General features: G+C 73.9%; 49 protein-coding genes and 1 pseudogene (1 of these 50 running past the window's edge). 26 read left to right on the plus strand and 24 right to left on the minus strand.

Annotated features, from left to right (window positions below):
• Positions 1–119: 119 nt before the first annotated feature.
• Positions 120–1,565: a wax ester/triacylglycerol synthase family O-acyltransferase gene (locus tag ACZ4VL_RS25815; RefSeq protein ID WP_468204325.1), complete on the minus strand. Its 1,446-nt coding sequence runs from the start codon at positions 1,563–1,565 to the stop codon at positions 120–122.
• A 234-nt stretch (positions 1,566–1,799) separates the two neighbouring features.
• On the opposite strand from ACZ4VL_RS25815, the gene ACZ4VL_RS25820 reads away from it, so the two are divergent.
• The 3 genes from ACZ4VL_RS25820 (at position 1,800) to ACZ4VL_RS25830 (ending at position 4,722) form a co-directional block, all read left to right on the plus strand.
• Entirely contained in the window at positions 1,800–2,909 is a 1,110-nt protein-coding gene (locus ACZ4VL_RS25820; protein WP_468204326.1) for a WD40/YVTN/BNR-like repeat-containing protein, read from the plus strand.
• A gap of 69 nt (positions 2,910–2,978) precedes the next feature.
• A complete protein-coding gene (locus ACZ4VL_RS25825) occupies positions 2,979–3,662 on the plus strand; it encodes a uracil-DNA glycosylase (protein WP_468204328.1) in 684 nt (227 codons plus the stop codon).
• A gap of 136 nt (positions 3,663–3,798) precedes the next feature.
• Positions 3,799–4,722, plus strand: coding sequence for a sirohydrochlorin chelatase (locus ACZ4VL_RS25830; protein WP_468204330.1), 924 nt, complete (start codon positions 3,799–3,801; stop codon positions 4,720–4,722).
• Between the two features lie 115 nt (positions 4,723–4,837).
• Here ACZ4VL_RS25830 and ACZ4VL_RS25835 read toward each other — a convergent pair whose 3' ends face one another.
• The 3 genes from ACZ4VL_RS25835 to ACZ4VL_RS25845 all read right to left on the minus strand — a co-directional run bounded on the left by ACZ4VL_RS25835 (position 4,838) and on the right by ACZ4VL_RS25845 (position 8,834).
• Positions 4,838–5,911: a lactonase family protein gene (locus ACZ4VL_RS25835; protein ID WP_468204430.1), complete on the minus strand. Its 1,074-nt coding sequence runs from the start codon at positions 5,909–5,911 to the stop codon at positions 4,838–4,840.
• Between the two features lie 99 nt (positions 5,912–6,010).
• Positions 6,011–7,147, minus strand: a complete 1,137-nt coding sequence (locus tag ACZ4VL_RS25840; RefSeq protein ID WP_468204333.1) for a nitric oxide synthase oxygenase — start codon at positions 7,145–7,147, stop codon at positions 6,011–6,013.
• Positions 7,148–7,340: 193 nt separating this feature from the next.
• Positions 7,341–8,834: an FUSC family protein gene (locus ACZ4VL_RS25845; protein WP_468204432.1), complete on the minus strand. Its 1,494-nt coding sequence runs from the start codon at positions 8,832–8,834 to the stop codon at positions 7,341–7,343.
• 526 nt (positions 8,835–9,360) lie between these two features.
• On the opposite strand from ACZ4VL_RS25845, the gene ACZ4VL_RS25850 reads away from it, so the two are divergent.
• Complete coding sequence (locus ACZ4VL_RS25850) at positions 9,361–10,074, plus strand: erythromycin esterase family protein (RefSeq protein ID WP_468204336.1); 714 nt, start codon at positions 9,361–9,363, stop codon at positions 10,072–10,074.
• Here the strand turns inward: ACZ4VL_RS25850 and ACZ4VL_RS25855 are convergent.
• A complete protein-coding gene (locus ACZ4VL_RS25855; RefSeq protein ID WP_468204338.1) occupies positions 9,957–10,550 on the minus strand; it encodes a histidine phosphatase family protein in 594 nt (197 codons plus the stop codon). The genes ACZ4VL_RS25850 and ACZ4VL_RS25855 overlap by 118 nt on opposite strands.
• A gap of 116 nt (positions 10,551–10,666) precedes the next feature.
• On the opposite strand from ACZ4VL_RS25855, the gene ACZ4VL_RS25860 reads away from it, so the two are divergent.
• Complete coding sequence (locus ACZ4VL_RS25860; protein ID WP_468204340.1) at positions 10,667–11,242, plus strand: RNA polymerase sigma factor; 576 nt, start codon at positions 10,667–10,669, stop codon at positions 11,240–11,242.
• Here the strand turns inward: ACZ4VL_RS25860 and ACZ4VL_RS25865 are convergent.
• From ACZ4VL_RS25865 to ACZ4VL_RS25875, 3 genes are all read right to left on the minus strand, one after another.
• The gene (locus ACZ4VL_RS25865) at positions 11,169–12,215 is read right to left on the minus strand and encodes a MerR family transcriptional regulator (RefSeq protein WP_468204433.1); all 1,047 of its coding nucleotides are present in this window, start codon (positions 12,213–12,215) and stop codon (positions 11,169–11,171) included. The two genes, ACZ4VL_RS25860 and ACZ4VL_RS25865, sit on opposite strands and share 74 nt — an antisense overlap.
• Positions 12,216–12,381: 166 nt before the next feature.
• Positions 12,382–13,755 carry a cryptochrome/photolyase family protein gene (locus ACZ4VL_RS25870; protein ID WP_468204436.1) on the minus strand — a complete coding sequence of 458 codons (1,374 nt, stop codon included), beginning with the start codon at positions 13,753–13,755 and terminating at the stop codon, positions 12,382–12,384.
• Between the two features lie 34 nt (positions 13,756–13,789).
• A complete protein-coding gene (locus ACZ4VL_RS25875; RefSeq protein WP_468204343.1) occupies positions 13,790–15,352 on the minus strand; it encodes an SDR family oxidoreductase in 1,563 nt (520 codons plus the stop codon).
• A gap of 174 nt (positions 15,353–15,526) precedes the next feature.
• Here ACZ4VL_RS25875 and ACZ4VL_RS25880 point away from each other — a divergent pair, with 174 nt between their 5' ends.
• The 3 genes and pseudogenes from ACZ4VL_RS25880 (at position 15,527) to ACZ4VL_RS25890 (ending at position 18,710) form a co-directional block, all read left to right on the plus strand.
• Entirely contained in the window at positions 15,527–16,006 is a 480-nt protein-coding gene (locus ACZ4VL_RS25880; protein ID WP_468204345.1) for an Lrp/AsnC family transcriptional regulator, read from the plus strand.
• 125 nt (positions 16,007–16,131) lie between these two features.
• Positions 16,132–17,496 (plus strand): annotated as a pseudogene (locus tag ACZ4VL_RS25885) (cytochrome P450).
• A gap of 71 nt (positions 17,497–17,567) precedes the next feature.
• Positions 17,568–18,710 carry an FAD-dependent oxidoreductase gene (locus tag ACZ4VL_RS25890; RefSeq protein ID WP_468204438.1) on the plus strand — a complete coding sequence of 381 codons (1,143 nt, stop codon included), beginning with the start codon at positions 17,568–17,570 and terminating at the stop codon, positions 18,708–18,710.
• A gap of 47 nt (positions 18,711–18,757) precedes the next feature.
• Here ACZ4VL_RS25890 and mltG read toward each other — a convergent pair whose 3' ends face one another.
• Entirely contained in the window at positions 18,758–19,615 is an 858-nt protein-coding gene (mltG, locus tag ACZ4VL_RS25895; protein WP_468204349.1) for an endolytic transglycosylase MltG, read from the minus strand.
• 55 nt (positions 19,616–19,670) lie between these two features.
• The gene (locus ACZ4VL_RS25900) at positions 19,671–21,527 is read right to left on the minus strand and encodes an ABC transporter ATP-binding protein (protein WP_468204352.1); all 1,857 of its coding nucleotides are present in this window, start codon (positions 21,525–21,527) and stop codon (positions 19,671–19,673) included.
• Positions 21,528–21,628: 101 nt separating this feature from the next.
• Between ACZ4VL_RS25900 and ACZ4VL_RS25905 the strand changes: the two genes are divergently transcribed.
• From ACZ4VL_RS25905 to cpt, 5 genes are all read left to right on the plus strand, one after another.
• Entirely contained in the window at positions 21,629–22,090 is a 462-nt protein-coding gene (locus ACZ4VL_RS25905) for a MarR family winged helix-turn-helix transcriptional regulator (RefSeq protein ID WP_468204354.1), read from the plus strand.
• Between the two features lie 25 nt (positions 22,091–22,115).
• Positions 22,116–25,052, plus strand: coding sequence for an FAD-binding and (Fe-S)-binding domain-containing protein (locus ACZ4VL_RS25910; RefSeq protein ID WP_468204357.1), 2,937 nt, complete (start codon positions 22,116–22,118; stop codon positions 25,050–25,052).
• Between the two features lie 137 nt (positions 25,053–25,189).
• Positions 25,190–27,091: an ABC transporter transmembrane domain-containing protein gene (locus ACZ4VL_RS25915; RefSeq protein ID WP_468204359.1), complete on the plus strand. Its 1,902-nt coding sequence runs from the start codon at positions 25,190–25,192 to the stop codon at positions 27,089–27,091.
• On the plus strand, positions 27,088–28,869 hold the full coding sequence (locus tag ACZ4VL_RS25920; RefSeq protein ID WP_468204361.1) for an ABC transporter ATP-binding protein: 1,782 nt from the start codon (positions 27,088–27,090) through the stop codon (positions 28,867–28,869). Before ACZ4VL_RS25915 ends, ACZ4VL_RS25920 begins: the two co-directional genes overlap by 4 nt.
• A 74-nt stretch (positions 28,870–28,943) precedes the next feature.
• Positions 28,944–29,465, plus strand: a complete 522-nt coding sequence (gene cpt / locus ACZ4VL_RS25925) for a chloramphenicol phosphotransferase CPT (RefSeq protein ID WP_468204440.1) — start codon at positions 28,944–28,946, stop codon at positions 29,463–29,465.
• Between the two features lie 12 nt (positions 29,466–29,477).
• On the opposite strand, the gene ACZ4VL_RS25930 is transcribed toward cpt, so the two are convergent.
• The gene (locus tag ACZ4VL_RS25930; RefSeq protein ID WP_468204363.1) at positions 29,478–30,266 is read right to left on the minus strand and encodes a metal-dependent hydrolase; all 789 of its coding nucleotides are present in this window, start codon (positions 30,264–30,266) and stop codon (positions 29,478–29,480) included.
• 145 nt (positions 30,267–30,411) lie between these two features.
• Between ACZ4VL_RS25930 and ACZ4VL_RS25935 the strand changes: the two genes are divergently transcribed.
• The 3 genes from ACZ4VL_RS25935 (at position 30,412) to ACZ4VL_RS25945 (ending at position 34,368) form a co-directional block, all read left to right on the plus strand.
• Positions 30,412–32,934 (plus strand): DEAD/DEAH box helicase, encoded by a 2,523-nt coding sequence (locus tag ACZ4VL_RS25935; protein WP_468204365.1) that lies wholly within the window; start codon positions 30,412–30,414, stop codon positions 32,932–32,934.
• Positions 32,935–33,040: 106 nt separating this feature from the next.
• Positions 33,041–33,958, plus strand: a complete 918-nt coding sequence (locus tag ACZ4VL_RS25940) for an acyl-CoA thioesterase (protein ID WP_468204367.1) — start codon at positions 33,041–33,043, stop codon at positions 33,956–33,958.
• An 8-nt stretch (positions 33,959–33,966) separates the two neighbouring features.
• A complete protein-coding gene (locus tag ACZ4VL_RS25945) occupies positions 33,967–34,368 on the plus strand; it encodes a YchJ family protein (RefSeq protein WP_468204369.1) in 402 nt (133 codons plus the stop codon).
• On the opposite strand, the gene ACZ4VL_RS25950 is transcribed toward ACZ4VL_RS25945, so the two are convergent.
• From ACZ4VL_RS25950 to ACZ4VL_RS25980, 7 genes are all read right to left on the minus strand, one after another.
• Positions 34,332–35,174, minus strand: a complete 843-nt coding sequence (locus ACZ4VL_RS25950; protein ID WP_468204371.1) for a DUF6397 family protein — start codon at positions 35,172–35,174, stop codon at positions 34,332–34,334. The two genes, ACZ4VL_RS25945 and ACZ4VL_RS25950, sit on opposite strands and share 37 nt — an antisense overlap.
• A 104-nt stretch (positions 35,175–35,278) precedes the next feature.
• Entirely contained in the window at positions 35,279–35,677 is a 399-nt protein-coding gene (locus ACZ4VL_RS25955; protein WP_468204374.1) for a roadblock/LC7 domain-containing protein, read from the minus strand.
• Between the two features lie 158 nt (positions 35,678–35,835).
• A complete protein-coding gene (locus ACZ4VL_RS25960; RefSeq protein ID WP_468204377.1) occupies positions 35,836–36,486 on the minus strand; it encodes a GTP-binding protein in 651 nt (216 codons plus the stop codon).
• A complete protein-coding gene (locus tag ACZ4VL_RS25965; RefSeq protein ID WP_468204380.1) occupies positions 36,486–36,878 on the minus strand; it encodes a DUF742 domain-containing protein in 393 nt (130 codons plus the stop codon). The genes ACZ4VL_RS25960 and ACZ4VL_RS25965 overlap by 1 nt, the downstream gene beginning before the upstream one ends.
• Positions 36,879–36,895: 17 nt before the next feature.
• Positions 36,896–37,339 (minus strand): roadblock/LC7 domain-containing protein, encoded by a 444-nt coding sequence (locus ACZ4VL_RS25970; protein WP_468204384.1) that lies wholly within the window; start codon positions 37,337–37,339, stop codon positions 36,896–36,898.
• Positions 37,339–40,302, minus strand: a complete 2,964-nt coding sequence (locus ACZ4VL_RS25975) for a sensor histidine kinase (RefSeq protein ID WP_468204387.1) — start codon at positions 40,300–40,302, stop codon at positions 37,339–37,341. Before ACZ4VL_RS25975 ends, ACZ4VL_RS25970 begins: the two co-directional genes overlap by 1 nt.
• Before the next feature lie 58 nt (positions 40,303–40,360).
• The gene (locus ACZ4VL_RS25980; protein ID WP_468204390.1) at positions 40,361–41,131 is read right to left on the minus strand and encodes an MHYT domain-containing protein; all 771 of its coding nucleotides are present in this window, start codon (positions 41,129–41,131) and stop codon (positions 40,361–40,363) included.
• A gap of 159 nt (positions 41,132–41,290) precedes the next feature.
• Between ACZ4VL_RS25980 and ACZ4VL_RS25985 the strand changes: the two genes are divergently transcribed.
• The gene (locus tag ACZ4VL_RS25985; RefSeq protein WP_468204393.1) at positions 41,291–41,908 is read left to right on the plus strand and encodes a class I SAM-dependent methyltransferase; all 618 of its coding nucleotides are present in this window, start codon (positions 41,291–41,293) and stop codon (positions 41,906–41,908) included.
• Here ACZ4VL_RS25985 and ACZ4VL_RS25990 read toward each other — a convergent pair whose 3' ends face one another.
• Positions 41,909–42,823: an oxygenase MpaB family protein gene (locus ACZ4VL_RS25990; protein WP_468204397.1), complete on the minus strand. Its 915-nt coding sequence runs from the start codon at positions 42,821–42,823 to the stop codon at positions 41,909–41,911.
• Between the two features lie 136 nt (positions 42,824–42,959).
• On the opposite strand from ACZ4VL_RS25990, the gene ACZ4VL_RS25995 reads away from it, so the two are divergent.
• Together ACZ4VL_RS25995 and ACZ4VL_RS26000 are read left to right on the plus strand one after the other, a co-directional pair.
• Positions 42,960–43,757, plus strand: coding sequence for a hypothetical protein (locus tag ACZ4VL_RS25995; RefSeq protein WP_468204401.1), 798 nt, complete (start codon positions 42,960–42,962; stop codon positions 43,755–43,757).
• 95 nt (positions 43,758–43,852) lie between these two features.
• Positions 43,853–44,314, plus strand: coding sequence for an SAM-dependent methyltransferase (locus ACZ4VL_RS26000; RefSeq protein WP_468204403.1), 462 nt, complete (start codon positions 43,853–43,855; stop codon positions 44,312–44,314).
• A 73-nt stretch (positions 44,315–44,387) separates the two neighbouring features.
• Here ACZ4VL_RS26000 and ACZ4VL_RS26005 read toward each other — a convergent pair whose 3' ends face one another.
• Positions 44,388–44,570, minus strand: coding sequence for a hypothetical protein (locus ACZ4VL_RS26005; RefSeq protein ID WP_468204404.1), 183 nt, complete (start codon positions 44,568–44,570; stop codon positions 44,388–44,390).
• Positions 44,571–44,836: 266 nt separating this feature from the next.
• On the opposite strand from ACZ4VL_RS26005, the gene ACZ4VL_RS26010 reads away from it, so the two are divergent.
• The gene (locus ACZ4VL_RS26010) at positions 44,837–46,147 is read left to right on the plus strand and encodes a GAF domain-containing protein (RefSeq protein WP_468204406.1); all 1,311 of its coding nucleotides are present in this window, start codon (positions 44,837–44,839) and stop codon (positions 46,145–46,147) included.
• Positions 46,148–46,200: 53 nt separating this feature from the next.
• The gene (gene exaC, locus ACZ4VL_RS26015) at positions 46,201–47,724 is read left to right on the plus strand and encodes an acetaldehyde dehydrogenase ExaC (protein WP_468204408.1); all 1,524 of its coding nucleotides are present in this window, start codon (positions 46,201–46,203) and stop codon (positions 47,722–47,724) included.
• A gap of 219 nt (positions 47,725–47,943) precedes the next feature.
• Here the strand turns inward: exaC and ACZ4VL_RS26020 are convergent, their stop codons facing one another.
• The 3 genes from ACZ4VL_RS26020 to ACZ4VL_RS26030 all read right to left on the minus strand — a co-directional run bounded on the left by ACZ4VL_RS26020 (position 47,944) and on the right by ACZ4VL_RS26030 (position 50,543).
• A complete protein-coding gene (locus ACZ4VL_RS26020) occupies positions 47,944–48,231 on the minus strand; it encodes a hypothetical protein (RefSeq protein ID WP_468204410.1) in 288 nt (95 codons plus the stop codon).
• A 130-nt stretch (positions 48,232–48,361) separates the two neighbouring features.
• Positions 48,362–49,480, minus strand: coding sequence for a fatty acid desaturase family protein (locus ACZ4VL_RS26025; RefSeq protein ID WP_468204412.1), 1,119 nt, complete (start codon positions 49,478–49,480; stop codon positions 48,362–48,364).
• A gap of 7 nt (positions 49,481–49,487) precedes the next feature.
• The gene (locus tag ACZ4VL_RS26030) at positions 49,488–50,543 is read right to left on the minus strand and encodes a ferredoxin reductase (RefSeq protein WP_468204414.1); all 1,056 of its coding nucleotides are present in this window, start codon (positions 50,541–50,543) and stop codon (positions 49,488–49,490) included.
• A gap of 87 nt (positions 50,544–50,630) precedes the next feature.
• Here ACZ4VL_RS26030 and ACZ4VL_RS26035 point away from each other — a divergent pair, with 87 nt between their 5' ends.
• The gene (locus tag ACZ4VL_RS26035; protein ID WP_468204416.1) at positions 50,631–51,770 is read left to right on the plus strand and encodes a PucR family transcriptional regulator; all 1,140 of its coding nucleotides are present in this window, start codon (positions 50,631–50,633) and stop codon (positions 51,768–51,770) included.
• Between the two features lie 485 nt (positions 51,771–52,255).
• Here ACZ4VL_RS26035 and ACZ4VL_RS26040 read toward each other — a convergent pair whose 3' ends face one another.
• Positions 52,256–52,960: a helix-turn-helix transcriptional regulator gene (locus ACZ4VL_RS26040; RefSeq protein ID WP_468204441.1), complete on the minus strand. Its 705-nt coding sequence runs from the start codon at positions 52,958–52,960 to the stop codon at positions 52,256–52,258.
• An 87-nt stretch (positions 52,961–53,047) separates the two neighbouring features.
• Between ACZ4VL_RS26040 and ACZ4VL_RS26045 the strand changes: the two genes are divergently transcribed.
• The 4 genes from ACZ4VL_RS26045 to ACZ4VL_RS26060 form a co-directional block, all read left to right on the plus strand.
• Positions 53,048–53,485 carry a hypothetical protein gene (locus ACZ4VL_RS26045; protein WP_468204418.1) on the plus strand — a complete coding sequence of 146 codons (438 nt, stop codon included), beginning with the start codon at positions 53,048–53,050 and terminating at the stop codon, positions 53,483–53,485.
• Positions 53,486–53,722: 237 nt separating this feature from the next.
• Positions 53,723–54,988 (plus strand): NAD(P)/FAD-dependent oxidoreductase, encoded by a 1,266-nt coding sequence (locus tag ACZ4VL_RS26050; RefSeq protein ID WP_468204420.1) that lies wholly within the window; start codon positions 53,723–53,725, stop codon positions 54,986–54,988.
• A 259-nt stretch (positions 54,989–55,247) separates the two neighbouring features.
• On the plus strand, positions 55,248–56,186 hold the full coding sequence (locus tag ACZ4VL_RS26055; protein ID WP_468204422.1) for a MerR family transcriptional regulator: 939 nt from the start codon (positions 55,248–55,250) through the stop codon (positions 56,184–56,186).
• A gap of 53 nt (positions 56,187–56,239) precedes the next feature.
• Positions 56,240–56,255: the 5' end (the start) of a GNAT family N-acetyltransferase gene (locus ACZ4VL_RS26060; RefSeq protein ID WP_468204423.1), read on the plus strand. The gene runs 551 nt beyond the window's last position; the window shows 16 of its 567 coding nt (coding positions 1–16); it begins with the start codon at positions 56,240–56,242; its stop codon lies off the right edge, out of view.

Genomic DNA, 56,255 nt, shown 5'->3' on the forward strand with positions numbered 1-56,255 from the left:
CTCCCCTCCCTCCCCCCCCCCCCCCCCCCCCCCCCCCCCCCCCCCCCCCCCCCCCCCCCCCCCCCCCCCCCCCCCCGCCGGGGGCGCCGGGGGCGGCCGGGCGGCCGGGGCGGCGGCGGTTACGAGACCTCACGGACCAGGGCGTCGAGTTCCTCGCGGAGGGCCTCTGCGAGGGCGGCCAGGTCCGGTACGGCCGCCGCGTCGGCGACCAGGCCGTAGTGGACCGTGTCCTTGTACGTGGACACGGCGACGGCGAGGGCGTGTCCGCGGGCCAGTGGGGCCAGCGGGTAGACCTCCCGGACCCGGCTGCCGCCGAGGGTGAAGGTGAAGCCGGGCAGCGGGACGCTGGTGACCAGGATGTCGAAGAGCAGCCGGGCCGCCTGGGCGACCAGCGGACCGCCCAGCCGGTGGCCGAGCGGGTGCACGTGGTCGGCGAGCAGGGCGACGGCCCCGGCGCCCCGCGCGGGCCCGGCCTCCTTGTTGCGGTCCATGCCGGTCCGGACCCGCTCCAGCCGGCGCAGCGGATCCGGCTCTTCGATCGGGAGCCGCAGCAGGTAGCCGGAGAGCCGGTTGCCGTACCGCGGGTCGGCGCCGGGCCTGCGGCGGGATACCGGTATCAGGGCGCGCGGGCCGGGCCCCTCGGGGAGGGTGTCGCCGCGGTCGGTGAGCCAGCGCCGCAGGCCCCCCGCGACCAGGGTGATCAGGACGTCGTTGACGGTGCCGCCGGCGACCTTGCGGATGCGGTTGACGTCGTCCAGGGCGAGGGCGAGGCCGGCGACGGCCCGGGTTCCGGTCCCGCCGGCACCCGCGGTCAGCGCGGCGGGGACGGCGAGGGGCAGGCCGGAGCGGGCCATGGCCGCGCCGATCTCCAGGGCCTGCCCGACGCCCTGGATCCGGGTGGCCAGGAGGCCGGGGAGGTCGCGCAGGGCGGGGACGGGGGCCGGGGGTTCGGGCCGCGGGCGCGCGAGTCCCCGTACGGTCGGGCCCTCGTCGAAGAGGGTGGCCGCGAGGGCGAGGGCCGCGAGCCCGTCGGCGAGGGCGTGGTGGAACTTGAACAGGACGGCGAAGGAGCGCGGGTCGGGCCCGGCCAGGACGTGCGCCTCCCACGGCGGCCGGTCCCGGTCGAGGGGCCGGGCCATCAGCGGGCCCGCCGCGGCCCGCGGGTCCGGGGTGCGGACGAGGAAGACGTGCCGGGCCGGATCGAAGTCCGCGTCGGGCGCCCAGGCGGCGGCCCCGACGGGCAGCAGCACGTCGTGGATCCGGCGGCGCAGGCCGGGCACGGTCGTGCAGCGGGCGGTGAGGAGTGCGGCGGCGCGGGCCGCGGGGTCGGCGTCCGTGCCGGGGTCGGGGCCGCTCCCGGGGCCGGGGCGCAGGGCCGGGTGGCCCTTGCCCTTTCTCTTTCCCGTGCCCGTTCCCTTGCCGGGACGGGATCCGGGGCCGGGGCCGGGGGCGGGGTCCTGGGTGGCGGCGTCGAAGACCGCGAGGGCGCCGAGATGCATGGGGTGGTCGGCGGACTCGATCCGCCAGAAGGCGAGGTCGAGCGGGGAAAGGTGCTCTGTGACCACGTAGTGCCTCTCGCGAGCAGTGGCTGAGGCTGGAAGTCAACCCCTTTCGCCCTCCTACGATCAAGTAGCCACACTTTTCACGCACCTGCCGGTCGATGCCGATCAGCCGGACAGGGCTGCGGTGCGGCCACCGGGCCGTGGTCGGCGGGCGGGTGCAGACTGGCCGGAAGACGATCGGCGCGACGACCGGGACGGCGGTCGGAGCAGTCGTCAAAGATGCCGGAGGTGTCGGCGATGCCAGAGGTGCTGCTCCTCGCGGGGACGCGCAAGGGGCTCTTCATCGGCCGCCGGGAGGCCGGCGGCCCGTGGCGGTTCGACGGGCCGCACTTCAACGCCCAGGCGGTGTACGCGGCCGCGATCGACCGGCGCGGGCCGGCGCCGCGGCTGCTCGTCGCCGGGGACAGCTCCCACTGGGGGCCGTCGGTGTTCACCTCGGACGACCTGGGGGCGAGCTGGCAGGAACCGGCCGAGCCCGCGGTGCGGTTCCCGAAGGACACCGGCGCCTCGCTGGAGCGGGTCTGGCAGTTGCATCCGGCCGGTCCCGAGGCGCCGGACGTGGTGTACGCGGGCACCGAGCCGGCGGCCCTGTTCCGCTCGACGGACCGCGGCAGGAGCTTCGAGCTGGTCCGCGCCCTGTGGGAGCACCCGACCCGCGGGAGCTGGGTTCCGGGCGGCGGGGGTGAGGGGCTGCACACGGTCCTGACCGACCCGGCGGACCCGGCTGCGGTGACGGTGGCCGTGTCCACCGCGGGCGTGTTCCGCACCCTGGACGGCGGCGCCAGCTGGACCCCGGCCAACCGCGGCGTCTCGGCGGTGTTCCTCCCGGACCCGCATCCGGAATTCGGCCAGTGCGTCCACAAGGTCGTCCAGGACGCCGGCGACCGGAACCGGCTGTACCTGCAGAACCACTGGGGCGTGTACCGCAGCGACGACGCGGGCGGGCAGTGGACGGACATCGGCGGCGGCCTGCCGTCCGACTTCGGCTTCGCCGTGGCCGCGCACCCGCACCGCCCCGGCACCGCGTACGTCTTCCCGCTCAACGCCGACTCCGACCGGGTCCCCGCCGAGCACCGGTGCCGGGTCTTCCGCACCGGCGACGCGGGCGCCACCTGGGAGCCGCTCACCCGCGGACTCCCTGACGGGGACCACTACGGCACGGTGCTGCGCGACGCCCTGTGCACGGACGACGCCGACCCGGCCGGCATCTATTTCGGCAACCGCAACGGCGAGTTGTACGCCAGCGACGACGACGGTGAGAGCTGGCAGTTGCTCGCGGCACACCTGCCGGACGTGCTGTGCGTACGGGCGGCGGTGCTCGACGGCCGTGACGGCGCGGGCGGTTGAGACGGGGACGGGACGTGCTGCCGGGACGGCGGTGCGGGGTGGCCGATTCGGCCAGTAGAGTGACTCGCTGTGGCAGCACGACCGTTGAACGAGATCGTCGAGCCGGGCTGGGCCCGTGCTCTGGAGCCGGTGGCGGCGCAGATCGCCGCGATGGGCGACTTCCTGCGCGCCGAGATCGCGGCGGGCAGAACCTACCTCCCGTCCGGGGCGAACGTCCTGCGGGCGTTCCAGCAGCCCTTCGACGAGGTGAAGGTGCTCATCGTCGGGCAGGACCCGTACCCCACCCCGGGGCACGCGATGGGCCTGTCCTTCTCGGTGGCGCCCGAGGTACGCCCGCTGCCGCCGAGCCTGGAGAACATCTTCCGCGAGCTCCACACCGACCTCGGCCTGCCGCGCCCCGCCAACGGCGACCTGACCCCGTGGGCCCGCCAGGGCGTACTGCTGCTGAACCGGTCGCTCACCACCGCCCCGCGCAAGACCAACGGCCACCAGGGCAAGGGCTGGGAAGCGGTCACCGAGCAGGCGATCCGGGCGCTCGCGGCGCGCGACAAGCCGCTGGTGTCGATCCTCTGGGGCCGACCCGCGCGCAACGTGCGGCCGCTGCTCGGCCCGTTGCCGGCCGTGGAGTCGGTCCACCCCTCCCCCATGTCCGCCGACAACGGGTTCTTCGGCTCCCGGCCGTTCAGCCGCGCCAACGACCTCCTGGTCCGGCAGGGGGCGCAGCCGGTGGACTGGCGGCTTCCTGCCGGCTGATGTTCGCCGGTCGGTGTCCGCCGGTTGATGTTCAGTTGAACCTTATACGACATTCATCGGATAAATACGGACAGATGCCGCCCGGGTGGACCCTGACCGAACACCTGGTTCCGATAAGCCAGTAGCATGCGGCGCCATGAGCTCCCCCACTGGGCCCGCAAATGGCCTGCCCGTACGAATGCCGCGACCCCGCCAGACCGGACGCCACCGCCGGCCCGAGCCCGCGGTGGCCCCCGAGGGAGCGCCCGCGCTGGTGCTCGCCGTGCCCGGCACCCCCTCGGCCGCGTCGCGCGGTCTCGCGGAAGAGATCATCAGCATCGGCCGCTCCGAGCTCCCCGGCCTGGAGGCCCGTATCGGCTTCCTGGAGGGTGAGGGCGACGAGGGCGCCGAGTTCCCGTCGCTGTCGACCGTGCTGACCGCGGTCGCGGGCGAGCGGGTCGCACGCGCCGAGTTCGCCCGCGCCGCCGGGCACGAGGTGCCCGAGCCGACCGGCCCGGACGCCGTGGTCGTCCCGCTGCTCGCCGGCCCGGACGCCGACCTGCTGCGCCGGATCCGCCAGGCCGTGATGGACTCCTCGGCCGCCGTCGAGCTGGCCGAGGTGCTCGGCCCGCACCCGCTGCTCGCCGAGGGCCTGCACGTGCGCCTGTCGGAGGCCGGCCTGGCCCGCGCCGACCGCGCCCGCCTGTTCACCGTGACCACGGCCGCCGACGGCATCATCGTGGCCACCACCGGTGGCGAGGAGGCCGTCCAGGTCGCCGGGGTGACCGGCATGCTGCTGGCCGCACGCCTCGCGGTGCCGGTCAAGGCCGCCGCGCTGGACCAGGAGGGCTCGGTGGCCGCGGTAGCCGAGCAGCTGCGCAGCGAGGGCTCGACGCAGCTCGCGCTGGCGCCGTACCTGATCGGCCCGGAGGCCGCCGAGGGGCTGCTGGACACGGCGGCCAAGGAGGCCGACTGCGCGGCCGCCGAGGTGCTGGGCGCGTACGGCGCGCTGGGCAAGCTCGTCGTGACGCAGTACGCCGCGGCCGTCGGGATCAGCCAGGGCGCTTCCGCCGCCCACTGACCCGGCTCCTTCCGTTCCGTACCAGGGCCCGCTCCCCGCTTTCCGGGGGCGGGCCCTCGCGCCGTCCGGGGGCGGGGGCGCGACCCGAGGGCGTTCCGTCGCGGGCGGCGTCCGGTCAGGCGAAGACCACGCAGGCGGCCGCCGGGACGGGCAGGGAGCCGGCCCGGCGCGGCTGCCCGGTCCGCGGGTCCACGTCGAACCAGGTGACGTCGCCGGAGTGCTCGTTGGCCGCGTACAGCCGGCGCCCCGAGGGGTCGACGGCCAGGTCGCGCGGCCAGCTGCCGCCGCAGGGCACGCTGCCGGCGGGCCGGGGCCCCTCGACCCCCTCGGCGAGCGAGAAGGTGGCGATGGTGTCGGCGCCACGGACCGCGACCCAGAGGAAGGACCCGTCTGGCGAGGCCACCACAGCCGAGGGGTAGGCCCGTACGCCCCCGGGAAGGCCCTGCGCGGCGAGCGGGACCTCGGCGACCGGTTCCAGCCGCCCGGCCTGCGGATCCCAGCGGCAGACGGTCAGCTGCGGCTCCAGCTCGTGCAGCACGTAGACCGTCCGGCCGGCCGGGTGGAAGGCGAGGTGGCGCGGCCCCGACCCGGACCGCAGGACGGTCTCCGCGTGCAGCCGGAGCGCCCCGGTGGCGGCGTCCGGTGCGCAAATCCGGACCGAGTCGGTGCCGAGGTCGACGCTCAGCACCCAGCGGCCGCCGGGGTCGGGAAGGACCTGGTGGGCGTGCGGCCGCTCCTGCCGGCTCGCGTCGGGTCCGCCGCCCCGGTGGACGAGGACCCGGGCGGGTCCGGAGGGGCTGCCGTCGGCGGCGATCGGGAGGCTGCTGACGCTGCCGGAGGTGTAGTTGGCCGTGAGCAGCCGGCGCCCGGCGATGCTGAGGTGGGTGGGCCCGGAGCCGTCGACCGGGACGGCGGGGCCGAGGGCGGTGAGGCCGCCGCCGGCGGGCCGGAAGGCGGCGACCGCCCCGTGCTCGGTCTCGCTGACGGCGTAGAGCACGCCGGTGCCGTGGTCGAGGGCGAGGTAGGAGGGGTCGGCGAGCTCGTCGGTGGCGGACAGCAGGGTCAGCGCCCCGGTGCGGGGGTCGACGGCCGCGGTGGTGATGCCACGGCCGCCTCCCGAGGTGAACGAGCCGATGTGGACGCGCAGCCCGCGGCCTCCGGAGCGTTCCGCTCCGTGCGTGCCGTCCACGCGCCGCGTGCCGTCCACGCCCTGCGTGCCGTCCGTGCCGTTCACGGGGTGCCCCTCTCCGCCGTTCCGGATGCCTCCGGAGCGACGGTAACAGAAGGTCTAGACCAAATCCCGGCCCTGGGCGCGTTCCACCGCGCCCACGTGGTGCACGTACGTCGTCGCACTCGGCCGGTCCTCGTACGTGCGGTGGAAGACCGGGGTCGCGGCGCCCGAGATCGGCGGCACGATCCAGGACCAGTCCGCCCCCACCTCACGGCCCTTGCGCTCCTCCCGCTGCATGTGGGCGAGGAACCGCCGGGACTCGCCGTGGTGGTCGGCGATGGTGACCCCCGCCCGGTCGAAGGAGTGCAGCACGGCCCGGTTGAGCTCGACGAGGGCGCGGTCCTTCCACAGCGAGCGGTCGCTGGAGGTGTCGAGGCCCAGGCGGCGGCCGACCGCGGGGAGCAGGTTGTACCGGTCCGTGTCGGCGAGGTTGCGGGCGCCGATCTCGGTGCCCATGTACCAGCCGTTGAACGGCGCGGCCGGGTAGTGGATCCCGCCGATCTCCAGGCACATGTTGGAAATGGCCGGAACGGCGTGCCAGCGCAGCCCCCAGTCCGCCCAGCCGGGGTCGTCCGGATGCTCGATCGGCACCTCCATCACGGCGTCGGCCGGGGTGTCGAACCAGCGGGGCTTGTCGTCGACCCCCTGGACGACCAGCGGCAGCAGGTCGAAGGGGGTGCCGGCGCCGCCGTTCCAGCCGAGGGCGCGCAGGGCGCCGGTGAGGGGGGCGTTGCGGGCGTCGCCGACGGTGATCGACGGGTGGTCGCCGTAGCCGGCGTACCGGACCAGCTGTTCGCTCCAGATCAGCGGGCCGGGGCGGTCCGGGGCGTCCGGGGCGAATACGGTGATGGTGGGTCTGACCCGGCCGCCGTTGGTGGCCTCGCGCAGGTGCTGGAAGCATTCTGCGGCGACGGCGTCGGCGTCGGTCAGGCCGCGGCGGTCACGGACGCGCAGCGAGTTCCAGTACAGCCGGCCTATGCAGCGGTTGCTGTTGCGCCAGGCGACCCGGGCCCCGTGGGCCAGCTCCTGCGCGGTGTGCCGGTAGGTGCCGGTGTCCGCGAGCTCGGCCCGGACGTCGGCGAGCCGCCGGCGGGCGTCCCCGGCCTGCGGATTCTCCCGATGGAAGAGCAGGACGAACTCCTCTGCCGCTTGCCACACCTGGTCCGTGGTCGAGCGTTCCCGAAGTATTTCCATCCCGGGCCGTTACCCCCTGTCCGGACAGATCCACCCTGTACGTGCCGCATGAATGTGCGGTGAACAATCACCCGTTGTACATGCCGCAGGTCAACCGGGTGACGTCTACGTGGCCGGAACACTCCACCGGGTGATCCTCGGACGAAGGCGCTGCGGGGGCGAAAGGATCCGGCGTACGATCCCCGTCGGCCGGTCAGGCCGAGATGACGAGCGGTGCCCGCGGATCGGTGCGCAGCGGGGCGTGGAGGGCCACCAGGGCGTGCTCCAGGCCGTGCAGGTGGACGAGGGCGGGCTCCGCGGCGGCGGGCCGCGGGTCGGCCGGCGGGTTGGGTCCGGCCGTGCCCTCGGCCGCGGTCAGCGCCTCCACCGCCGCCTCCACCCGCCAGCAGGCGGCGGCCAGCCGGGCGTCGTGCGAGGCCTGCGGGTCGGCGGCTACGGCCACCAGCCCGCGCACCTCGCGGGCGCAGTCGTCGAGCAGCGCGAGGACCTGCCGGGCGCGGGCCTTGCGGGCGCGCAGCGGGCTCAGCGGGTGGACGAGCGGGGCGAGGGCCGCACGGGCCCGGCCCAGGAGCAGCTCCAGTTCGGCGGCGTGCGGGGCGGGGTCGGCCGCGGGGTCGCCGGCGAGCCGGTCGAGGGCGGCCGCGGTGGCGGCGCGTACGCAGTACAGGGCCCGCTGGATCCAGGCGTCGTTGGCGGCGTGGGTGGTCACCGGGAGGACCAGGGCCACGGCGAGGGCGGCGCCGAGCGCACCGACGGCGGTCTCCTGGAAGCGCAGGAGCAGCAGCCCGGGGTGCAGGACCCCGAGGAGCCCGTACAGCAGGCCCGCCATGACGGTGACGAAGAACATCATCCACGAGTAGGAGGGGGCGGCCGTGTAGAAGATGCCGAAGACGCACACGGCGACGAGCGCGGCGGTGGGCGCGGGGGCGCCGTGCAGCGGTACGGCGATCAGCAGTCCGGCGGCGATGCCGAGGACGGTGCCCAGGACCCGGCGGAAGCCGCGGACGAGGGTCTCGCCGCGGGAGGCGGTGTTGACGAAGATCCACCAGGCGGTGCCGACGGCCCAGTACCAGCGGTCTTCGGAGAGCGCCTGGCCGACGGCGAGGGCGAAGGCGCAGGCGGCGGTGGCCTGGAAGGCCTGCCGCGTGGTCGGCCGGGCCAGGCCGGTGCCGGGCAGGGCGGGCGGCGCGGGCGGGGGCGGGGTGCGCCGCTCGATGGGCCACAGCACGAACCGCACCGCGGCGGCGGACAGCAGGGCCAGGCCGACGGCGGCGTACAGCTCGGGCAGCTGGGCGGGGACGGCGTGCAGGAACTGCGTGACGAAGAACATCATGAAGCCGAAGATCCCGAGGGCGTGCCCGCGGGGTCCGAAACGGCGGGCGTAGACCCCGGCGAAGACGACGGCCAGGAAGGCGGCGTCGCGGAGGTGGGGCACGCCGTGCAGGGTGGTGGCCAGGGCCAGGACGGGGAACCCGGCGACGGGCAGCAGCGCGGTCGTCAGGCGCTGCGCGCCCACGCCTGCGTCGAGCACGGTGAAGAGCGCGAGCAGGGCGGCCAGGCCGCCGGTGATGGACGCGGTGAGGGAGAGACCGGACAGTTCGGCCACCGCCACGGCGAGGCCGACGCCGATCACGGCCCGCAGCGAGTTCCGCAGTCTCAGGAGCCCCGGGTCCGGAGCCACGAACATCCTCTTCACGGCGGTGTGCCGCCCCCTCACGGTGGTGCGCGCCGGCCCGGCGTCCGCCCGGGGGTGGTGGGCGGGTGCGCGCGCACGGCGAAGGCGCCGCGCTCCGGACCGGCCTCGTTGCCGCCCGGCGCTGCGCGGCGCCGCAAGTACATGGATACGACACAGATAACCACCTCCCGGCCCGACGGCTCAAACGAGCCTCGTGGCACTGGGCCATTGGCCCAGTGGAAGCGGCGTTTCATCGGCCATGCGGAGGCCATTGGGGGGGTGTCCGGCGTCCGGGCCTCTCGGGGGGCGTGGAGGGGCGGCAGCCCGCCCTCACCTCGGCCGAACACGCATCCTTACGGGAACGCGAACCCCCGAACGGGGAGGCCGACCGCCCGCGCAGCCGCGCGGGCGAGGGAGGGGGCGCCGCCGTGCCCGACGGCATGACGGACTGGCTGATCGCACACGCCCGGACCCTGGGCGCCCTGGATCCCGGCGCCCGTACGAGGACCTCGCCCCGCTGCGCGGCGCGCTGCGGGACATGCGGGTGGTGGGCCTGGGCGAATCCACGTACGGAACCCGGGAGTTCTTCCGGCTCAAGCACCGCGTGCTGGAATTCCTGGTGCGGGAGGCGGGGTGCACGGTCCTGGCCATGGAGGCCGGCGAGTCCGCCGCCCGCGCCGTGGACGCGTACGTGCGCGGCGGGCCCGGGGACCCGGCCCGGCTCATCGCCCGGCTGGGTTTCTGGACCTGGCGCACCGAGGAGGTGCTCGACGTGGTCGAGTGGATGCGGGCCCACAACCGGGGTGCGCCGCCCGAGCGGCAGGTGCGGTTCGCGGACATCGGTCCGCAGCTGTGCGGCGATTCGGTCGAGGCCGTCGCCTCGTCCCTGGCCCGGGTGGCGCCGGAGCGCGTCGCGGACTTCGGCGGCCCGGAGGTGCTGGCGCACGCCCGGCCCGGCACCCGGCGCGACCCGGACCGGCTGCTGCTGCAGTCCGCCCGGTCCCTCGTCGCCTTCCTGGGTGCGCACCGGGCGGAGTTCGCGGCGCGGACCACGGCGGAGGCGGCGGACGACGTCGTCGAGCACGCGCACATGATCGGCCGGGCCGCCGACGTGGTGACCCGGGCCCGCGCTGCTCAGGGGCGGGTGTTCCAGCCGGAGATCACCGGCAGCCCGTGCTCGGTGGACAGCTCGCTGACGGTGCCCGTGCGCAGCAGGAAGAGCCGGCCGTCCTGCGGGGGCAGCCCCAGGTAGCGGGCGGTCAGGACGCGCAGGAGGTGGCCGTGCGCGACGAGGACGGCGTCGCCGCCGTCCGCGGCGAGGACGGGGGCCACCCGGGCGAGGACGCGGTCCGCACGGGCACCGACCCGGGCCGCGTCCTCGCCGGGGTGCCCGGCGTCGCCGGGCGGGACCCCGTCCCGCCAGAGGGACCAGTCCGGCCGGGTGCGCCGGATCTCCTCGGTGGTGACGCCCTCGTAGCCGCCGTAGTCCCATTCGCAGAGGTCGGGGTCGGAGGCGTCGGCGGTCAGCCCGGCGAGGCGGGCGGTGGCGACGGCCCGGCGCAGCGGGCTGGTCAGCACCAGCGCCGGCTGCCGGTCCAGGAAGTACGGGGCCAGGGAGACGGCCTGGTCGGCGCCGTCGGCGGTCAGCGGGACGTCGGTGCGGCCGGTGTGCCGGCCCGTGGCACTCCACTCGGTCTCGCCGTGCCTCACCAGCAGCAGGTCACTCACCCTCCGGACGATAGCCGGTCGGGCCGTCGCCGGCCGGTCCGGCACGCGCCGCTGCCGATTCGATGCGGAATCGCTGCGAGTGGCCGGGCGGGCGGGGTGCTCGCGAGGCTCGGTGCATGGACGCAGTGGAGCGGGAGGAGTGGCTCGCCGCCGGGTTCGCGGCGGGCGACGAGCGCTGTGTGGAGGCGGTGTACCGGCGCTGGAGGCCCCTGGTCCACGCCCTCGCCCACCGGTGCCTGGGCGACGAGCGGGAGGCCGAGGACATCACCCAGCAGGTGTTCCTCGCGGCCTGGCGGGGCCGGGGCCGCTACCGGCCGGGGCCCGGCGGCTTCGGGGCGTGGCTGACCGGGATCACCCGGCACAAGGTCGCGGACGCCCTGGACGCCCGGACCCGGCGGGCCCGTGCGACGGCCGCCGCGGCCCGGGCGGCCCCCGGGGCGGCCGACGGGCCGGGGAGCGCGCCCCTCGGGGAGGCGGAGCGGGCGGTGGACCGGCTCCTCGTCCTCCGGGAGCTGGCCCGGCTGCCGTCGGCGCAGCAGCAGGTGCTGCGGCTGGCCTTCTACGGGGACCTCACCCAGACGCAGATCGCGGACCGCACGGGGCTGCCCCTCGGCACCGTCAAGAGCCATATGCGCCGGGCCCTGGTCCGGTTGCGGCGGACCCTCCCGGAGGCGGTACCGGCGGGGCGATGAGCTCCAGCGCCGAGCGCAGTCCGAGCAGCCGCCCGGTGTGCGGCACGGCCGGGCCGGCGTCCCAGCCGGGCCCGGCGAGGAGCAGCGCCGAGTGGGTGCGGGCGCCGCGCAGGCCCCATTCGATGCCGGCCACCGAGCGGGCGAGGGCGCGGTCGGCGGTGGTGCGGGACTGGGCCCACAGCACGACGGCCCGCGGGCCGGTGCGCCGCACGGCGTCGTGCAGGGCTTCGGCGGGCACGGCCGCACCGAACATCCGGGTGGGCACGCCCCGTTCGCCGAGGGCCGCGGTCAGGGCCTCGATGGGGAGGGTGTGCTGTTCGCCGGGGACGCAGGCCAGCAGGACGGGCGGGGTGCGCGGCGGAGCGGGCCGTGGGCGGATCCGGTGCAGGGCCCCGGAGATGTGCCAGGACAGCAGGTGCTCGACCTCCACGTAGCGCTCGCCGGCCGTGGCCCATTTGCGGCCGACGGCGTGCAGGGCCGGTGCCATGACCTCCTCCCAGGCGGTGACCAGGCCGTGCTCGGCCAGGGCCGCCTCCAGCCGGTCGGCCACCGCCGGCGCGTCCAGGCGTACGGCGGCCCGGGACAGGCCCCGGCACTCGGGGCGGACCGTTCCCAGGGGCAGCACCCCGCCGGGGCCGCCGCCCGGGGCCGGGAGCAGGGCCCCGGGCGGCGGGGCTGCGGGCGGGCCGGCAGCCGGCGCGGTCCGCCCGGGCCGGCCGGGGGCGCCGGCGCGGGCGGTGCGGGCGGCCTCCGCCGGGGGGACTCCCTGCGCGGTGAGCCGGCACATCAGTTCCAGCCGGGCGATGTCCTGCGGGGTCCAGCGGCGGTGCCGGCCGTCCTCGCGCTGGGCGGGGCCGATGGCGTACCGGCGCTCCCAGGAGCGGACCGTCGTCGGGGACACGCCGAGGCGGCGGGCCACGGCGCCGGTGCTCAGGGCGGCGGACGGGTCCTGCGGCGGTACGGCCGCGCGCAGGGACGGTGTGGCCGCACCCGATGGCGGGGGCGCCGCGTTCGGTGGCGGTGTCGCCGCGTTCGGTGGTGGGGGCGCGCTGTCCACGCCGCTCACGATACGGCTGCGGGGCGGCGCCCGGAGACAGGAGCGCGGCGAAGGCGGCGGCAGTGGTGGCGGTGCGGGACGGTCATTCGACTCCCCGTCCCCGGCGGAACCGGTCGAGGCCGTCGGCGAGTTCGACCACGGGGTCGGGATAGTCGTACCGGGCCCGCTCCAGGCCGGGGAGCCGCCAGGGCTCGTGCAGCCGCGGGGCGTCGAGTCCGGCGAGCTCCGGCACCCAGCGGTGCACGTAGTGGCCCTCGGGGTCGAAGCGGAGGCCCTGGCGGACCGGGTTGAGGACCCGGTTGGGCCGGGTGTCGGTGCCCGTGCCGGCCACCCACTGCCAGTTGAGCTGGTTGTTGGCGAGGTCGCCGTCCACGAGGAGGTCGAGGAAGTACCGGGCGCCGACCCGCCAGTCCACGTACAGGGTCTTGGTGAGGAAACTCGCGGTGAGCAGCCGGCCGCGGTTGTGCATCCAGCCCTCGTGGCGGAGCTGGCGCATGGCCGCGTCGACCACCGGATAGCCGGTGCGGCCCTCCTTCCACGCCTCGGTCTCCTCCTCGGCGGCCGTCCCGGTGCGCCAGCGGTCCCCGCGGCCGCGATAGTCCCGGGCGGCGGTCTCGGGGCGGGCGGCGAGCACCTGGTGGTGGAAGTCGCGCCAGCACAGCTGCCGGACGAAGGCCTCGCCGCCGGGGCCGCCCGCGGCGCGGGCGCGCTGGACGGCCTCGGTGGCCGAGAGCGTGCCGAAGTGCAGGTGCGGGGAGAGGCGGGAGGTGGCGTCGCCGGCCAGGTCGTCGTGGAGGTCCTCGTAGCGGGCGAGTCTCCCGTTCAGCCAGCGGCTCAGCAGCGTACGGGCCTCGCGCTCGCCGCCCCGCGCGAGCCCGGGGGAGACCCCGGCGACGGCCAGCCGCCGGGGCAGCGGGTCGGAGCCGATCCCGTCGGGCACGGGCACCGACCGCGGGGCCGCCAGGACCCGGCGCAGCGGGACGTCGGCCCAGCGGCGGAAGTAGGGGGTGAACACGGCGAAGTGGTCGGAGCCGGCGGGGACCAGGGAGCCCGGTGCGGCGGCCGTGACCACCGCCTCGTGGGCGTAGAGACGGCGGCCCTCCGCTTCCAGGGCGGTGCGCAGCCGCTCCTCGCGGGCGCGCGCGTAGCCGCTGACCCCGGCCGCCATGTGGACCTCGTCGGCGTCCTGCTCGCGGACGAGGGCGCAGACCTCGTCGACGGTGTCGCCGGAGCGCAGTACGAGGCGCCCGCCGCGCTCGCGCAGGGCCGCGTCGAGGTCGGCGAGGCAGTCGGCGAGGAAGGCGAGCCGGTTGGGGGCGGCGAAGCCGGCGGCGTCGACGGCGGGGTCCCGGACGAAGAGCGGCACCACGCGGTCGCAGGACGACAGGGCCGCGCGCAGCGGCGGATGGTCGTGCAGGCGCAGGTCGGAGGTGTACAGGACCACCGCGACGTTCATGTGTGCTCGCTCCGCCATGTGTGCTCGCTCCGCTTCAGGGCCGCCCGTGCTCCGCGGGGCGGCTGTCGTCCGGTACTTCGGCCGGTACGGGTGCGGCGGATGCGGTCGCCGCCTCGCCGTCCAGGCGCTGTGCGGCGCGGGCGATGTTGCGGGCCATGCCGCCGAAGACCACGGCGTGGAACGGGGACACGCTCCACCAGTAGAGGTGCCCGAGCAGTCCGTGGGGGTGGAACAGGGCCCGCTGCCGGTAGCGTGCACAGCCGGCCGTGCCGGCCGGCTCCGCGTACATCTCCAGCCAGGCCAGTCCCGGCAGCCGCATCTCGGCGCGCAGCCGCAGCAGCCGGCCCGGCTCGATCTCCTCCACCCGCCAGAAGTCCAGGGAGTCGCCCACCCGCAGCCGGGCCGCGTCCCGCCGGCCGCGGCGGATGCCGACGCCCCCGACGAGCCGGTCCAGCCAGCCCCGTACCGCCCAGGCCAGCGGGAAGGAGTACCAGCCGTTCTCACCGCCGATGCCCTCGACCACCCGCCACAGGGCGCCGGGCGAGGCCTCGACGGCGAGTTCCCGCCGGTCGGTGTAGAGGCTGCCGCCCGCCCAGTCGGGGTCGGTGGGCAGCGGGTCGCTCGGGGCTCCGGGCACGCCGGCGGAGGACCAGCGGGTGGTGACCCGGGCCTCCCGTACCCGCTGCAGGGCGAGCTCCAGGGCCCGGTCCAGGCCGATCGGGGTACCCGGCGGATCGGGGACCCACCGGGCGATGTCGTGCTCGGCGCAGACCACCTCGTGGCGCAGCGACTCGGCGAGCGGCCGGGCCAGGGCCCGCGGCACCGGCGTGACCAGCCCGATCCAATGGCTGGACAGGCCCGGGGTCAGCATCGGCACGCGCAGGATGAACCGCGGGGGGAGCTGGGCCACGGCGGCGTAGCGGTGCATCATCTCCTCGTACGTGACCACGTCGGGGCCGCCGATGTCGAAGGCGCGGCTGACCCCGGCCGGCATGGTGGCGCTGCCGACGAGGTAGCGCAGGACGTCGCGGACGGCGATGGGCTGGACGCGGGTGCCGACCCAGCTGGGGGTGACCATGACGGGCAGCCGTTCGGTGAGGTAGCGCAGCATCTCGAAGGACGCGGAGCCGGAGCCGATGATCACGGCGGCGCGCAGGACGGTCGTCGGCACGCCGGAGGCGAGCAGGATGCCGCCGACCTCGGCGCGGGAGCGCAGGTGCGCGGAGAGCGCGTGCACGGGGATGCCGGCCGGGGTGAGGCCGCCCAGGTAGACGATGCGGCGGACGCCCGCGGCGCGGGCCCGTTCGGCGAAGATGCGGGCGGTGGCGCGGTCGCGTTCCTCGAATCCGGTTCCGCCGCCGAGGGCGTGGACGAGGTAGTAGGCGACGTCGATGCCGTCCAGGGCCGCCGCGACGGAGTCCTCGTCGCCGGCGTCGCCCCGGGCGATCTCGGTGCGGCCCGCCCAGGGGTGGTCGCGCAGCTTCTCCGGGGACCGGGCCAGGCAGCGGACCCGGTGGCCGGCGTCGAGGAGTTCGGGCACCAGCCGGCCGCCGATGTAGCCGGTGGCCCCGGTGACCAGGCAGTTCAGACCGCTCATGGGTTCCCTTTCGCTTTTCCGCCCCTCGGCTCCTGCCCCGTACGGGATTCGGGCAGGCCCCGGTGTCCGGATGCACCGGTGCACGAACGCACGGATGCCGGGCGTTCGCGGACGAAGCGGTCGGCACCGGTCGGCGCCGACCGGTCGGCACTGTGCCATTGGTACAGTCGCGACATGGCGGTGGACGAGCTCGACACCCGGATTCTGCGCCTGTTGATCGAACAGCCGCGCACCAGCGTCCGCGAGTACGCCCGGATCCTCGGGGTCGCCCGCGGCACCCTCCAGGCCCGGCTCGACCGGCTGGAGCGCACCGGTGTGATCACCGGGACCGGCCCGGTGCTCTCCCCCGCCGCGCTCGGCCATCCGGTGCTGGCCTTCGTGCACATCGAGGTGACCCAGGGACACCTGGACGAGGTCGGCGAGGCGCTGGCGGAGGTTCCCGAGATCATCGAGGCGTTCTCGATAACCGGCGGCGGTGACCTGCTGACCCGGGTCGCGGCCCGCGACAACGCCCACCTGGAGGACGTGATCCAGCGGCTGATCCGGCTCCCGGGGGTGGTCCGGACCCGTACCGAGGTGGCGCTGCGGGAGCGGGTGGCCCACCGCCTGCTGCCGCTGGTCGAGGCCGTGGGGCGGGCGGCCCGCACCCCCTGACGGCCTCGACCTCCCGTCCGGCGGTACGTTCGGCGCGGACCGTCCGGCGCGGACCGTGGCGCACGGTCCGTGGCGCACGGTCCGTGGCGCACGGGGCCTGGCGGGGCGGGCGGGGCGCTGCGACCATGCGGGGCGTGACCGCCACCCTGCTGCCCCCGGGCACCGAGCGCGGACCGCGCCGGTGGCCCTTCATCGGGAACCTGCCGGCCTTCGCCCGGGATCCCCTGGCCTTCTTCGAGTTACTGCGCGACGGGTACGGCGACTGGGTGCCGTGGGCCCTCGGCCCGCAGCGCAACGTCCTGGTCTCCCGGCCCGAGCACGCCGGCGAGCTGCTCGGCTCCGTGGAGAAGACGTTCCGGCCGACGGAGCTGGGCTGGGCCGTCCACCAACTGCTCGGGGACGGTGTCGTCGTCGCCACCGGTGCGGACTGGCGGCGCAAGCGGGCGCTGGTGCAGCCGGCCGTGCGCCCGCGGCAGGTGCGCTCGTACGCCGCCACGATGGTGGAGTGCGCCGACGCGCTGGTCCGCGACTGGGCCGAGGGCGGGCGCGTCGACGTGCACCGGGAGATGGCCGGGCTCACCCAGCGGATAGCGGTGCGCACCCTGTTCGGGAGCGACGCGGCCGGCCGGGAGGCGCCGATCAGCGCGGCCATGGCCACGGCCCAGCGCGAGCTGGGCGCCGAGTTCCGCGGTCTGACGCTGTTCCTGCCGCCCTGGGTCCGGACCCCGGGCCGGCGGCGGATGCGCCGGGCCGTGGACGTCCTGGACCGGGAGATCGCGCACGTGATCCGGGAGCACGAAGCGGCCTCGGCCCGCGGGGCGGAGCGGGACGACCTGCTGAGCCGGCTGCTGGCCGCCCGCGACGAACACGGCGGCCCGCTGTCGCGCAAGGAGCTGCGGGACGAGTCGATCACGCTGTACATCGGCGGGCACGAGACCACGTCGACCACCCTGACCTGGGCCTGGCAGCTGCTGTCGGCGGCCCCCGGGGCGCGGGCCCGGCTGACGGAGGAGCTGGGCCGGGTGCTCGGCGGGCGGCTGCCCGCGTACGAGGACTACGAGCGGCTGGTCTGGACCCGGCAGGTGGTCAAGGAGACGCTGCGGATGTACCCGCCGGTCTGGCTGATCTAGGCGGTCGCCGGGGACGCGGCGTCGATCGGCGGGCGGAGCGTGCCCGCGGGGACCGCGGTGTGGACCAGCCCGTGGTCGATGCACCGCGACCCGCGCTGGTTCCCGGACCCGGGCGCCTTCCGCCCGGAGCGGTGGGACGCGGACGCCGGGCCGCTGGCGGTGGAGGAGGCCTGGATCCCCTTCGGCGGCGGGCCGCGGGCCTGCCTGGGCGCCCGGTTCGCGCTGGTGGAGGCCGTGCTCGTGCTGGCGGTGCTGGCACAGCGCTTCCACCTGGACAGCGGCCCCGAGCCGGTCGCGGTGTTCCCGGGGCTGACGCTCCAGCCGGCCGGGCCGGTGCCGGCAGCACTGCGGCGGCCCTGACGGGGCCGGGCGGGCTGAGGCGGGCCGGGAAGATCCCGGCGCCCGCCCGAGTTGGTAGAACCGTGAACGAACTGACGCGGGAGACGACCGGCCCCGGATCCGCCACGGGCGGGGGCGCCGGCACGGAGGTCGACGTGGTGGTCGTGGGCGCCGGGCAGGCGGGCCTGTCCGGCGCCTACCACCTGGCACGGGCGGGCATCGACCACGTGGTCCTCGACCACGCGCCCCGCCCGGGCGGCGCCTGGCAGTTCCGCTGGCCCTCCCTGACGTACGGCAAGGTGCACGGCATGCACGCGCTGCCCGGCATGGAGCTCGTGGACGCCGACCCGCTGCGGCCGTCGTCGGCGGTGATCGGCGAGTACTTCACCGCGTACGAGCGGCGGTTCGGCCTGGACGTGCGCCGTCCCGTGCACGTGACCGCCGTCCGGGAGGGGGCCGGCGGGCGGCTGCGGGTGGAGTCCTCGGCGGGCGTCTGGTCGGCGCGGGCACTGATCAACGCCACCGGCACCTGGGACCGGCCGTTCTGGCCGCGTTACCCGGGCCGGGAGTCCTTCCGGGGGCGTCAGCTGCACACGGCGGACTACCCGGGGCCGCAGGCGTTCGCCGGAGCCCGGGTGGTCGTGGTGGGCGGCGGCACCTCGGCGGTGCAGCACCTGCTGGAGATCGCGCAGGTGGCGGCCGCGACGACCTGGGTGACCCGGCGGCCCCCGGTGTTCCGCGACGGGAGCTTCGGGGAGGCGGAGGGCCGGGCGGCCGTGGCCCTGGTCGACGAGCGGGTGCGGCAGGGGCTGCCGCCGCAGAGCGTGGTGAGCGTGACCGGACTGCCGCTGAACGAGGCCGTGCGGGACGGGATCGCCTCGGGCGTGCTGGACCGCAGGCCCATGTTCGAGCGGATCACGCCGACGGGTGTGGCCTGGGCGGACGGTCGACAGGTGGAGGCCGACGTGATCCTGTGGGCGACGGGGTTCCGGGCGGCCGTCGACCACCTGGCCCCGCTGCGGCTGCGGGAACCGGGCGGCGGGATCCGCCTCGACGGCACCCGCGCGGTCCGCGACGAACGGGTCCACCTGGTCGGGTACGGCCCGTCGGCGTCGACGATCGGCGCCAACCGGGCGGGCGGCGCGGCGGTCCGCGAGATCCGCCGCCTCCTGGCCCGCGAGGCGCAGGGCGGCGCCGCGGAGTCCCGGGATGCGCTCGCACCGGCCGGAGCCTGACGGGGCGACGGGCCGGCGGGACGGCGGGGTCCGGCCGTGCGGGGGGCCTACCGGGGCGCTCCTGCGGCTGCTGCGGCTGCGCGGGCGCGGTTGAAGTCCGCTACGTGCCTCTTGTGTGCCTCGTACGTCGCCGAGAAGCGGGTGTCCCCCGGCTTGACCGTGACGAAGTACAGCCAGTCGCCGGGCGTCGGCGCCACGGCCGCCGCCATCGCCTGCAGCCCGGGGCTGTCGATCGGCGTCGGCGGCAGTCCCTGGCGGCGGTAGGTGTTGAAGGGGTGGTCGATGCGCGTGTCGCTGAACTTGATGTCGACCGTGCGGCGGTTCAGCGCGTAGTTGATGGTGGAGTCCATCTGCAACGGCATCGACCGCGCCAGCCGGTTGTGCACGACACGGGCGACCTTGCCCATGTCGGTGCGGGTGTCGGCCTCGGCCTCGATGATGCTGGCGAGGGTGGCCGTCTGGTACGGGGTCAACCCGTGCGCCTTGGCGCCGTCGACGACGGCGCGCGTGCCGAGCTTCTCGTTGGCCGTCCGCACCATGCGGGCGAGCAGCTCGGCGGCCGTCGTCCGGGAGGTCACGGGGTACGAGGCCGGGAACAGGAAGCCCTCCGGGTTGCCCTTCGCCTCGGCGGGCAGGGCCAGTTCGGCCGTGGCGGCCGCCGCCTCCGCGGAGCCGGCCGGGAGTTCCAGCGCGCGGTCGATGGCCGCGTAGACCTGAGGGGCGCGCCAGCCTTCGGAGATGAGCAGCATCCGCGACTTCTCGGGGGCCTGGGCCTCCTCGTCCCGCAGCAGCGGTCCGAGGGTGACGGCCGTCCCGATCACGATCAGTATGCCGAGGAAAAGCGCCAGACGTCCCCGGCGGGTGAGCCGGTAACGACGCCGTGGCGGCCGGAACTCATCACGCATGCGGGCACGCTACCCCGCGAACCACCATATTCGCGGCACCACGCCCCTGCATCCGTCATACGATCACACGTTCCGGTTCCGGTGTGGGCGGGTGGGCATGGGCGGCCTCGCGATCCCGCTGGACCAGGGCGGCGTACCGGCCGCCGACCGCCAGCAGTTCCTCGTGCGTACCGCGTTCGGCTATGCAGCCCCTGTCGAGGACGACGATCTGGTCGGCGTCGCGGACGGTGGAGAGCCGGTGCGCGATGGTGATCGTGGTGCGCCCCGCGGAGAGCCTGTCGATGGCCCGCTGCACGGCGTGCTCCGTCCGGGTGTCGAGGGCGCTGGTGGCCTCGTCGAGGATCAGCACCGGCGGGTCGCGCAGGATGGTGCGGGCGATGGCCAGGCGCTGCTTCTCGCCGCCGGAGAAACGGTAGCCGCGCTCGCCCACCAGGGTGTCGTACCCGTCGGGCAGGGATGCGATGTGGTCGTGGATCTGGGCGGCGCGGGCCGCTTCGGCGATCTCCTCGTCGGTGGCGTCGGGTTTGGCGAAGCGCAGGTTGTCCGCGACCGAGGCGTGGAAGAGGTAGGTCTCCTGGGAGACCACGCCGATGGACCGGGCCAGCGAGTCGAAGTCGAGGTCGCGCACATCCACCCCGTCCAGGGCGACCCGTCCGCCCGTGACGTCGTACAACCGGGGCACGAGGTAGCTCAGGGTGCTCTTGCCGGAGCCGGTCGGGCCGACCACGGCGAGGGAGCCGCCGGCCGGGACGGTGATGTCGATCCCCGTCAGCGTGGGCCCGTTCTCGGTGTCGTACGCGAAGTGCACGTCCTCCAGGCGCACCTCACCCTTGGCCCGCTCCAGGCGTACGGGGTCCTCTCGCTCGGTGATGTCCACGGGCAGGTCGAGGTACTCGAAGATGCGCGCGAACAGGGCGAGGGAGGTCTGGATCTGCACGCCGGTCGACAACAGGCTCACGGCGGGCCGGAACAGGCCCTGCTGGAGCGTGACGAAGGCGACGAGCGTCCCCACGGAGAGGGAGGGGGCACCGGTCTGCAGGGCTATGCCGGCGGCCCAGTAGATGAGCGCCGGCATGGCGGCCATGACGATGCCGATGGTGGACATCCGCCAGCGCCCGGCCATGCTGGAGCGCACTTCGAGGGCGACGAGCTTCTCGGACTCGTCGGAGAAGGAGCGGGTGAGCGAGTCGGCGCGACCCATCGTCCGGCCGAGGAGGATGCCGCTCACCGACAGCGACTCCGTCACCGTCGCGGCCATGGCTGCCATCTGCTTCTGCCGCTGGAAGGTGATCCTCTTGCGCTCGCGGCCGACCCGTCGGCTGATCCACACGAAGAGGGGCAGCAGGAGCAGCGAGACGAGGGTGAGCCGCCAGTCGAGCGCGAGCATGGCCACGACGGTGGCGACGACGGCCGTGAGGTTGGAGACGAGCGAGGTCGCCGTCGAGGTCACGGTCGCCTGCATGCCGCCGATGTCGTTGGCTATCCGGGACTGCACCTCGCCGGTGCGGGTGCGGGTGAAGAAGGCCAGGGGCATCCGCTGGAGCTGGGCGTAGACGGCCGTGCGCAGGTCGTGCATGACGCGCTGGCCGACCGTGGTGGATATCAGCGTCTGCAGGACGCCGAAGACGCTGGTGACGACCGCGATGAGGATCATGCCGAGCGCCAGCAGGCTGAGCAGCCCGGTACGGCCCTCGGGGATGGCGACGTCCAGGATCTCCTTGAGCAGGAACGGCGAGGCGACGCCGACTAGCGAGGACGCGCAGACGAGGAGACCCACGGCGGCCAGTCGGCCGCGGTAGGGCCGGAAGAGGCCCACGATCCGGCGCAGTTCGCGCGGCCGCTCCCCGGGGCCGGGGCGGCGGGGGTCGAGGGATTCCTTCGATGGCGTCCAGTTCGGTTCTTCGGAGCGCATGGGCCTCCTTAAGACGGGACTCGGACTCCCGGCGGGTAAGGAGAGCATAGGTCATTGTTACCTATGTTCACAATGAGTCCGGTCCTGCTACTGTTCCCAGTATGAGCACCGCTTCCGAGACCGACAGCACAGACGGCGTGCTCGCCGAGCAGCTGCTGCGGCTGACCCGCCGGCTCCACCGGATCCAGAAGCGCCATCTGGAGCCGCTGGGCATCACTCCCGCCCAGAGCAGGCTGCTGCGCACGGTCTCGTACTCCGACGGTGAACAGCCTCCCCGGATGGCGGATCTCGCGGCCCGCCTGGAGGTCGTGCCCCGCGCCGTGACGACCCTGGTCGACGGGCTGGAAGCGGCAGGGTGCGTGCGCCGCGCCCCCGACCCGGCGAACCGGCGGGTCATACGGATCGAGCTGACCGACACGGGACGCGCCACGCTGCGCCGGCTGCGAAGCGCGCGAACCGACGCCGCAGAGGAGATCCTGGCTCCGTTGACCGCCGGGCAGCGGGACCTGCTCGGCGGCCTGCTGGCCGCCCTCACGGACGCCCCGGAGGGGCGCCACTGCTGACGGGCCGAGGAGCAAGGGGTCGCGCATGCCGCTGCTGGAACCGAAGCCGGGGGCCCTGCGCCCGCACGGCATCGGCGGCCCCTCCCCCGACCGCCTGCCCGAGTGGCGGGCCGGCGGCACGCCCGAGCCGTTGCGCGGCGACCTGACGGAGCTGCTGGGCGCCGACAAGGTGCTGTGGAAGGCCTCCGACCTGGTCCGCTACGCCTCCGACGCCTCGCCCTACCGGTTCGTTCCTCAGGTGGTGGTGGTCGCGGAGGACCTCGACGACGTCTCCGCGGTCCTGTCGTACGCCCACGGGCACGACCGCGAGGTCGTCTTCCGGGCCGCCGGGACCTCGCTCAACGGCCAGGCCCAGGGCGAGGACATCCTCGTCGACGTACGCCGCCACTGGTCCGGCATCGAGGTCCTGGACGGCGGGCGCCGGGCCCGGATCCTGCCGGGCACCACCGTGGCCCGGGCCAATGCCGCCCTCGCCCGGCACGGCCGCGTCCTCGGCCCCGACCCGGCCAGCGCCGTCGCCTGCACCCTCGGCGGGGTCGTCGCCAACAACTCCTCCGGCATGACCGCGGGGACCAGCAGGAACGCGTACCGGACGCTGTCCTCGCTGACCTTCGTGCTGCCCGGCGGCACCGTCGTGGACACCGCCGACCCGCTGGCCGACGAGGAGCTGGCCCGCGCCGAGCCCGCCCTCTGCCGCGGCCTCATGGAGATCAAACGGGAGATCGAGGCCGACCCGGAGCTCGTCGCCCGGATCCGGGCCAAGTACGCGATCAAGAACACCACCGGCTACCGCCTCGACGCCTACCTGGACGGCGCCACCCCCGTGGAGGTCCTGCGCGGACTGATGGTCGGCTCCGAGGGCACCCTCGGCTTCCTCGCCGAGCTCGTCTTCGACACCCTCCCCCTGGACCGGCACGCCTGCGGTGCGCTGCTGTTCTTCCCCTCGCTGCCCGCCGCTGCCGCCGCCGTACCGCTGTTCAACGAGGCGGGCGCCCGCGCCGTCGAGGTGATGGACGGCAACACCCTGCGCGCCTCCGTCAGCGTCGCCGGCGTCCCCGCCGACTGGGCCCTCCTGCCGAAGGACACCACCGCCCTGCTGGTCGAGTTCCGCGCCCCCGACGAGGCGGGCCTGACGGAGTACGAGCGCCGCGCCGCCGCGGTGCGGGCCCGGCTGGAGCTGGTCGCGCCGGTGCCCTCCGTCGCCAACGCCTTCACCCGGGACCCCGGGACCCTCCACGGCCACTGGACGGCGCGCAAGGCCTTCGTCACCGCCGTCGGCGGGGCCCGTGCACCCGGCACCACCCTGATCACCGAGGACTTCGCCGTGCCGCCGGCGCGGCTGGCCGAGGCCTGCGGGGCGCTGCTGGCGCTCCAGGCCGAGCACGGCTTCGACGCGGCCGTCGCCGGCCACGCCGCCCACGGCAACCTGCACTTCCTGCTCGCCTTCGACGCCGCGCGGGAGGCCGACGTGGCGCGCTACGCGGCCTTCATGGAGGCGTTCTGCCGGCTCACGGTGGAACGGTTCGACGGCTCGCTGAAGGCCGAGCACTCCACGGGCCGCAACATGGCCCCCTTCCTGGAACTGGAGTGGGGGCCGAAGGCCACGGAACTGATGTGGCGCACCAAGCGGGTCGTCGACCCCGACGGGCTGCTCGCCCCGCGGATCCTCCTCGACCGCGACCCGCGGGCCCATCTGCGCGGGCTGAAGACGATCCCCCGGGTCGAGGCGGTTGCCGACCCGTGCATCGAGTGCGGGTTCTGCGAGCCGACCTGCCCCAGCAAGGACCTGACGACCACGCCCCGTCAGCGCATCGTGCTGCGCCGGGAGATGGTGCGGCAGCAGCCGGGCTCCCGGGTCCTGGACGAGCTGCTCGGCTCCTACGCGTACGACGCCGTGGACACCTGCGCGGGCGATTCCACCTGCATGCTCGCCTGCCCGGTCGGCATCGACACCGGCGCGCTGATGAAGGAGTTCCGCCACCGCCGGCACGGCCGGCGCGAGGAACGGGCCGCCGAGTTCGCCGCCCGGCACTTCGCCGCCGTGGAGGGCGCGGCCAGGCTGACCGTGGCCGCCGCCGGCACGGTCTCCGGCATCGGCGGGGACCGGCTCCTGGAGGCGGTCACCGGGGCCGCGCGCAGGGCCGTGCGCCCCGACCTGGTGCCGCAGTGGCTGCCACGGCTCCCCGGTGCCGCCGCCCGCAGCCTGCCCCCGACCCGGCGGGTCGGCGCGGCGGCCGTCTACTTCCCGGCCTGCATCAACCGGATCTTCGGCGGCCCGGAGGGCAAGCCCGGGCCCAGCCTGCCCGAGGCCGTGGTGACCGTGTCCGAGCGGGCCGGCAAACCGCTGTGGATCCCGCCCGACGTGGCCGGCACCTGCTGCGCGACGATCTGGCACTCCAAGGGATACGACGCCGGGAACCGGGTGATGGCCGACCGGATCGTGGAGGCGGCCTGGAGCTGGACGGCCGGCGGGCGGCTGCCGCTCGTGGTCGACGCCTCCTCCTGCGCGCTGGGCATCGCGCGCGAGGTGGTCCCGTACCTGACCGACGAGAACCGCGCGCTGCACGCGGACCTGACGGTCGTCGACTCCGTCGTCTGGGCGGCGCGGGAGCTGCTGCCCCGCCTGGCGGTCCGGCGCACCGCCGGCTCGGCGGTCCTCCACCCCACCTGCTCGATGCGGCACTTGGGCACCGAGGGGGCGCTGCGGGAGGTGGCCCAGGCCTGTGCGCGGGAGGTGGTGGTGCCGGACGACGCGGGCTGCTGCGCCTTCGCGGGCGACCGGGGGATGCTGCACCCGGAGCTGGCGGCCTCGGCCACGCAGCGCGAGGCGGCGGAGGTGACCGGGCGGGGGTTCGACGCGTACCTGTCGGCGAACCGGATGTGCGAGGTGGGGATGGAGCGGGCCACCGGCCGCCCCTACCGCTCGGTCCTGGTCGAGCTGGAGCGCGCCACGCGTCCCTGACCCCTCGCGCGCCGGCGGGAAGACGCCGCACCACACCCCGCTGCGTGATGCCGTGGCCAACGCAAAATCGATTGCCCGGGGCCGTCCCGAAGGGGAACCTTGCACGGTCCGGACATCTCGACCAGTCATGGGGCGTCATGCAGATCAGCGACCTTCCGCATCCGGACCCCGGGGTACCCGACGCCCGGTCCGGCCCCCGCTTCCTGCTGTGGCTCGGGCGCGGACAACTCGGCGGCCAGGCCAGGAGCCTGTGCTGGGGCCTGGTGCACTTCTGCGGGATCGCCGGGCTCCCGTACGCGGTCGGCGCGGGCGTCGAAGCGGTCGTCGACCGCGACGGCACCCGGCTGCTGCAGGTCGGCGGGCTGCTGGTGCTGATCGGGATCGCCGTCTCGGTCGGCGACACCATGCTCCACCGCACCGCCGTCACCAACTGGATCACCGCCGCGGCGCGCGTGCAGCAGCTCCTGGCCCGCAAGACCGCCGAACTCGGCTCCGCCCTGACCCGCCGGGTCGCGGCGGGCGAGGTCGTGGCGGTCTCCACGGGCGACGTGGAGAAGATCGGCTGGTTCGTGGAGGCGGTCTCCCGCTTCCTCGCCGCCGCCTTCGCCGTCGTCGCCATCTGCGTCGGCCTGCTGTTCTACGCGCCGTCGATCGGGATCGTCGTCGCCGTCGGCGTCCCCGTGCTCGCCCTGTCCGTGCTGCCGCTGCTGCCGCGCGCCACCCGGAGGGCCGATGTCCAGCGGGAGAAGGCCGGCCGGGCGACCGAGCTGGCCTCCGACACCGTGGCGGGCCTGCGGGTGCTGCGCGGCATCGGCGGCGAGGAACTGTTCCTGGGCCGCTACCGGGAGGCCTCGCAGCAGGTCCGCGAGGCAGCCGTGCACAGCGCCCGGATGTGGGCGCTGATCTCTGCGATCCAGGTGCTGCTGCCGGGCGTGCTGCTGATCACGGTCGTCTGGTACGGCTCCGTGCTCGTCCTCGACGGCCGGCTGACGGTCGGCGAACTCGTCGCGTCCTTCAGCGCCGTGGCCACGATGCTCTACCCGCTGCGGCACTTCGAGGAGATCGCGATGGCGTACTCCTTCTCGCGCCCCTCCGCCCAGCGGGCCGCCCGGGTGCTGTCGCTGACGCGTACGGAAGCCCCCGCGCGACCGGAGTCCGCTGCCCGGCCCGGGGCGCCGGAGCCCGGCGGGGACCTGTACGACCCGGTGACCGGGCTGCTGGCCCCGGCGGGCCGGCTCACGGCGGTGGTGTGCGGGGACCCCGACCTGGCGGGCCGGCTCGCCGAACGCCTCGGCGGCCACCCCGCGGACGGCGACGGGGGCGGCGCCGAGGGCGGTGCCGGATCCGACTCCGGGTCCGGGGCCGGGGCCGGGGCCGGCTCCGGCGCTGACGGCTCGGCCTCGGTGCTGCTGGGCGGGGTCCCGCTGGACGAGCTGCCGCTGGACACCGCGCGCGCCCTCGTCCTCGTGCAGGACAAGGATCCGGTGCTGCTGTCCGGGACGCTGCGCGCACTGTTCGCCGTACCGTCGTCCGGGCAGGTCGAACCAGCCGCCGCGCTGGCCGCCGCCCAGTGCCCCGACGTCCTCGACGCGCTGCTGCAGTCGGCGCCGGACGGGGTCGCGGACCCGATGGACGCCCGGATCACCGAGCGCGGCCGGTCCCTGTCCGGCGGCCAGCGCCAGCGCCTGGCTCTGGCGCGGTCCCTGGCCACCGACCCGGAGGTACTGGTGCTGGACGAGCCGACCTCGGCGGTCGACTCGCACACCGAGGCGCGCATCGCGGACGGCATCAGTGCGCTGCGGGCCGGCAGGACCACCGTGGTCATGGCCTCGTCGCCGCTGCTGTTGGACCGCGCCGACCACGTGGTGCTGGTCCACGAGGGGACGGTCGCCGCGTCCGGAACGCACCGCGAACTGCTCCACGGCGACCCGCGCTACCGGGCGGTCGTCACCCGGGAGACCGACGCGGAGCAGCGGCTCGCCCGTAGGGAACTGGAACGGCTGGCAGAGGAACTCACGGAGATCGAGGAAACCGCATGATCGGCGTGGCGCCGCCGGAACACGACCCGGCGGCCCCCGAAACGGCCGCCACCCTGCCCGTGGGCAGCTCGGCGACCGTACGGGGTTATGTGCGCGGCCTGCTGCGGCGGCACCGGCGGGCCTTCGCGGTCCTGGTCACGGTGAACGCGGTCGCGGTGACGGCGTCCATGGTCGGCCCGTACCTGCTGGGCCGGGTGGTGGACCAGCTCGCGGCCGGGGCGCGCGAGCTCCACCTTGAGCGGATGGCCGTGGTGTTCGCGCTGGCGCTCGTCGTCCAGACGCTGTTCGTCCGGCTGGTCCGGCTGCGCGGGGCGATGCTCGGCGAGCGGATGCTGGCCGACCTGCGCGAGGACTTCCTGGTGCGGTCGGTGGGCCTGCCGCCGGGCGTGCTGGAACGGGCCGGCACCGGCGACCTGCTGTCGCGCATCACCACCGACATCGACCGGCTGGCCAACGCGATGCGCGAGGCCGTGCCGCAACTGGCCATCGGCGTCGTGTGGGTGGGACTGCTCTTCGGGGCGCTCGTCGTGACCGCGCCGCCACTGGCGCTCGCCGCGCTGGTGGCGCTGCCGGTGCTGGTGATCGGCTGCCGCTGGTACTTCCGGCGGGCCCCTTCGGCATACCGCTCGGAGGCGGCCGGCTACGCGGCGGTCGCGGCCACGCTCACCGAGACGGTGGACGCGGGCCGCACCGTCGAGGCGCACCGCCTCGGCCCGGCCCGGATCAGGCTGTCGGAGCGCCGGATCAAGGAGTGGACGGCGTGGGAGCGGTACACCCTGTTCCTGCGCACGGTCCTGTTCCCCGTCATCAACGTCACCTTCCTGACGATCCTCGGCTCGGTGCTGCTGATCGGCGGCTTCTGCGTGCTCAGGGGCTGGCTGACGGTGGGACAGCTGACCACGGGGGCGCTGCTCGCCCAGATGATGGTCGACCCGATCGGGCTGATCCTGCGCTGGTACGACGAGCTCCAGGTCGCGCAGGTGTCGCTGGCCCGCCTGGTGGGCGTACGGGAGATCGAGCCGGACGCGGGCGATGCGGACGTCGCCCCGCAGGGCCGCGACGTGCGCGCCGAGGAGGTCCGCTTCGGCTACCGGGAGGGCGTGGACGTCCTGCACCGGGTGTCGATGTCCGTGCCGCCGGGCACCCGGATGGCGCTCGTCGGCCCGTCCGGCGCGGGCAAGTCGACACTGGGCCGGCTGCTGGCGGGCATCTACGCGCCGCGCGCGGGCGAGGTGACCCTCGGCGGGGCCCAGCTGTCGCGGATGCCGGCCGAGCGGGTGCGCGAGCAGGTGGCCCTGGTCAACCAGGAGCACCACGTGTTCGTGGGTTCGCTGCGGGACAACCTGCGGCTCGCGCGGTCGGGCGCGCAGGACGCCGAGCTGTGGGCCGCGCTGGGGGCGGTGGACGCCGACGGCTGGGCCCGGGCCCTGGAGTCCGGCCTGGACACCGAGGTCGGGTCCGGCGGCACGGCACTGACCCCGGCGCAGGCGCAGCAGGTCGCGCTGGCCCGGCTGGTGCTGGCGGACCCGCACACGCTGGTCCTGGACGAGGCCACCTCGCTGCTGGACCCGCGTGCCGCACGGCACCTGGAGCGCTCCCTGGCCCGCGTGCTGGACGGGCGCACGGTCATCGCGATCGCGCACCGGCTGCACACGGCGCACGACGCCGACGTGATCGCGGTGGTCGAGGAGGGCCGGATCAGCGAGCTGGGCTCGCACGACGAGCTGGTGGCCGCCGACGGGGCGTACGCGGCCCTGTGGCGGTCCTGGCACGGCTGAGCCGGGCGCCGGCGCCGGTCGAAATTCGTTTCGGCGGTGGTGGGGTGGGCCCCTACGGTGGCGCGGTGACCCAGGTGATCGTGTTGAACGGCGGTTCCAGCTCCGGCAAGTCCGGGATCGTGCGGTGTCTTCAGGCGGTGCTGCCGGATCCGTGGCTCGCCGCCGCGGTCGACGCGCTGATCGAGGCGATGCCGGCGTCGCTGCAGGCGTCGGCGTCGGGGTTCGACGTGGGCGCGGACGGCGCGGTGAGCATCGGGGCGGAGTTCCGGACGCTGGAAGCGGCGTGGCGGGAGGGTGTCGCGGCGATGGCGCGGGCGGGCGCCCGGGTCGTCGTCGACGACGTCTTCCTCGGCGGGGCGGCCTCCCAGGAGCGCTGGCGGCGGGCCCTGGTCGGGCTGGACGTGCTGTGGGTCGGGGTCCGGTGCGCGGGCTGGGTCGCCGCCGGCCGCGAGGTCGCCCGGGGTGACCGGGCCTCGGGGATGGCCGCGTCCCAGGCGGACGTGGTCCACCGGGGCGTGGTCTACGACCTGGAGGTGGACACCACGCACACCGAGTCCCTGGAGTGTGCGCGGACCATCGCCGCCCGGGTCGGGTGACCGGCGTACGGCCTACAGGAAGCCGAGGGCCGAGGCTCCGCCGACGCCGCCGAGCAGCATGAACGCGGGCATGAGGACCTTGAGCTCCACCCAGCTGCCCGCCCGGAAGCGCATCCCCTTCGGCGGGCCGACGGGGTACCAGCGCTTCCCGGCGATCGGCAGCGGCCACAGGATCGGGCAGCCGGAGACGGTGAGGGCGTCGCCGACGTCGTGGACGAGGGCGCCGAGCAGGATGGGCAGGCCCAGCCAGAGGTACTCCTGGCCGGGGCCGAAGAGCCAGTCGGCGCCGTTGCCGGGCTGGTCGAGAACGCCGGCCAGGATCCAGGCGCTGGTGGCGCCGAGCAGCCAGACGAGGACGTCGCTGGACATCCGGGCCGCCCGCCACAGCAGCCCCTCGACGGCCAGCACGAGGTGGACGAAGAGCAGCGCCAGCACGCCCCAGCGGTCGGTGGTGACCGCCAGCACGGAGGAGCCGGCGCCGATGAGGACGGCCCACAGCCAGGTGTGCGTCAGGGTGCGGTGGCCGCCGGAGCGGCGGGCGTCCTTCGGGGCGCGGGTGGCCTTGTAGACGGCGTAGGAGAGCTTGTCGACCACCTCGCACAGGCCCCGGGACACCGGGCCGAAGGCCCGGGAGATCGTCGCCGACTTGTGGTCGAGGTCGGGCGCGAGGGCGGCGCCCGCGCAGATCAGGGAGCCGACGACGAGGACCGGCCAGGGCATGGGGTGCCCGGCGGCAGCCGCCGCCGCGCCCACCCCCAGCCAGGCCGCCGCTCCGGACAGTGAGTGCGCCGGACCCATCATGCTCGTCTTCCCGCCCCGGTGTGTGCTGGTCGGGCCCTGTCGACGGTGTCGTCCGGCCCCGGTCAACGGCACAGCGTACCCGTGGTGATCTTCGTTCCGTCGGCCGGTTCCCTCATCCGGGCGGAAGCCAGGCAAGATGGGGGGTGTGACCCTCATTGATCAGCTCCCGCCGAACGCCGACCCCGACACGCTCTTCGAGGCCTTCTCCTCGTGGGCGGAGGACCAGGGCATCAGCCTGTACCCGGCCCAGGAGGAGGCGCTGATCGAGGTCGTCTCCGGGGCGAACGTGATCCTGTCCACTCCGACGGGGTCCGGCAAGAGCCTGGTCGCGGCCGGGGCGCACTTCACCGCGCTGGCCCAGGACAAGGTCACCTTCTACACCGCCCCGATCAAGGCGCTGGTGTCGGAGAAGTTCTTCGACCTGTGCAAGCTGTTCGGCACCGAGAACGTCGGCATGCTGACGGGCGACGCTTCGGTGAACGCCGACGCCCCGGTCATCTGTTGCACCGCCGAGGTGCTGGCCTCCATCGCCCTGCGCGACGGCAAGTACGCCGACATCGGCCAGGTCGTGATGGACGAGTTCCACTTCTATGCCGAGCAGGACCGCGGTTGGGCCTGGCAGATCCCGCTGCTGGAGCTCCCGCAGGCCCAGTTCGTCCTGATGTCGGCGACGCTCGGCGACGTGTCGAAGTTCGAGGCGGACCTGACCCGGCGCACCGGCCGCCCGACGTCGGTGGTGCGGTCCGCGACCCGGCCCGTCCCGCTGTCGTACGAGTACGTCACGACGCCGATCACCGACACGATCACGGAGCTGCTGGAGACCCGTCAGTCGCCCGTGTACATCGTGCACTTCACGCAGGCGCAGGCGGTCGAGCGGGCGCAGTCGCTGATGAGCATCAACATGTGCTCCCGTGAGGAGAAGGACAAGATCGCCGAGCTGATCGGCAACTTCCGCTTCACCACGAAGTTCGGCCAGAACCTCTCCCGCTACGTACGGCACGGCATCGGCGTGCACCACGCCGGCATGCTGCCCAAGTACCGCCGCCTGGTGGAGAAGCTGGCGCAGGCCGGCCTGCTGAAGGTCATCTGCGGCACCGACACCCTCGGGGTGGGCGTCAACGTCCCGATCCGCACCGTGTTGTTCACCGCGCTCACGAAGTACGACGGCAACCGGGTCCGCACTCTGCGCGCCCGCGAGTTCCACCAGATCGCCGGCCGGGCCGGCCGGGCCGGCTTCGACACGGCGGGCTTCGTCGTCGCCCAGGCGCCCGAGCACGTCATCGAGAACGAGCGGGCCCTCGCCAAGGCGGGCGACGACCCGAAGAAGCGCCGCAAGGTGGTCCGCAAGAAGGCCCCGGAGGGCTTCGTCGCCTGGTCGGACACCACGTTCGAGAAGCTCATCGCCGCCGAGCCGGAGCCGCTCACCTCCCGGTTCAAGGTCACCAACATCATGCTGCTGTCGGTCATCGCCCGGCCGGGCGATGCCTTCCAGGCGATGCGCAGCCTCCTGGAGGACAACCACGAGCCGCGCAAGGCCCAGCTGAAGCACATCCGGCGGGCCATCGCCATCTACCGTTCGCTGCTGGACGGTGGAGTGGTCGAGCAGCTCGACACCCCGGACGCGGAGGGCCGCACCATCCGGCTCACCGTCGACCTCCAGCAGGACTTCGCGCTGAACCAGCCGCTGTCGACCTTCGCTCTGGCGGCGTTCGACCTGCTGGACCCGGACTCCCCCTCCTACGCGCTGGACATGGTCTCCGTCGTCGAGTCCACGCTGGACGACCCGCGGCAGATCCTGGCCGCCCAGCAGAACAAGGAGCGGGGCACCGCGGTCGCCGCGATGAAGGCCGACGGCGTCGAGTACGAGGAGCGGATGGAGCGGCTCCAGGACGTCACGTATCCCAAGCCCCTCGAAGAGCTCCTGCACCACGCCTACAACGTGTACCGCAAGAGCCACCCGTGGGTCGGCGACCACCCGGTCTCCCCGAAGTCGATCATCCGTGACATGTACGAACGCGCGATGACCTTCACCGAGTTCACGGCGTTCTACGAGCTGGCCCGGACCGAGGGCATCGTGCTGCGCTACCTGGCGAGCGCGTACAAGGCGCTGGACCACACCATCCCCGACGACCTCAAGTCCGAGGACCTCCAGGACCTGATCGCCTGGCTGGGCGAGCTGGTCCGCCAGGTCGACTCCAGCCTCCTCGACGAGTGGGAGCAGCTGGCGAACCCGGAGGTGGAGACGGCGGAGGAGGCCCAGGACAAGGCCGACCAGGTCAAGCCGGTCACCTCGAACGCGCGCGCCTTCCGCGTCCTGGTCCGCAACGCCATGTTCCGCCGGGTGGAGCTGGCGGCGCTGGACCGCGTCGACGAGCTGGGCGAGCTGGACGGCGATGCGGGCTGGGACGCCGACGCCTGGGGCGAGGCCATGGACGGGTACTGGGACGAGTACGACGACCTGGGCACCGGCCCCGACGCGCGCGGCCCGAAGCTGCTGCAGATCGAGGAGGACCCGGCGCACGGTCTGTGGCGCGTCCGCCAGACCTTCGCGGACCCGAACGGGGACCATGGCTGGGGCATCAGTGCCGAGGTCGACCTGGCCGCCTCCGACGAGGAGGGCCGGGCCGTGATCCGGCTGACCTCGGTCGGCGAGCTCGGCGCGCTCTGACTCCCCCGGACCCCGTCCGGGCGGACCGCCTCCCCCGGACCCCGTCCGGGGGGACACCGGCCCGTACGCGGCCGGTCCCGCCGGAGACGACAGTGGAGAACCTCTGATGACGAACCCCGCCGAGAGACTGGTCGACCTGCTGGACCTGGAGCAGATCGAGGTCAACATCTTCCGCGGTGCCAGCCCCCAGGAGTCCCTCCAGCGGGTCTTCGGCGGGCAGGTCGCCGGCCAGGCCCTGGTGGCCGCCGGTCGGACCCTGGAGAGCGACAGGCCGGTCCACTCGCTGCACGCGTACTTCCTGCGCCCCGGCATCCCCGGGGTGCCGATCGTGTACCAGGTGGAGCGGGTGCGCGACGGGCGGTCCTTCACCACACGCCGCGTCACCGCGGTCCAGCAAGGCAAGACGATCTTCAATCTGACCGCCTCCTTCCACCATCCGGAGGAGGGCAGCATCGAGCACCAGCTGCCTCCCCGCCTCGATTTCCCCCACCCGGACACGCTCCCGAAGGTCGCGGACGAGATCCGCGAGCACTTGGGCGCGCTGCCCGAGGCTCTGGAGCGGATGGCCCGCCGCCAGCCCTTCGACATCCGGTACGTGGACCGGCTCCGCTGGACGCCTGAGGAACTGCAGGACGCCGATCCGCGCAGCGCGGTGTGGATGCGGGCGGTCGGCCCCCTGGGCGACGACCCGCTCGTGCACACCTGCGCCCTCACCTACGCCAGTGACATGACCCTCCTCGACGCCGTGCGCATCCCCGTGGAGCCCCTGTGGGGCATGCGCGGTTTCGACATGGCCTCGCTGGACCACGCCATGTGGTTCCACCGGCCGTTCCGGGCCGACGAGTGGTTCCTGTACGACCAGGAGTCGCCCATCGCCCACGGCGGCCGCGGCCTGGCCCGCGGCCGGATCTACGACCTGGAGGGCAGGCTGCTGGTCTCCGTGGTCCAGGAGGGCCTCTTCCGCCCGTACCCGTCCCCCCAGGCCCGGCCGTCCGCGCCGGCCGAACCGACCCCGAAGAGCTGAGCACCCCGATGTCCGACCCGGTCCTCCCCTGCCCCTGCGGGCTGCCCGCCTCCTACCCGGAGTGCTGCGGCCGCTTCCACTCCGGCGCCCGACAGGCGCCCACCGCCGAGCTGCTGATGCGCTCCCGGTTCAGTGCCTTCTCGGTGGGCGACACGGCGTACCTGATGCGTTCCTGGCATCCGAGCACCCGCCCCGGCCGGCTCGACCTGGACCCCGAGCAGCGCTGGGTGCGGCTGGAGATCCTCGGCGTCGAACGCGGCGGCATGTTCGAGACGGAGGGTTCGGTGGAGTTCCGGGCGCACTACCGCGAGGGGCGCCACACCGGCTCCCTGCACGAGAACAGCGCCTTCACCCGGGAGGACGGGGCCTGGGTCTACGTCGGCCCCCTCTCCCCCGTCGACTTCAGCTGACCGCGCGCCCCGGCCAGGGCGAAGTCCAGACCGGTGCGGTACCAGTGGATCTCGTCGGGCGGCTCCGCCCGCAGCAGCCGCTGCGCCACGGCCGCGGCGGCCGGGATCTGCGGGTGGCCGTACGGCGGGGGCGGGGCGAGGGCGGCGAGTACGATCCGCTCCGCCGGGTCGGGGACGGCCTGCCGCACCTCCGTCTCCGGCAGGACGGAGGCCAGTACGGCCGCCCGCTCCCAGGGGTCGGCGGTGCGCCCGAGCAGGAGCCCCACGTGCCGGTCGCGCCAGGTCCGCGGCCGCAGGTCCGCTCCGCCGGCCATCAGCTGCCGGTCCTCCTCGGGTGCGCCGCCGCTCAGCAGCCCCGGGTCCCGGGCGGCGAACTCGCGTAGTTCCGCGGCCAGGTACAGCCACACCACGGCCCGGTAGCGGTTGATCCGGTAGCCGACCGGCGCGATGCGCCCGCAGCGTGCGAGACGGATGAACCGGTTCGGCCCGATGCCCATCAGTCTGCCTGCGGCACCGGACCCGGCGACGGTCTCGACCCGGGCCCGCAGGGCGTCCGGGAACCCCTCGGCCGCCCTGACCCGGTCCAGCTCGGCCCGCGCATAGCGGGCGGCCCCTCCGGGCGCCGGCCTCCCCGCCCGGACGATGCCCAACTGGACCGCACGGGCGAACTCGCTGCGGCTCAGCCCCAGTTCCCCGGCAGCCCGGGCACCACCCACTGCGTCGCCCGACTCTGCAACGGATCCGGCAACACCTCCGGCCCGGCCCTCGGCCCCGACCTCGGCCCCGACCTGTGTCATGAGCTTCATGGCGATCCCCCTCACGCATCAGCACGATTACTCTGCGTGAAGACCGTAACGCGTCGTGACGACAGCGGGCCAGGCCTGTGGACAACTCTCCGGCCGCCGCCACCTCACCCCCCGGTGATCCGCCGCTCCGCCACGCCCAGGTGCTCCCCCACCCGGTTGACCAGCAGCGTCATCTCGTACGCCACCTGCCCGATGTCCGCCTCCGCCCCGCTGAGCACGCACAGCGAACTGCCCGCACCCGCCGCCATCACGAACAGCGCACCGTCGTCGTACTCGACCATCGTCTGCCGCACCTCACCGGCCCGGAAGTGCCGGCCCGACCCCTTCGCCAGGCTCTGCAACCCCGCCGCCACCGCCGCCAGATGCTCTGCGTCCTCCCGGGCCAGCCCCGCGCTCGCGCCCGTGACCAGCCCGTCGTTGGAGAGCACCACCGCGTGCCGGACCTGCTGGACCCTGCGCGACAGGTCGTCCAGCAGCCAGTCGAGCTGCTTGTCCAGTGCCATTTCGAGCCCCTCCCCGTTGCGCCGCCGCCGCGGCCGCGCCGCACCCCGCTTGGTAAGTTCCGCAAGCCTTCCCCACCAGGGGCTTTCCGGCAAGGAGGAAGCGCCCATGGCGTGGAAGATGACTCAAGAGTCGCCAATCCCGCTCACACCGGCCCGGCCTACGCCCCGACCGACTCCAACAACCGGGCCGTGTGCACCCTCCCCGCGTACTCGACGAGCCTGATCAGCACTTCCTTCCCCGAATCCCGGTCCCGCGCGTCACACAGCACCACCGGAGTCCCGGCCTCCAGGTCCAGCGCCCGCGCCACCTCGTGCGTCCCGTAACGCCGCGCGTCCGCGAAACAGTTCACGGCCACGACGAACGGGATGCGCCGGTGCTCGAAGTAGTCAACCGCCGGGAAGCAGTCCTCCAGCCGCCGCGTGTCGGCGAGCACCACCGCGCCCAGCGCGCCCAGCGACAGCTCGTCCCACACGAACCAGAACCGGTCCTGCCCCGGCGTGCCGAACAGGTACAGGGAGAGCCCGGAGCGGATGGTGATCCGGCCGAAGTCCATGGCGACGGTCGTGGTCGTCTTCTGCGCCACCCCGCCCGTGTCGTCGACCCGTTCGCCCGCCTCGCTGAGCCGTTCCTCCGTCCGCAGCGGACGGATCTCGCTGACCGCCCCGACGAGCGTGGTCTTACCGGCCCCGAAGCCGCCGGAGACGAGTATCTTCAGCGCGAGCGCCGCCGGATCGCCGCCGTCCTCCGGCCCCGGGGCCGGGTCGTGTCCACCGCCGGGCCCGCCCGGCAGGTCGTCGTGTCGTCCCATCACAGCGCTCGCAATCCCTCGATGACTTCCCGCAGAATCCGCTCGTCCGGCAACGCGGCGGGCGGCACCGGCCGACTGACGCGGACGTGCCCGGCCTCCAGCAGGTCCCCGAGCAGCACCCGGACCACGCCCACGGGCAGGTCCGCGTCCGCCGCGAGCTCCGCCAGCGACTGGGTCTCGGACCGGCAGAGTCCCAGCAGGGCCCGGTGTTCGGGGCCGAGCAGGGACGCCCCGGCCGGCTCCGGCCCGTCGGCGTCCACCACGACCAGCGCGATCAGGTCGAAGCGGACACCGCGCGGACCCGGCCTCGTCCGCCCGCCCGTCACGGCGTACGGACGGACGAGCGGGCCCGCGTCGGCGTCGTACCACTGGCCCTGCCACTGGCCCTCCATGTGCCGGACCGCCGCCCTCAGCCCGCAGCCGGCGGCTGGGCCGCGAACCGGGGCGGGGCGTACAAGTGCTCCCCGACGCGCTTGACCAGCCGGGCCATCTCGTAGGCGATCAGCCCGATGTCGGCGCCGGCCGCGCTGAGCACGGTCAGGCAGGACCCGTCCCCGGCGGCCGCAACGAAGAGGAACCCGTCGTCCAGCTCCACCATCGTCTGGCGTACGCCCCCGACCTGGAAGTGCCGGCCGGCCCCCTTGGCGAGACTGTGGAAACCGGAAGCCACGGCCGCCAGGTGTTCCGCGTCCTCCCGGCTGAGCGCGCTGGAAGCGCCCACCGCCAGCCCGTCACTGGACAGGACCACGGCGTGCCGGACCTCCCGGACGCGGAGCACCAGCTCGTCCAGCAGCCAGTCCAGCTCGCCGGCCCTGCGGATCCCGCCGGTACCGAACCTCTGGTGCTCGATCATCACGCTTCTCCTTCGCTGCCTGAGTGGGCGGAGTTCTCCTGGGCGCCGCGGACCCAGCCGGCCCGGTACGCCGCCATCCGGTCCCGGGCCCGCTCCGGGCTGCGCTCCGGCTCCCCCGCCGGCGGCTCCCCCGCCGGCGGCTGCGCCGCCGCGCCGGCCGCCGGGGACTCGGGGGCGGCGGCCTCGCGCAGCTGCGGTACCAGGCTGGCCTGGCGTACGCGGCGCGGCAGTTCGGCCGCCGAGGAATCGGCGGCACCTGCTCCGGTCGACCGCGGCGCGGGGAGCGGGGCCGGGACGGGGATCGGGGACGGCGGTACGGCCGCGGGGGCGGGTGCCGGCTCACGTGCCGGCTCGGGTGCGGGCTCGGGGCCGGGTGCGGGCTCCGGCTTGGATGCGGGCGCCGGATCCAGGTCCGGTGTCGGCTCGGATTGCGGAGCCGCCTTGGGTGCCGGTGTGGGTGGGGTCTTCGGCCGGGGTGCGGTCTCCGGCGCCGCCGGGGCCGGAGCCGCCGGGGAAGGGGCCGGAGCCGCCGGGGAAGGGGCCGGAGCCGCCGGGGAAGGGGCCGGAGCCGCCGGGGAAGGGGCCGGAGCCGCCGGGGAAGGGGCCGGAGCCGCCGGCGCCGGAACCCGGGCCGGCGTTCGACGGGTGCCCGCGCCGGCGCGCGGCCGCAGCGTGGACACCGGGGCCGGGTGCGGTTCCTTGTGTACGGGGCTCCGGTCGACGTCCGGGACACCGCGCGCGTCCTCGCGCACGGGGGCCGCGGCGGGCGGCTTCCGGTCCGCCTCCCCGGCCGGGTCGACCACCTCGGCCCGGCCCGCGCCCGTACCCGTCGGGTCCGGGCCGGAGCCGGGCCGGATCGTGTCGTGGAGCAGGGACTTCGGCAGGAGCACCACTGCGAGGGTGCCCCCGTACGGCGACCGGTTCAGGTGCACCTTCACGCCGTGCCGGGCCGAGAGGCGGCTGACGACGAAGAGCCCGAGCCGGTCGCTGTCGAAGAGGTCCAGGGCCTCGGACTCCTCGATGCGCCGGTTGGCCTCCTCCAGGCTGCCGCGGCCCATGCCGAGTCCGCGGTCCTCGACCTCTAGGACGTATCCGGTGCCGACGGGCTCCCCGCTGACCCTGACCTTGGTGTGGGGAGGGGAGAACTGGGTGGCGTTCTCGATGAGTTCGGCGAGCAGGTGCGTGAGGTCGGCGACGGCGCCGCCGACGACGGCGGCCTCCGCCATCCGGCCCGTCTCCACGCGCGGGTAGTCCTCGATCTCGGAGACGGCGGCCCGGACCACGTTCGTCAGTGGGACCGGTGTCCGCCACGCCCGCCCCGGGGCGGCACCCGACAGGATGATCAGGCTCTCCGCGTGCCGGCGCATGCGGGTCGTGAGGTGGTCGAGGCGGAAGAGGTCACCGAGCTCGCCGGGGTCGTCCGCGCGCCGCTCCATCGAGTCGAGCAGGGTGAGCTGCTTGTGCACCAGGACCTGGCTGCGGCGGGCCAGGTTGACGAAGACCCCGCTGATCCCCCCGACGAGTTCGGCGCGTTCGACGGCGGCGGCCAGCGCGGCCCGGTGGACGGTGGCCAGCGCCTCGCCGACCTGGGTGATCTCGTCCTCGGCGGCGGGGCCGGGCGGGGCCTCGGCCTCGACGTCGACGCTCTCGCCGGCCCGGAGCCGCTGCATGGCGTGCGGGAGCTTGCGGCGGGCGATCTCCAGGGCGGTGTCGCGCAGCGAGACCAGCTCCATGACGAGTCCGCGGCCGATGCGGACCGAGATGACGAGCGAGGCGGCGACGGCGGCGAGGCCGAACAGGACGGCGGCGCCGGCCGGTCCGAGGATGCCCTCGGCGAGGGGGTCGCCGCGGTCGGCGGCGGCGTGTGCGGCGGTCTCGATCTCCCGCATCGAGCTGCTGACGCTCGTGTACGCGGCCTCCCAGCCGGCGGCCGCGGCGCGCGGGTCCTTGGCGGTCCCGGCGGTCAGCACCCGGTCCTCGGCGCCGGTGAGGTCGGCGTAGGCCGAGCTCTTGGCGACCGCCTGCCAGGCGTCCCGCTGGGCGGTGGGCAGGTCGTCGGCGGAGCTCGCGGTGAGCGCGCGGCGGGTCTCGATCGCGCCGGTGAGGCGCCGGAGCGATTCGGTGTTGCGCTGGCCCGGCAGGGAGATCAACGCGTCCTCGCGGGCCAGGAGTTCCGCGGCGCGGGCGAATTCGAGCAGGACGCGGGCCCCGGGGCCGGGTTCGGTCTGCTCGCTGCCGGAGAGGGAGCCGGTGACGGCGAAGGCGTCGTCGACCACGCGCGTGTACGTCTCGTACGCCGCATCGGGGGTGGTGCGGCGGTCGTGGATGTCCTTGCGGGCGGAGCCGAGGCCCTCGGCGGCGGCGACGAAGGCGCCGAGGCGGACGACCAGGTCGGTGCGGTGGTCGCCGGACTCGGCGACGGTGTGCCGGTCGCCCAGCCGGAGCCGGCGGACGGCTTCGTCGGTGCGCCGCTGCTGCTTGTCCAGCTCGGCGGTGCGGTCGGGGGCGGGGTCGGCGAGGTAGCGGACGGCGGCGCGGCGCTCGGCCTGGAGCTCGGTGACCGCGGCTGCGACGGGGGTGCGGATCTGTGTGTCGAGCCGCTGGGTGCGGCTGATCCGGGCGATGTCCTGGGCGGTGCCGACGGTGGCGAGGCCCCAGAGGGCGAGCAGCGAGACCACGGGGACCATGAGCAGCGAGACGATCTTCGCGCGGACGGTCGCGGGCCGCAGGCGCAGCCGCGGTCGCGGCCCTCGGCCGGGGTGTGGGAGGCGGGCCCCGGTGGCCGTACCCATCCCTGCGCCCGTGCCCGCGCCCGGACGGGGAGGGTAGGCGGGTCGCGGTCCGGTCCCTGGTTCCGGCTCCGGTTCGTCCGCGGGCGGTCCCGCATGGGCCCGGCGGCCGCGGGCCGGGGGTGCGGGCAGCCGCTGCGCCGCCGGTTCCGGTCGTCTGTGGGGTGTACGCATGGGCTCCTCGTCGGGGGTGCGGGCGTGCTGGCGTGCGGAGGGGGTGAGGAGCAGGGGTTCAGTGGGCGGTCGCGGCGGTTGCGCCCGGCCCGGAGGCGGCGGCCCGGTCGTCGGTGGTCGGCGACAGCGCGACGAACGCCGAGGTGAGGAAGAGGTAGGAGCCGAGCCCGACGGCGAGCGGGAAGACGAACTGCAGGGCGGTGGCGCCCGTGAGGTGCTGGTCCGAGGGGGTGACGCGGACGGCGACGGCCAGCATCCCGGTGTAGTGCATGCTGCTGACGGCGGCGCCCATGACGAGCGAGGCGACGGCCACGGCAGCCGGCGATTCGATGTTGAGGGCGGCCCACAGCGCTGCGGTGGCCGCGACGACGGCGACCGCCACCGACAGTCCGACGGTGAGCGGGTCGTACGAGATCCTGCCGTGCAGCCGCAGGGCGGCCATGCCCAGGTAGTGCATGCTGGCGACGCCCAGCCCGGTGGTCAGGCCCCCGAGGAGCAGGGACCGGATGCTCCGCCTGCCGTACCCGACCGCGAAGACGCCGCACCCGACGACCGCGACGGCCACGACCAGGCTGAGGACGGTGAGCGGAACGTCGTAGTGGATCTCCGTTCCGGTCACGTGGAAGCCGAGCATCGCGACGAAGTGCATGGTCCAGATGCCGGTGCCGATGGCCGAGGCCGCGGTCAGGAGCCAGTTGCGGCGGGAGGAGCCGGTCGCGGTGAGCGCGCGGACGGTGCAGCGCAGCCCCAGGGCGGCGCCGACGGATGCCATCACATATGACAGTACGGGCGTCAGCCAGCCGTACGCCGCATGGTCGAGGTGTCCCATGGCCCCCGGACGCTAGTCCGGGTGAGGGCACGAACAAGGGACGCATTTCGAAAGCCATTGGAACTGCTGGAATATGACAGAGCTACGTTCATCTCCGATCAGGGCTCGTGCCACCTTGCCCGCGGTCCGCACGGGCGGGCCATGGGGGACCATGTGCCCATGACGGAAGACCGCTCGACACACACGGACGTCACACACGTGCAGGAGTTCTTCGGGACGCGCGCGGCAGGCTGGGACGAGAAGTTCCCGGACGACGAGCCCGCCTTCGCCCGGGCCGTGGCCGACTTCGGGCTGCGGCCCGGCGACCGCGTCCTCGACGCCGGCTGCGGGACCGGACGGGCGCTGACCCCGCTGCGGGCGGCCGTCGGACCGTCCGGCACCGTACTCGGCGCCGACATCACCCCGCAGATGCTGGCCGCCGCGCGGCGGGCCGGGCGGGACGCCGACGGTGCCCTGCTGCTCTCGGACGTGGCCCGGCTGCCGCTGCGCGACGGGGCGCTCGATGCGGTGTTCGCCTCCGGGCTGGTCGCACACCTCCCGGACCCGGCGGCGAACCTGCGCGAGCTGGCCCGCGTCGTCCGGCCCGGGGGCGGGCTCGCACTGTTTCACCCGATCGGGCGGGCGGCCCTGGCGGCCCGGCAAGGCCGCACGTTGACACCGGGCGACCTGCGGGCCGAGCACAACCTCGGCCCGCTGCTGGCCGGTTCGGGCTGGAAGCTGCTCTCGTACACCGACGAGGAGGCGTGCTTCCTGGCCCTCGCAGTGCGGGGCGGCTGATCAGGCCGGAGGCTGGGCCTCGGCCCCGGCCGGCCGGCGCGGGTGCGGGACGGGGCATCCGCCCAGGCCGGGCACCGGGAAGGTGCCGAGCTCGCCCACGTCGTAGCCGTTCCGGTAGCCCTTGATCTCCGGGTTCTGGCGCGCGTAGTGCGGGGCCTTGCGCGGCGGCAGCAGCCGGACGGCGCGGCCGCGCAGCCGCAGGGCGCCGCGGACGAGCCGCTGGACCTGCGGGCGGGGGCGCCCGTACCGGAAGGCGTCGAGCAGCGGCTGGTCCAGCAGGGCGAGGCTCGCCCCGCGCAGGACGGGGGCCAGCGGACCCGGGTACCAGGAGGCCATCAGGTCCAGGGTGGAGTCGGCGACCTTGCGGCCGCCCTCGTCCCATCCGAAATGGGTCTGTTCGTAGGCGTTCAGGGTCTCCTCGAACTCGTCGTAGGAGCCCGGGACGTCCTTGATGCCCAGGTGCCGGCCGAGGGTGGCGTAGTAGTTCGCGGAGGCGCGGCGCTCGTGGTGGGTCATCGGGCGCCAGCCGTAGTCGTCCATCCAGCGCACCGGGATCACCACGAACGTGCACAGGACGTAGCGCATGTCCTCGTTCGAGATGTCGTAGCTGCGGTGCATCTGGTTGATGCGGCGGATCGCGGTGCGCGCGGTGTCGCTCTCGAAGCCGTGCTCCACGACCGCGTCGAGGAGCAGCGCGGTGTCGTCGTAGCGCTTCTGCGGGCGGTCCGTGAACTCGGCGGTCTCGGCCAGGAGCCGGCCGATGCTGGGCACGGCGTAGGTCCGGAAGAGGGCGAGCTCCAGGGCGCGGGTGAAGTCCCAGGGGAACTCGTACGTGGCGGTGAGCCGGTAGATGGTGAGGAAATCCTTGTCCGGGTCCAGACCGAGGATCTCCCTCAGCCGGTCGTAACGCTGCACCGGGGTGTCCCTTTCTGTGGCGGGTGGCCAACTCTACGTGCAGGTAGCGGGCTTGGAAATCGCCGCCCGCGGGCTCTCGACGCGGGGGTTACCGGCTGGTTAGGGTGCGCCGACGAGCGAGCGACCGGGAGGCCAGGTGTCCGATGAGGAGGAGGGCGGTTCGCTCTACGTGCTGACCGCCGTGCTGCTGACCCCCGCCCAGTTCCCGAGCGTGCTGGGCGACGACTTCCCCGAGGCCTGCGCACTGCTGGGCGTGCCCCCGGCCCCGGACGGGTACGGGTTGGTGCTCGGGCAGGACGAGGAGGGCGCGCGCTGGACGGTCGTCGTGGACGACGTCTCGCTCGTCGCCGCCGCGATCGCCTCCTGGGACTGCGGCATGCAGTACGACCTGTCCCCCGACGAGCGGACGATCGTGGTCTCGCTGGCGGGCTGGCCGCTCGACCTGTCGGTGGCCGCCTCCGGGATCCCGGACCCGCACGACCCGGAGCAGGGCGCGGACGGCACCGGGCGGGTGCCGCTGGCCCCTCCGTCGGCCGACGCCTGGGGGCCGGTGCAGCGGCGGATGGGCGCGGACCAGATCGCCCGGGAGTGGGCCGACTGGCAGGACCGGGCCGCGGCCGACGGAGGGGCGGCGGCTGCCGCCCACCCTGGGCTCGCGCGGGCGCTGCGGGAGGCTCTGGAGTACACGCGGACGGCGCCGCCGCCCGGACGGGTGCGGTCCTCCTTCGCCGGCGAGGGCGCGCGGACGCTCCGGGTGGACGGGCCCGGCTGGTCCCTGGTGGCCCGCACCGACGGCGCGGCCTTCGTCCTGCTGGACGACGAGCCGAGCGAGGTCCTCCCGGTGCCGCCGGGCGGGGAACGGCAACTCACGGAAATCCCGGCGCTGCCGGAGCTGCTGGCCGCGCTGGACCGCATCGCCGTACGCCCGGCCTGACACGCAGCCGGCACCGGCACCGGACCCGGACCCCGACCCGGCCGCCCGGCAACCTGACCTACCGACGGAGAACGAGCGGGAACGAGGAGAACGGCATGGTGGTGGAGTCCGAGCCGGTGGGCGTGGTCGTGGGCGGCCGTGCAGAGGTGGCCGACGACGACTGGGGGCGGGAGAGGGCGGTGATCCGCCTGGACGCCGGCCGGTTCGGCCCGGAAGCGCTGTACGGACTGGAGTCCTTCTCGCACGTCGAGGTCGTGTACCACTTCGACCGGGTCCCGGCGGAGAAGGTCGAGACCGGCGCCCGGCGGCCCCGCGGCAACCCCGACTGGCCGCTGGTCGGCATCTTCGCCCAGCGCGGCAAGAACCGGCCGAACCGCCTGGGCGTCTCCCGGTGCCGTCTGGTGTGCGTGGACGGCTTGGACGTGCACGTGGAGGGTCTCGACGCGGTGGACGGAACGCCCGTCCTGGACCTGAAGCCGTACATGGCCGAGTTCGGGCCGCGCGGCGGCGTCAGCCAGCCCGTGTGGGCCACCGAGCTGATGCGGGACTACTACTGAGCCGGCCGGACCCGCTCGGGAGGCGGGCCGGACGGGCCGTACGGTGGTCCGGCCGGGAAGCTCCCCGCGGCGCTCAGCGGCCGAGCTGCTTCCTGGATATGCCCCGCAGGCGGCGGCGCTGGGAGGGGTCCAGCAGCAGATAGGCCGCCGTCGGGACACCGATCAGAACCAGCAGCCCGGCCCAGAACCCGACCAGGCTCCACACCACGATGGCTGCCACGACTCCGGCAACTGCGACACCCGCACGCTTGGACATCAGGGCACCTCCACCCGTCGTCGCCTCACTACCTTCACTACCCCGTCACCTGCCTCAACGCGCCACGGCGGCGACGCGTTCCCGCCGGGGCCCGCCCGGATCGGCCCCCGCGCGGACCCCGGCCCGCGCCCCCGTGACCCGCGCCCACGAGTGGCCGCGTTTCGGCGGTGGAGTGGCCGGGCGCGGTCTTGCCGCGGGCCCGCCCCGCGGCGACGATGGGGCGCTTTCCGGGGCCGCGGGAGCTCCGGAACCCGCGGGAGGGTGACATGGACGAGCCGCCGCCGGCACTGCCTGCCGGAGCCGACCCAGCCGAGCACCGGCGGGTACTGCGCAGGGCGCACACCGCGTTCACCCGGCACGGGCGCGTCGAGGGCCCGGTCCGGACGGTGATCGCGAGGTCCTGGTTGCGCTGCGCCCGGGCCCGCGTCAGCCCGGACTGCGCGCCCGAAGTGGAACTGCCGGAGGCGGAGCTGCGGCCGTACCGGGCGCAGCATCCGCTGGCCCGGGTGTTGCCGCTCTTCCGGGACCTGGTCGGGGCCTTCGCGGCGCACGGGTCGCACCTGCTGGCCGTGTGCGACGCCAGCGGCAGCCTGCTGTGGGTGGAGGGCGAACCGGCCACCCTGCGCCGCGCGGAGCGCCTCGGCTTCGTCCCGGGCGCCCGGTGGTCCGAGACGGCGATGGGCACCAACGCACCCGGGACGGCGGTCGCACTCGGCCGGCCGGTGCAGGTCCTCGGGGCCGAGCACTTCAGCCGGCGGGTCCACGCCTGGACCTGCGCCGCGGCCCCGGTGCGCGACCCCCGTACCGGCCGGGTCCTGGGCGCGGTGGACATCACCGGCGGCGACGGGCTGGCCCACCCCCACTCGCTCGCCTTCGTACAGGCGGTGGCCCGCGCGGCCGAGTCCCAGCTGGCCCTGCTGGACCCGGCGCCCGCGGCCTGCACGGACACCCTCGGGGCTCTCGGCCGGGACGAGGCCCTGCTGACCGGCGCCGACGGGACACGGACCCGGCTGGGACGGCGGCACAGCGAGATCATGGCCCTGCTCGCGCACCACCCCGACGGGCTGACCGGCGAGGAGCTGGCGGTCGAGCTCTACGAGGACGAATCCGTGTCACCCGTGACGTTACGCGCCGAGATGGCACGGCTGCGCGGCCTGCTGGGCTCCCGCGCCCCGCTCTCCCGCCCCTACCGCACGGCCGCTCCGCTGCGGGCCGACTTCACCACCGTCACCCGCCACCTCGCCGCCGGCGCCGTCTCGGCGGCCCTCCAGCACTACGCCGGCCCCCTCCTCCCCGCCTCCACCTCGCCCGGCATCGTCCGGCTACGCCGCCGCATCGAGGAGCAGGCGCGGGCCGCCGTGATCGCCCGGGCGGACGTGGGGCTGCTGACCGACTGGGTGTGCACGCCGTGGGGCGCCGACGACCCGGAGGTGTGGCGGGCGCTCGCCGCGGCCCTGCCCCCCGGGGACCGCCCGGTGGCGCTGGCCCGCGTACGGTCCCTGGACGGCGAACTCGGCACCGTACGGCCGCGGCCGGCGCACCGCCGTGCAACGTATCCGCAACCTGCGCGCTCCTAGTCTCCTGCCGAGCGCCGGCCGACGGCGGCCCGCGCCCGGCGAGGGAGGACACCATGGCCCGTTACGCTGCACCCGGCACCGAGGGCGCGCTGATGTCGTACGCGTCCCGGTACGACCACTTCATCGGCGGCGAGTACGTCGAACCCGTCCGCGGCCAGTACTTCGCCAACCCCTCCCCCGTCAACGGCGAGACCTTCACCGAGGTGGCGCGCGGAACGGCCGAGGACGTGGAGCGCGCCCTCGACGCGGCGCACGCGGCCGCGCCCGCGTGGGGACGCGCCTCGGCGGCCGAGCGGGCCGCCGTCCTGCTGCGCATGGCGGACCGGACGGAGGAGCACCTGGAGGCCCTGGCCGTCGCGGAGACCTGGGAGAACGGCAAGCCGATCCGCGAGACCCTCGCCGCCGACCTGCCCCTCGCCATCGACCAGTTCCGCTACTTCGCGGGCGCTCTGCGCGCCCAGGAGGGCGCGCTCAGCCAGCTCGACGAGGACACCGTCGCCTACCACTTCCACGAGCCCCTCGGCGTGGTGGGGCAGATCATCCCGTGGAACTTCCCGCTCCTGATGGCGGTGTGGAAGCTGGCACCGGCCCTCGCGGCGGGCAACACGGTGGTGCTGAAGCCGGCCGAGCAGACGCCGGCCTCGGTGCACTACTGGTGGGGCCTGGTGGCCGACCTTCTGCCGCCGGGTGTGGTGAACATCGTCAACGGCTTCGGCGAGGAGGCGGGCAAGCCGCTGGCGTCCAGCCCGCGGGTCGCGAAGATCGCGTTCACCGGGGAGACCTCCACGGGCCGGCTGATCATGCAGTACGCGGCGGAGCACCTCAAGCCCGTCACCCTCGAACTCGGCGGCAAGAGCCCGAACATCTTCTTCGACGACATCTGGACGGTCGACGACGACCTGCGCGACAAGGCCCTGGAGGGGTTCGCCATGTTCGCCCTCAACCAGGGCGAGGTGTGCACGAGCCCGTCACGGGCGCTGATCGAGCGCGGCCGGTACGGGGACTTCCTCGACGCGGCGGTCGCCCGCACCGAGCTGATCGTGCCGGGGCACCCCCTGGACACGGACACGATGATCGGTGCGCAGGCCTCGGAGGAGCAGCTGCGGAAGATCCTGTCGTACGTGGAGATCGGCCAGCGCGAGGGCGCGAAGGTCCTGACCGGCGGCGAGCGCATCGACCACGGCGGCGACCTGGCCGGCGGCTACTACGTCCAGCCGACGATCTTCGAGGGCGACAACCGGATGCGGATCTTCCAGGAGGAGATCTTCGGCCCGGTGGTGTCCGTGACCTCGTTCCAGGACTTCGAGGACGCCATCCGCATCGCGAACGACACCGCGTACGGCCTGGGCGCGGGGGTGTGGACCCGCGACATCAACACGGCGTACCGCGCGGGCCGCGCGATCCAGGCGGGCCGCGTCTGGACGAACTGCTACCACGCCTACCCGGCCCACGCCGCCTTCGGCGGCTACAAGCAGTCCGGCATAGGCCGCGAAACCCACAAGATGATGCTGGAGCACTACCAGCAGACGAAGAACATTCTTTGTAGCTACTCGCCCAAGAAGCTTGGGTTCTTCTAGAGGCGTGAAGTCCATTGCCGGTTGAGGTCACTCCGGGTCATCAGATCGAAACCCTGGGCATTCTCCGTTTGCGTCAAGTCGTCCGTTCGACGGAGGTTCGGCGGGGAGGCCCCTGGTCCGGGGCCGCCCTAAGCTGCTGTGGACACCCGAGCCGGGTCTCTGACCCACCGCCCCAGGAGCTTTGTTCACGAGAGCGTCTCGTGAACAAAGCCATCCTGGTCACCGAGCGGGCAAGCCACGGCTGTCGCCGCTTTCATCTGCTTGCCCGCAAATTGCCGAGAACTCACCTGCGTCGCCCTTTCCGCCGAGCGCGGGTAGTACGCGAAGGCTGTCGGCGGACTGCCGTTGGGTCATGAGTTGCCCATGGGCGGCCGGGTCGCTGAGGGTTAGACCGTAGCCGTACAGCACGAGCACGCTGCCACGATCGCGCGCTACCTGCCGCCACCGACCTGATGCCGTCGCATTGGCGCGGGCAATCACGGTGCCGTCGTCGTGCTCGAGGGTCACCCTTCGGCCCGCGATAGTGAGCGTGAGGTGCCGCGGTGAGATTCGGGTTGTTTCGAGCACCGCTCCCGGACCAGTCGCGGACCCCCGTCAAGCAGTTCCTCGGCCGAATGGCCCGAACCAGCACCGGGAGTCAGGCCGCGACGAGCTCCCGCTCGCGGTCCGGCGTCGTGACCTTGGGCTTCTTGTTCGGCAGCGAGAGCCGGAAGACCTTGCGCCAGGCGGAGAACACCTGCTTGGGCAGCGGCCCGGTGACGTACTCCAGCTCGTACTTCTCGAACAACGCGCGCACCTTCACCGCGACCTCGGCGTACCGGTTGCTCGGCAGGTCCGGGAACAGGTGGTGCTCGATCTGGTGCGACAGGTTGCCGGTCATGAAGTGCATGGCCTTGCTGCCGCTGATGTTCGCCGAGCCCATCATCTGGCGCAGGTACCACTGGCCGCGCGTCTCGCCCTCGATCGACCGGCGCTCGAAGACCTGCACGCCCTCGGGGAAGTGCCCGCACATGATCACCGAGTGGGACCAGAGGTTGCGGACCAGGTTCGCGGTGAACGTGGCGGCGAGCGTGGTGAGGAACGACGGGCCCGAAAGGAGCGGGTGGATCACGTAGTCCTTGAGCACCTGCTTGCGGATCTTGCGGCCCACGGCCCTCGCCCGCGCGCGGAACTCCGGGTTCTTGCGGCGGCGCTTGTTCAGGTTCTTGCCGAGTTCCAGGTCGTACGCGGCGATGCCGTACTCGAAGAAGCAGGCGTTGATGAAGTTCCACAGCGGCTGGCCGAGGTGGAACGGGTGCCACTTCTGGTCCTCGTCGACGCGCATGATGCCGTAGCCGAGGTCGTTGTCCTTGCCGATCACGTTGGTGTACCTGTGGTGCAGCTCGTTGTGCGAGTGCTTCCACTGCTCGGCCGGCGAAACGTGGTCCCAGTCCCAGGTGGTGGAGTGGATCTTCGGGTCCCGCATCCAGTCCCACTGGCCGTGCAGGACGTTGTGGCCGATCTCCATGTTCTCCATGATCTTCGCCACGGACAGGCCGGCGGTGCCGATCAGCCACGCGGGCGGGAAGAACGAGAACAGCAGGACGCCCCTGCTGGCCAGCTCGAGCTTGCGCTGCGCCGAGATGACCTTGCGGATGTAGGCGGCGTCCTTCTCACCGCGGCCTGCGATCACCTCGTCGCGGATCGCGTCAAGCTCGCGGCCGAGCTCCTCGATCTGCTCCGCGGTCAGGTGGGCGGTGGGGTCGATGGCGGTCAAGGTGGTCCTACCGTTCGATGTCGCAGGGGCCCGCCGCGGCGGACACGCAGGTCTGGATGAGGACGCCCGGCCCGGCCTCGGTGATCTCGCCGGTGCGCAGGTCGCGGACGGCGCCCGCCGTGAGCGGCGTGACGCAGCCGAAGCAGATGCCCATGCGGCACCCGGACGGCATGAGCACGCCGGCCCCCTCGCCGACGTCCAGCAGCGGCGTGGCGCCGTCCGCGTCGACGGTCTTGCCGGTGGTGCCGAACGTGACCTCGCCGCCGTCGCCGACGGCGACGACGCCGGGGCGGAAGCGTTCGGTGTGCAGGCGCTCCGCGACGCCGTGCTCGGTCCAGTGGTCCTCGGCGGCGTCGAGCAGGCCCGCGGGCCCGCACGCCCAGGTCTCGCGCTCCGCCCAGTCGGGGACGATTTCGCCCAGACGGGCGATGTCGAGCATGCCGTCCGTGTCGGTGTGCAGCTCGGTGAGACGCAGCTTCTTGGCCGCGACCAGATCGTGCAGGTCGTCGCGGAAGATCACGTCGTGCGGCTGCGGTGCGGAGTGGACCATGACGACGTCGTCGAACTCGATGTCGCGCAGCATGCCCATCACCGGCGTGATGCCGCTGCCGGCCGTCACGTAGAGCACCTTGGCGGGCTTGGCCTCCGGCAGCACGAAGTCGCCGGTCGCCTGGTCGAGCTGGATCAGCGTGCCCGGTTGCGCCCTGCGGACCAGGTGGTTGCTGACCTTGCCGTCCGGGATCGCCTTCACGGTGATCGTGATCCGGCCGTCCCGGCGGTTCGTCGGCGAGGTGAGCGAGTAGGCACGCCACAGGCGCACCCCGTCGACATCGACCCCGATCCGCACGTACTGACCGGCCGTGTGGCCGCGCCAGCCCCGTCCCGGCCTGATCACGATGGTCGCGGCGTCACCCGTCTCGGGATGCACGGCCTCGATGCGCCCCCGCAGGTCGCCGCCCGCACGCAGCGGGCTGACCAGGTCGAGGTAGTCCGACGGCAGCAGCGGCGTCGTGACCATCTCCAGCAGTTTCCACGCCCTACTGCGGAGGGCTGCACTCGTCATGGCCCCAGCTTGATGTGCTTCAGGGGGTAAAGTCCTGTCCGTAGGACGTGAATCTGATCGGCTGGATTGTTCGCAGGGAACAAAAACGTGAGTCATGCAGTCCGGAGGGCCAGCGAACTGGTCCTGGATGAGACGACGGTCACCGCGCTTCGGGCCGCGCTGAGGACCACCGCCGACGAGGTCGTCCAGGCGATCATCGACGAGGTCCCGCCCTACGCCAACGCCCTTTCGGGCCGCATGGGCGCCACCATCCGCCGAGCCGTCCGCACCGCCCTGGGCCTCTACCTCGACCTCGCGAGCGGGAAGGCCACGGGCGGCGACGCCGGCGCCGCGGCCTACGAGCTGGGCCGTGGCGAGGTCCGCGACGGCCGTTCGATGGACGCCCTGCTCAGCGCATACCGGGTCGGCGCCCGCGTGGCCTGGCGGGGCCTGGCCGCAGGTGCCGTACCCGCAGGTCTGCCCGCCGCCCAGGTCGCCAAGTTCGCCGAGCTGACCTTCGCCTACATCGACGAGCTCTCCGCCGCGAGTGCCGCGGGCCACGCCGACGAACTGGCCGCGCGGGGCCGGGCCCACGAGCGCCACCTGGAACAGCTGGCCCGCGACCTCCTCTCCGGCGCGGGCCCGGACGTGCTCCTTGCCGCTGCCGGGCGGGCCGGGTGGCAGCCGCCGGTTTCGCTGACCGCAGTCCTGCTGCCCGCCGCCCAGGCCCGGCCGGCCTACCGCGCGCTCGACCCGGGCACCCTCGTCCTCGACGATCTACCGGACGCCTCCGGCGTGCTGCTCGTCCCCGATGCCGACCGAGCACATCTCCTGAGGCAGCTGCCCGACCGCACCGCCGTGGTCGGCCCGGCCCGGCCGTGGACGCGTGCGTCCGCCTCGTACGCACGAGCCGTACGCGCGCGCTCCCTCTCCTCCGACATCCGCGACACCGAGGACCACCTGCCCGAGCTGGTACTGAGCGCCGACGCGGACGCCTTCGCCGACCTGCGTGCCCGAGCCCTCGCACCGTTGCGGACCCTGCCGGCCACGACCGCGCGGCGGCTCGAGGAGACGCTGCGGGCGTGGCTGCTGCACCAGGGCAGGCGGGACGAGGTGGCGGCGGCGCTGTTCGTCCACCCCCAGACCGTCCGGTACCGGATGTCGCAGGTGCGAGAGCTGTTTCCGGATCTCGGGTCGCCGCAGCGGGTTCTCGAACTGACGCTGGCGGTCGGTCTCCAGGTGGGCTGACGTGCTCTTCGACCGTCCACGACCGCGTCCTCGAACGGTCCAGGACTCGAGCCTCGCCCTCGGTGCGATCAGCCGGCTCCTGCGGCCCGGGGAGGAACCGTATGAGCCGGCCGAGAATGAGAGTTGCGGAGCACCCGCACGAGGAGGGTTGGCGGTCCAGCGGCGGACCAATCCGAGCTGCGGCTCCCGACTGACGGCCAGTCCAGTGCCGATCACTCCCAGAACGTCCCGCCTCTCCCCCCTTCCCCGCCCGGGTCAAGATCCGGGCCATTTCCGGACCAGCTCTCGCCAACGGTCCGCGCCAGCTGCCCTTTTCCCAGGTCAGAGTGCATGCAGCTGCTGTACCACCAGCAGACGAAGAACCTCCTGATCAGCTACTCCCCCAAGAAGCTCGGTCTGTTCTGAGCAACAGGTGCGGCCTCGCGTCCAGGGACCGTCGACGACAGGGGCGGCTCGGAACTGCGGACGGCGGGGTGGTGTACGCCTCAGGACGGGCGCGCGGTGGTGGACGGGGAGGAAGCCGGCTCCAGGCGGACGCAGCAGTGGCCGGGGCTGGGCGCCAGGCATGCCTGGAGTCCGCCTTCGTCCAGTCCCTCGAGCACGCCACGGAGCAGGTGGAGGTTCATTCCGCACACGGTCTGGGTGTGTTCGCGAGCGAGCGCATGGAAGGGGCAGTTGCCGAGGACGATGGCGTCACCGTCACGGCGGGGTTCGAAGCCGTTGTCTTCCAGCAGGGCGAACACACTCGTCTGGTCCGGCCCTGCGAGCCGCGTGCCCAGTTCGTGGGCTTTGCGGTGCAGGACGGTGCGGACCGGTTCGCCGGTGGCTTCGGATTCCTCCAGCGCCCGGGCGAGCAGCCGGCCGGCGAGTTCGTAGTGACGCTCGGGCAGGCTGACGGTGACCTGCTTGGTGGAGCGCTTGTAGAGCTTCGCGGGGCGGCCGGCGCCGGGACCGGTGCGGCCACTGCGGCGTTCGTAGACGACGTCGAGGAGCGATTCGTCGGCCAAGCGGTCCAGGTGGAAGGCCGCGGTCTTCCGGGGAAGGCCGACGGCCTCGGCTGCTTCGTCGCGGCTGACCGGTCCCGGCTGGCGCACGACGTGGTCGTACAGCCTCCTGCGGTTCGGCTCGTCGAGAGCGGCGACGGCTGAGACGTCGGGGCGGTGCGCCTCTTGCGGGTGGTCCATGAACACCAGTGTAAAACCCAAGGCCATTGACGAAAGAAGATTTCCGCGCTTCTATTGCTAGTGAAACTTGTCGATAGAAGGGAGGCGGCCGCCATGTCGTCCGCACCCACAACCCCCACGCCCGTCACCCCCCGGCGGGCCGCCTTCAGTGACCCCGGTTACCAGGCATTCGTCATCCTGCGCACCGGGTTCACCGTGGCACCGATCCTGTTCGGGCTGGACAAGTTCGCCAACCTGCTCGTCGACTGGCCCACCTACCTCGCGCCCTGGATCAACGACATCGTCCCGGGCAGCGCCCAGGCAACCATGTACGCCGTCGGCGTCATCGAGATCATTGCGGGTCTCGCCGTCGCCATCGCCCCGCGGTTCGGTGGCTGGCTGGTCGCCGGATGGCTCGCCGGCATCATCGTCAACCTGCTGACCATCCCCGGGTACTACGACGTGGCGCTGCGCGACTTCGGCCTCCTGCTCGGTGCAGTCGCCCTCGCCCGGCTCGCCCAGCACTACCACGGCGAGCGGCAGCCGCACTGACAGGTCTCGAAGGACACGCAACTGAAGGCCGGACTGCACACCGAGCACGCCGCAGCCTGATGCGGTCGCAGCCGCCTGCCGACCGCCAGACGGCAGACACGCCCGGTACCGCCTTGACCACCCGCAGCGCAGCCCATCGACGACGATGGGCCGGCCAGATGCGACACCGACGGGGACCGGGCTCGCCGGGCGGACCCGCTGGTCTGCGGACAGAGCCGACGCAGCAGAGGAGAGATCATGGCCGCGAACGCAGGATTCGTGATCGTCGGGGCCGGCCTGGCTGGCGCGACGGCAGCACAGACACTCCGGGAAGAGGGTTTCGTCGGCCCGGTCGTGCTGCTCGGACAGGAGAGCGAGCGCCCCTACGAACGGCCGCCGCTGTCCAAGGGCTACCTGCTGGGCAAGGACGAGCGTGAGACGGTCTACGTCCATCCCTCCCAGTGGTACACCGAGCACGACGTCGACCTGCGCCTGGGCGCCACCGTCACCGCGATCGACCCGGCCGGACACGAGGCGGCGCTCGCCGACGGCAGCCGCATCGGCTACGCGAAGCTGCTGCTTACCACCGGCTCCTCCCCGCGCCGCCTGCCGGTTCCCGGAGCCGACCTCGACGGGGTCCACTACCTGCGCCGGCTCACCGACAGCGACCGCATCAAGAAGGCATTCGAGTCCGCATCCCGCATCGCGGTGATCGGGGCCGGCTGGATCGGCCTGGAGACCGCGGCCGCCGCCCGCGCAGCCGGCGCGGAGGTCACCGTCCTGGCGACGGCGGAACTGCCCTTGCTCCGCGCGCTGGGCCGCGAAGTGGCCCAGATCTTCGCCGACCTGCACACCGATCACGGAGTCGACCTGCGCTTCGGTGTGCAGGTCGCTGAGATCACCGGGGCTGACGGCCGCGCCAACGGCGTGCTGCTGACCGACGGGAGCCGCATCGACGCCGACGCGGTCATCGTCGGCGTCGGCGTCACCCCCAACACCCAACTCGCCACAGCCGCCGGCCTCGACGTCGACAACGGCATCCGCGTCGACGCCCACCTGCGCACCTCCCACCCGGACATCTACGCCGCCGGGGACGTCGCGAACGCCTTCCACCCCTTGCTCGGTCAGCACATCCGCATCGAGCACTGGGCCAACGCCCTCAACCAGCCCCAGGTCGCAGCCAAGGCGATGCTGGGCCAGGACGTGACGTACGACCGCCTCCCGTACTTCTTCACGGACCAGTACGACCTGGGCATGGAGTACAGCGGCTACGTCGAACCCGGCGGTCACGACCAGGTCGTCTTCCGGGGCCGGACCGACACCCGCGAATTCATCGCCTTCTGGCTCGCCGAGGGCCGGGTACTGGCCGGCATGAACGTCAACGTCTGGGACGTCACCGACGATGTCCGCGCCCTCGTGACCTCAGGCAAACCGGTCGATCCGAGACGGCTCGCCGACCCCGACGTACCCCTGAGCGAACTTCTCGACCGGCCCGACGCGACTGGACGTCAGCCCGGAGAATGATCTCAAGGTGGCAGCCCCGCCTCCCGCATCCGGCCGCACCCCGGCACACCCGGACACCGCACACCCGATACGGGCCAACTCACCTTGGCGCATCCGGGCGTGCCGGTGTTCCGGCTCGGCCGCCGGCGCCGGGAGCGGCTTCCTGAGGCCGCCGGACTGCGCAAGTGAGGAAATAGTCAAGACCTGTGTACGAGGGGGCTGGCCGTCGGCAGGCGAGGGGGCTTGAGTCTCCCGTAGGGGGAGACACCAAGGTATGGGCATGGACGGCGACACGCTTTACTCGATCGGCGAGCTGGCTCGGCGGACCGGTCTCACGATCAAGACCATTCGGTTCTACTCCGATCGCGGAATCGTGACGCCGACGGACCGCAGCCCGGCCGGCTACCGCTTGTACAACATCGACGCCGTCGCGCGCTTGGACCTCGTGCGGACCCTGCGGACACTGGGGCTAGACCTTCCCACGATCCGCAAGATCGTCGATCGGGAGCTCTCGCTCCCTGAGGTCGCCGCGGCGCATGCCGAGGCACTCGCGGTGCAGATTCGCATCCTGCGTCTGCGGCACGCGGTGCTGACAGTCGTGGCCGAGCGTGGGCTCACTCCCGAGGAGACCGATCTCATGCACCAGCTTGCCCAGCTTTCCGAGGACGAACGCCGAGATCTCATCGGCGATTTCCTCGACACTGTCTTCGACGGTCTCGGCGCCGACCCCGCATTCGCAGGGGTCATGCGCTCGATGACCCCCGAACTGCCGGATACTCCCGAGGCGGAGCAGGCCCGAGCATGGGTGGAGTGGGCCGAGCTGGCCCTGGACCCGGACTTCCGTGCCGGCGTGCGACGAATGGCCGAGGACCTGGCGGCCGAACGAGCACAGGGCGACACCACGGGCCCGCGCCGCGACTTCGCCGCAGCTGTCCGTGACCTGGTCGCCCCGGCCCTGGCGGCGGGCATCGACCCGGCCTCCCATCAGGCCGATCCGATCGTCGCGGCGCTTGCGGATCACTACGCGCACATCTGCGGCCGCCCTGACGACGCCGAGCTTCGCCGTCGGCTGCTGCTCCGACTGGAGGGTGTGAACGACCCGCGCAGGGAACGGTACTTCCAGTTACTCGCAGTGATCAACAGCTGGCCTGCTCCGGAGAGCCTGGTGCGAGTGCTCGACTGGTCCGTCGAGGCCCTGCGCGTTCGGACGCAGCGGTAGTGGGCCCGGAACCGTCTGCGCCGGGGCCAGACGCCGACGCGTACGATCGGCCGGTGACTGACACCGCCG

The sequence above is a fragment of the Streptomyces sp. NPDC029014 genome (genome assembly GCF_055564695.1).

What these genes read in the sequence shown, in the direction of transcription:
- ACZ4VL_RS25820 (WP_468204326.1), top strand. Translation starts at nt 1,800, where the DNA reads ATGCCAGAGGTGCTGCTCCTCGCGGGGACGCGCAAGGGGCTCTTCATC.
- ACZ4VL_RS25830 (WP_468204330.1), top strand. Translation starts at nt 3,799, where the DNA reads ATGAGCTCCCCCACTGGGCCCGCAAATGGCCTGCCCGTACGAATGCCG.
- ACZ4VL_RS25840 (WP_468204333.1), bottom strand. Translation starts at nt 7,147, where the DNA reads ATGGAAATACTTCGGGAACGCTCGACCACGGACCAGGTGTGGCAAGCG.
- ACZ4VL_RS25845 (WP_468204432.1), bottom strand. Translation starts at nt 8,834, where the DNA reads ATGTTCGTGGCTCCGGACCCGGGGCTCCTGAGACTGCGGAACTCGCTG.
- ACZ4VL_RS25850 (WP_468204336.1), top strand. Translation starts at nt 9,361, where the DNA reads ATGCGGGTGGTGGGCCTGGGCGAATCCACGTACGGAACCCGGGAGTTC.
- ACZ4VL_RS25860 (WP_468204340.1), top strand. Translation starts at nt 10,667, where the DNA reads ATGGACGCAGTGGAGCGGGAGGAGTGGCTCGCCGCCGGGTTCGCGGCG.
- ACZ4VL_RS25870 (WP_468204436.1), bottom strand. Translation starts at nt 13,755, where the DNA reads ATGAACGTCGCGGTGGTCCTGTACACCTCCGACCTGCGCCTGCACGAC.
- ACZ4VL_RS25875 (WP_468204343.1), bottom strand. Translation starts at nt 15,352, where the DNA reads ATGAGCGGTCTGAACTGCCTGGTCACCGGGGCCACCGGCTACATCGGC.
- ACZ4VL_RS25880 (WP_468204345.1), top strand. Translation starts at nt 15,527, where the DNA reads ATGGCGGTGGACGAGCTCGACACCCGGATTCTGCGCCTGTTGATCGAA.
- mltG (WP_468204349.1), bottom strand. Translation starts at nt 19,615, where the DNA reads ATGCGTGATGAGTTCCGGCCGCCACGGCGTCGTTACCGGCTCACCCGC.
- ACZ4VL_RS25900 (WP_468204352.1), bottom strand. Translation starts at nt 21,527, where the DNA reads ATGCGCTCCGAAGAACCGAACTGGACGCCATCGAAGGAATCCCTCGAC.
- ACZ4VL_RS25905 (WP_468204354.1), top strand. Translation starts at nt 21,629, where the DNA reads ATGAGCACCGCTTCCGAGACCGACAGCACAGACGGCGTGCTCGCCGAG.
- ACZ4VL_RS25910 (WP_468204357.1), top strand. Translation starts at nt 22,116, where the DNA reads ATGCCGCTGCTGGAACCGAAGCCGGGGGCCCTGCGCCCGCACGGCATC.
- ACZ4VL_RS25915 (WP_468204359.1), top strand. Translation starts at nt 25,190, where the DNA reads ATGCAGATCAGCGACCTTCCGCATCCGGACCCCGGGGTACCCGACGCC.
- ACZ4VL_RS25920 (WP_468204361.1), top strand. Translation starts at nt 27,088, where the DNA reads ATGATCGGCGTGGCGCCGCCGGAACACGACCCGGCGGCCCCCGAAACG.
- ACZ4VL_RS25930 (WP_468204363.1), bottom strand. Translation starts at nt 30,266, where the DNA reads ATGATGGGTCCGGCGCACTCACTGTCCGGAGCGGCGGCCTGGCTGGGG.
- ACZ4VL_RS25940 (WP_468204367.1), top strand. Translation starts at nt 33,041, where the DNA reads ATGACGAACCCCGCCGAGAGACTGGTCGACCTGCTGGACCTGGAGCAG.
- ACZ4VL_RS25945 (WP_468204369.1), top strand. Translation starts at nt 33,967, where the DNA reads ATGTCCGACCCGGTCCTCCCCTGCCCCTGCGGGCTGCCCGCCTCCTAC.
- ACZ4VL_RS25950 (WP_468204371.1), bottom strand. Translation starts at nt 35,174, where the DNA reads ATGAAGCTCATGACACAGGTCGGGGCCGAGGTCGGGGCCGAGGGCCGG.
- ACZ4VL_RS25955 (WP_468204374.1), bottom strand. Translation starts at nt 35,677, where the DNA reads ATGGCACTGGACAAGCAGCTCGACTGGCTGCTGGACGACCTGTCGCGC.
- ACZ4VL_RS25960 (WP_468204377.1), bottom strand. Translation starts at nt 36,486, where the DNA reads ATGGGACGACACGACGACCTGCCGGGCGGGCCCGGCGGTGGACACGAC.
- ACZ4VL_RS25965 (WP_468204380.1), bottom strand. Translation starts at nt 36,878, where the DNA reads ATGGAGGGCCAGTGGCAGGGCCAGTGGTACGACGCCGACGCGGGCCCG.
- ACZ4VL_RS25970 (WP_468204384.1), bottom strand. Translation starts at nt 37,339, where the DNA reads ATGATCGAGCACCAGAGGTTCGGTACCGGCGGGATCCGCAGGGCCGGC.
- ACZ4VL_RS25975 (WP_468204387.1), bottom strand. Translation starts at nt 40,302, where the DNA reads ATGCGTACACCCCACAGACGACCGGAACCGGCGGCGCAGCGGCTGCCC.
- ACZ4VL_RS25980 (WP_468204390.1), bottom strand. Translation starts at nt 41,131, where the DNA reads ATGGGACACCTCGACCATGCGGCGTACGGCTGGCTGACGCCCGTACTG.
- ACZ4VL_RS25985 (WP_468204393.1), top strand. Translation starts at nt 41,291, where the DNA reads ATGACGGAAGACCGCTCGACACACACGGACGTCACACACGTGCAGGAG.
- ACZ4VL_RS26000 (WP_468204403.1), top strand. Translation starts at nt 43,853, where the DNA reads ATGGTGGTGGAGTCCGAGCCGGTGGGCGTGGTCGTGGGCGGCCGTGCA.
- ACZ4VL_RS26005 (WP_468204404.1), bottom strand. Translation starts at nt 44,570, where the DNA reads ATGTCCAAGCGTGCGGGTGTCGCAGTTGCCGGAGTCGTGGCAGCCATC.
- ACZ4VL_RS26010 (WP_468204406.1), top strand. Translation starts at nt 44,837, where the DNA reads ATGGACGAGCCGCCGCCGGCACTGCCTGCCGGAGCCGACCCAGCCGAG.
- exaC (WP_468204408.1), top strand. Translation starts at nt 46,201, where the DNA reads ATGGCCCGTTACGCTGCACCCGGCACCGAGGGCGCGCTGATGTCGTAC.
- ACZ4VL_RS26030 (WP_468204414.1), bottom strand. Translation starts at nt 50,543, where the DNA reads ATGACGAGTGCAGCCCTCCGCAGTAGGGCGTGGAAACTGCTGGAGATG.
- ACZ4VL_RS26045 (WP_468204418.1), top strand. Translation starts at nt 53,048, where the DNA reads ATGTCGTCCGCACCCACAACCCCCACGCCCGTCACCCCCCGGCGGGCC.
- ACZ4VL_RS26050 (WP_468204420.1), top strand. Translation starts at nt 53,723, where the DNA reads ATGGCCGCGAACGCAGGATTCGTGATCGTCGGGGCCGGCCTGGCTGGC.
- ACZ4VL_RS26055 (WP_468204422.1), top strand. Translation starts at nt 55,248, where the DNA reads ATGGACGGCGACACGCTTTACTCGATCGGCGAGCTGGCTCGGCGGACC.